Genomic DNA, 57,671 nt, shown 5'->3' on the forward strand with positions numbered 1-57,671 from the left:
CCGCTGCGCCTATTCCAGCCCCGCCACCTACGAAAACAACCACACATTCGCTACGCTGCCACAAGCGGCGTAACCACAAATCCCGTGTCCACTACACCGGGGCAAGGCCCCTACAAGGGGGAACTTCGGGCTAGTGGCGTGGTTTTTTGGGCGTGCCCGAGCAGGTTTGATGGGCTGATCAGCGAAAATCGTTGTGTGGCTTTGGGACGTGAGGATCGGCAGGTCCGCTTCGATGACGTGCTGCTGTTGGTCGATGATCAGCTCCCCCAGGACAGCGTGTATCGGCTGCTAGCCGAGCATGGTGCGGTGTTGTTCGGCGATGAGTACTTCGCCGATCTATTCACGCGGTCGAGGTTGAGGCGTCCGACGGTGCCCGCTCGGGTGGTGGCCACGGTGATGCTGCTGCAGGCCTTCGAGGGGCTTTCAGATCGGGAAGCATGCGACCGGTTGGCCTTTGATCTGCGATGGAAGGCCGCGGCCGGGTTGACCGTGGGGGCGCCAGCGTTTCACGCTACGGTGCTGGTCGGGATGCGCAACCGGCTACGCGCTTCGGATCTGCCGCGGCGGTTGTTCGACGACGTCAACGCGACCGCGCGGGCGGCCGGGTTGCTGCGGGGCCGACGCCGAGTTCTGGATTCCACCCCACTCTTTGATGCAGTGGCCACCCAGATACGGCCACACAGCGCGCCTGTGGCGATCGCTGGGCTGGGCGGATCAACACCGATTCCTGCGCGAGGACTTGCGGCAGTGGGAGATCCTGCGCCACCGCATGCCGCCGACGATTGCCGACGCGATCGATAGTGGCCAACTGACCGCCGCAGCGGGTGAAGTCGCCGATGTGTCGCTGCGCGGCAGTGGTGTCGAACTGGTTGTCACAACCAGTGATCAATCAGTTCGCCGGCGCGGCGACGCGGGCACTATGCCTGACGGGGTCCCACAGCGGCCTGCGGGTTATCCCCCCGGCCCTGGTGATCGGTTCGCTCACCCCCCGGGCGGGGGCAGCAGCATCGACTGCCAAGTTCCCGGCTTGGCAGCGCCGGCGGCGAGGTCAGATTGTCGGTGCATCTGCCCGTCGGGGGCGACATAGGTGCCGGTCGCAGGGTCGTAGGTCGCGGCCGGTATTGGCGGCGGAGCGGGGCCTGAGGGCAGCGGCGCCGACAACTGAGGACCAGGTGATAGTTGCGGGACGTCTTGGCCGGATAGCGTGGCGTTCGGGTCGCCCTTCCAGTTATAGCCGTCGTTCAGCGGCACATAGTTCTCGTCACTCTCACACATTTTCACCGTCGGTGCACGTTTGCCTGGGCGCGTCTCGCAGGGCAAGTTGCGGGCACCGCGCACGTTGAACATCGCGTCCTGGGGCACCCGGCAGTAGAGGTCGCCGGGGGGACGTTCCGGGTAGTCCTCGTAGCTAGAGGACCGCTGCTGCTGGGCGGGAAGGAATCCGGTGGTGCAGGGTGGCGGCAAGTTGAGGTTCAGGTTGAAGCTCAGATACGCACCTTTGTAGTCCTGCTTGGTGTTCCAGTTCGCAACGCCGATACCCTGCATGAGCGCCGTGCTCATGGGCAGCAGCACCAGGACTTGCTCAAGGTTGGGCTGATAAGTCACCAGCACAGGGGCGATGCTCGCCATGTTGGCCAGCAGGATGGGTACCGTCGGCTGAAGCCGGTCGAACAACTGCCGCGCCTGTTCGGCTGCAGCAGGACCGTTTTGCAGCACACTCCGGACCGACGAGTCGTTATCGCTGAGCTGCTGCGTGATCGTGGCAAGATGGGCCGCCCACGCCTGTACCGAATTCGACGTGGCAGTCTGCGTGTCGAGAACCGGTCCGACGTTGTCGATTACGTTCGTCAATTCACCGAGGTTCTGACGGGCATCGAGGGCGAGGCTGGTGGAGCCCTTCACGATCCGTGAGATCTCAGGCCCCAGGCCGCCGAATGCCGTAGACGCCTCGTCGATAGTCGTTTTCAGATTGTCACCCGGGATAGCCTTCAGACCGCGGCTAGTGGCGTCGAGCAGTGAGTTGACGTCCGGGGGAACCGACGTTCGATCCCGTGGGATCACGTCGCCGTTCTTCAACGGGGGACCGTCGCCGGCGCGCGGTTGGAGCGCGATGTACTGTTCGCCCACTGAGGTTCTGCTGTGGACCTGCGCGTCGAGGTCGGCCGGGATCTTGACGTCTGACCGGAGGGACAACACTGCATCGACTCCGCTCTTGGTGAGACGGACTTCCTTCACCAGACCGACTTCGGTGCCGCTATAGGTGACATTGGCGCGTTGATACAGCCCTCCGGCCTCCGGAAGTTGCACGGTGACGGTGTAGTGCCCCACACCGAACAACAGATTGGGCAATCTCATGTAGCCGATGGCCATGACCGTGAAGGAAATCGTCGAGATAGTGATCAAGATCGCCAACTGAGTCCAGATCCGTCTGTTCATACGCATGTCACGGCCTCTGGTCGAGGTGGTAGGGAGCGACTAACGGATTGCCGGCGGTGTACGGGCTGGGCATCTGGCCGATCGTGCGGCCCCATTGCATTTCCAACTCTGTCAGATTGCCCTCGAATCGGGTGCCGGTGAAGAACGCCGCATCGATGCGGCTCAAAGTCAGGTCGATGACCGTGGTGATGTTCCCGGTGTCACCGCGTGCCCACTTTTCCAATGTCTCGTTAGGCCAAGGGAAGGTGCCGAAGAAACTCAGTGAGCGAGTCAACGCGGGGCCGGCATTGGCCAAGGACTCGAGCACGGGACCTAGTTCCTCGAGTTCCTTGACCAGATTATCCTTCGTCTGATTGATCGCATCAGCGGCGACAGCGCTGAACTTGCCCAGGGCACCGAGAGCATCGGCCAGTTTCTGCCGCTCGTCTTTAAGGAGCGAAAGTGCTTGCGGCAGCGTCTTGAGCGCCTTGTCCACCACCGGCTTCTGTTCAGCGAACTGCCCTACAAGGTTGTCTAGGCTTTGCGTGGCGCGGATGATGTCATCGGTTTGATCGCTGGCAAAAGTGATGAAGATGTCCAACTGCTGGATCAAGCTGCGCAGGTCCTGCTCTCGCCCGGCGAACGCGACGCTCAGGGCCTGAGTGATGTCCTGGATCTGGCCGATTCCACCGCCGTTGAGAAGCATCGAAAGCTGCGCCAGGGTCTGCTCGGTGGTCGGATACGCGCTACTCGAGGTCAGCGGAATGAGCGACCCATCGTGGAGCTTGCCCTCGGGTGCAACGCCTTTCGGTGGGGCGAGCTCGATGTGTTTCGATCCCAGCAAGCTGGTTTGGCCGACTTTCGCGGTTGCGTTAGCGGGCAGGTTGACATCGCCGTTGATCGTCATCGTCAGCAGTGCGTGCCAACCCTGCCGCTCGATCTTCTCGACGTTGCCGACCGTCACGTCACCGACGCGCACGCGCGAGTTCCGCTCGATATTGTCCACATCGGGTAGTTGAGCCTGGACGGTGAAAGAGCCCGGCCCACGACCAACGGTACCGGGCAATGGAAGAGAGTTAACGCCCTGCCACCCGCAACCTGACAGCACGAGGGCGAGCAGGATCAGGGCGCTGGCTGAGAAGCGGCCGGTGCGTCTCATGAGCCACCGCCCGAGGGCACCATAATCCCTTGCAGGCCCGCAGCGGGCTCCGTCGGTCGCGCTTCGGCTGGCAGCGGAGACGAATCCGTCTGTGGCGCAACGGCTTGCGGTGGCTGGGCTGCCGGCGGCGGGACGTAGTCAGGGCGCAGCCAATCCTCGCTGTAGGTCAGCTCGTTCGGGCGTGCGGATGCCCCCACGATCGCATTCTCGCCTAGGGGTGGGAAGTTGTACTGACGGTTCTTGATGATGGGCGCGAGGTACTGCACGCACAATTTCGATGCCTGCTCGGCGCCGAGCCGGGACGCCGCCTGGACCGCACTGCACAGGAATTGAATCGGGTTGGCGAAGTTATTGACCGCCAACACGCCAGACAAGGTGCCTTGCGCCGGTTGATAGATATTGACGAAGTTCTGAATGGCCGTAGGCGCCACATGCAGCGTTTGTTTGAGATCGTCGAGGCTTTGGTTGAGTGCGGTGGTGACCGACGCCAGCTTGTCTGCGGTCGCGCCCAGCGACTCCCGGTTGTTGGCCAGGAAGCTCGTCACATCGCCGATCACGGCGCTCATGTCACTGAGTACGTTGCCAACTTCGTTCGGGTCGTTGGATAGCAGGGCTGTCACCGCCGCGAGATTCTGGTTCAGCTGCCGCATCAGTTGGCCGCTATCTTGCAGGGCCGAGACTAAGGTCGACACGTTCTTCACCGTCGAAAAGATGTCCTTGCTGTGGTCCCCGAGGGCCGAGAACGCTTGGGAGAGCTTGACGAGGGTGTCTCGGATGTTGGCGCCCTGGCCGCGCAGGTTGTCCGCGGCGGTGTTGACGAAGGCGCCCAACGTACTGACGCCACCCGGTTGCGTTGGTTGCAGAGTGTCGGTGAGTTTCTGTAGCTGCTGTCGGAAATCGTCCCACTCGACCGGAACTGCCGTGCGCTCCTGCCCGATCACGGAGTTGTCCCGCAATACCGGCCCACCGGTGTACGCAGGCGTCAGCTGGATTGCCCGCACTGCCACCAGTGACGGCGACAAGATGGCCGCCTTCGCATCCGCCGGCACCTGGTAGCTGCCGTCGTACCAGAACGTGATCTTCGCACGGTGCGGCTGCGGCTCGATCCTGTCGATCCTGCCGACCGGCACTCCGAGAATGCGAACCTCGTCGCCGGCATAGATGCCGTCACTATTTGCGAAGTAGGCGACCACGTGAACTCGATCGGCCTGACCTACTGACCGCAAGGTCACAGCGAGACCGCCGACCAATGTCAGCACCAAGGCGATGGCCAGTCCGATCCTGGCGTTTCGCTTCGTCACTGCGCTCCCCCCGCAGTCGTCGACATCTCACCTGGCGCGGGCACGTACACCGGCGACGGTGTCGGCTGCGGGGTCGACTGCAGATTCGGTGGCGGTGCTGCAGGTGGGCCGGGAGGCGGACCGCCGGGCGCCGGCGCTGGCAGCGGTTCCCGGTACGGGTAGCGCGGATCGCCTGGCTTACCCGTAATAGCTTCGGGCAACGACAGACTCGGGTCACCACCCTGACCAGTTCGGGGGTAAGGAATCGGCAGCGCGGGCGTGCCCGGCTGACCGAGCTGCGGATCGGCGCGCTGCGACGGCAACAGTGTCGCCGGGTCCAAACCGAGGTCGGAGAATGCAGCCTCGATGAACGGCTGAATGAACTGTCCCGGGAGCAGATTGGACAGGTAGGCCTTGAAGAACGGACCCGATGCCACTGATTCACCGAGCGACATCATGTAGACGTTGAGCCTCTTGATCGACTCCTGGATGTTCTGCTTGCGGTTGTCCAATATCGTGAGGACTCCGTTGAGTTTGTCGAGCGCGGGCTTGAGAGTGTCGCGGTTCTCCCCTATGAACCCATTGATCTGCCGGAATGCTGCGGCGATATTGCTCGAGATCTGGTCCAGCGCCTGCCTCTGGCTCTGCATCTGGATCAGTAACGCATTGGTGTTGGCGATCAGGCCGACCACCTGGTCACTTCGCTCGGCCAGAACCCCAGTTGCCTTGTTGGCCTTCGCAAATAGGCTTCGGAGCTGCTCGTCCCGCTCGTCGAGCGTCTGCGAGAAGCGCGCAACCCCCTGTATTGCTTCCCTCAGATCGGGCGGAGTGTCTTTGAAGGTGTCCGACAGCACGGCCAACGACTTGGACAGTTGGTCGGTGTTCAGGCCGCTGATCGCCGCGGTCAGGTCGCCGAGCGCATCCGGCAACTGGTAAGGCGACTGGGTGCGGTCCACTGGAATCGGGCCGGCTTGCTGGGCGTCACCGCGTGGGGTCAGGTCGATCACCTTCGAACCCAGCAGACTTTTGGTCTTGATCGCAGCCTCGGTCCGATCGCCAAGGTGAATGTTCTTGTCCACGTTAAACTTCACTAGGACCCGCGGTCCGTCGAGTGCAATTCCCTCTACTTTGCCTACCTGCATGCCCGACACCTGTACTGCAGCGCCGGCACTCAGGCCACCGGCCTCCGCGAAGTAGGCCGAATAGTGCTTGTTCGGGTTCAGCAACGGTAGCTTGTCATAGTTCAACGCAGCCAACGTCGTACCGAGGGTTATGGCCACGCCAATGGCGCAGATTGTCAATGAATTCCGTTCGGAGAACGCTTTCATCGCACCGCACACCTCCCTGTGTCCTGGCCTGCCAGCTTGATGTACACCGGCTGGCCGCCCTTGCCATTGACCTTCAGCGCCAGATCACACAGGTAGAAACTAAAGAAGTCACCGTAGAGGGCCTGTCGTTCCAGCACCCGATACTTCTCCGGTAGCTTCGCGAGCAGGTTGTCCAAGTAGTCGTGGTCGGCCACCACAATGCCTGCGGTGCGGTCGGTCTCGTGCACCACCTTCTGTAGCGGTGGGCGTACTTGCGTCATCAAGTCGGCGATCGAGCCGGCAGCCGCATTGACTGAGGCCACCGATTCGCTGATCTCGTCCTTACGGTCGGCCAATGTCTGGACCAACTGAGCCAACGAATCGACGCCCTGCCTGAACTGCGTGCTCTGGTCGCCCAATGAACCGAGCACCGTATTCAGGTTGGTGATGACCTGACCGATCAGATGATCACGGTCGGACAGTTTGTTGGTGAGGGTCGCGGTCTGTTGGAAGAACGAGCTGATCGTGTCGCCCTGGCCCTCGAACGCACTGATTAATTGACCAGACAATGCGTTCACCTGATCCGGATCCAACGCGCGGAACAGCGGCCGGAAGCCGCCGATAAGCGCGTCCAGATCCAGGGCCGGAGAGGTGCGGGACAACGGGATGGTATCGCCCGCGGCGAGCTTCCGGGCGCCACCCGCGCCTTCCTCCAATGCCAAGTAGCGCCCGCCGATCAAGTCGTCGTACCGGATCACCGCTCGGGTGCCCTCAGTCAGCACCACTGAAGGGTCCGCACTGAAGGCGACGTTGACCGTGTTGTCCGGTTGGATCGACATCTTCTTGACCTTGCCGACCTCGACACCGGCGATCCGAACGAACTGGCCATCCTTCAGTCCCGATACGTTCGTAAAGTCGGCGTTGTAGACGATCTCCGATTGGAAGCGCAGCTGACTGAAGATCGCGAACATCGCAAACGTGAAGAACAGGCATACCAACGTGAAGATCGTCAGCCGCCAGAGCGCACCGCTGAAATCACCCCTCACGGCCACGGCCTTCGGTAGGCAACACTGTGGCAGTCACGGTGACGGGCACCGCCGTATCCGGAAGGAGCGGCGTGGGGGTCGGTTGAACCGATGCCGGTGCCGGTACCACGAACGGCTCCGATCCCGGTGGCGGCGGGCCCGGGTCGCGAGGAGCGCCCGGCGGCGGCGCCGGTGGGAGACCCGGATACAGCGGCGTGCCATCCGGTGCATACATCGGGGCACCGTAGGGCGGGGCCCCGGGATACGGAATCGGGCCGGGAGCCGGGCCGCCTGGGTAGCGGATGCTCGGCGGCTCCGGCACTGCGCGGGTGCCCGGAAAGTAGTTGGCCCAGCCTGGAAAACCTATCCCGGGGTTAGGCCGCCAGTCCAGGCCGGTACCCCAGCCGGTGTTGGTGACGAGCTGGCGCACCGGCCAGTTCTTCGAGACGTCGGGCAGCGAGCCGCAACCGGGCTTGCCGCCGGGGCCGCCCTTTGCGCCGACAACCGGCAGATTGTCTGGGTACTTGTACGGGTCGTCGCCGAGCAGCAGTGCGGCGTCCAAGACCAAAGACTTCCCGTTGCCGCCGCCGAAATCGTAACCGCCGTTGTCGAGGAAGGTCTTCGCCCCTACGAGCGTGCAGGTCAATTCCGGGTTGTACTTCGACAGCAGGCGTGTGGTCGATTCGAGCGTGTTGACGGTGACCGCCAGGCTGTCCCGGTTCGGACCAATCAGGTCGGTGCCGCTGCGCGAGAAGCCAACCAGACCGACCAATAGCGAGTCCAAGTTGGTCGCGTTGTCGGTCAGGGCAGTGCTCGTGGTGGCCGCCGAGCTCAGCAGGCTCAGGATGTTCTGCGCCGCCGCACTGTAGGTATCGCTGAACCCTTGCAGGGACCGCCAGCCGCCGCGAATGGTTTCGGCCCGGGGATTCACCGCCAGCAGCACCTGGTTGGCGGCGGTTGTCGCCTCACGGATGGCGGTGCCCTGACCGCGCAGACCGTCGGCCAACGCACTGAGAACGCCGTTCAGTTTCGCGGGATCGATCTGCTGCAACACATCTGTCAGGTTCTGGAACACCGTGTTGACCTCGGTACTGACGTTAAGCGACTGAATCACCGCTCCCGCGGCCAGTGGCTTGGCACTGGGCTCACTGGGGTAGATGAGATCGACGTACTTCGCGCCGAAGGCCGTCGTAGCGCGAATCCGCGCGTGAACGTTGGCCGGGATGTACGTGATCTGGTCCGGGAAGATCTCAAGCTTGAGCCTGATGGGATCCTCGCCGCCCTGGACCGTGGCGACCCGCCCGACCTGCACTCCGCGCATCTTGACTTTCGCGCCGGGCTCCATCACCAGACCAGAGCGGTCCGATACCAGGGTGGCCGGCACGTATGACGTGAACGTACCGCGGAAGAACGAGAGCGTCACGTAGATGAACAGGGCAATGGCTGCCAACAGGATCAGCGTCAGCCACCCCGGATGGAGCCGTCCATTAATTCCTGCCGAGTCCATGCGCTATCCGGACAGATTGAAATTGCCGGACTCACCGTAGATGGCGAGCGAGACGAACAGGGTGACGAACACGGAGGTGACCAGGGATGCGCGAACGGCTCGGCCGACCGCCTCGCCGACACCCGCCGGCCCACCGGAGGCAGTGAAACCGTAATACGTGTGCACCAACATCACCACGATGGCCATCGAAATTGCCTGCAGGAAAGACCAAATCAGGTCACTTGGGTTCAGAAACGTATTGAAGTAGTGGTCATAGACGCCGGTTGACTGACCGAAGACGAAGGTCGTGCCGACACGTGTTGCCATGAAAGCCATCAGCACTGCAACGCAGTACAAGGGGATCACCACGACCACACCGGCCACCATCCGCGTGGAGGCCAGATAGGCGACTGATCGAATGCCCATCACTTCGAGCGCATCGATCTCTTCGCTGATACGCATTGCGCCAAGCTGTGCAGTGGCACCCGCGCCGATGGTGGCCGCGAGACCGATGCCGGCAAGCAGCGGAGCGATCAGGCGCACGTTGAGGTAGGCCGATGTGAATCCGGCCAGGGCGTCGACACCGATCTCTTGTAGCTGACTGTAGGCCTGAATCGCCACTAGTGAGCCCGCTGACAGGGTCAGGAATCCGACGATCACCACCGTTCCGCCAATCACGGCGAGCGCTCCGGTGCCCAGGCTCATCTGTGCAATCAGCCGCACCAGTTCAATCCTATAGTGGGCGAACGCATCCCAGATTCCCCTGATCGTCGAGCCGAAGAACTGTGTCTGAACCCCCAGTCGGTTCCAACCGTTGACCCAAACGGCCACCACTCGTTGGATTCGCGGATACGTGCCGCTGGGGGAGCTTCGGGTCACGCCGTGGCCTTCACACCGACTGCGGTCGCGATCACGTCGATGACGAACAGCGCGACGAAGGTGAACACCACGGTCTCGTTGACCGCGTTGCCGACCCCAGCCGGTCCCCCGCCGACGTGGATCCCCTTGTAACAGGCGATCAGACTGGCTGCCAAGCCGAAAAGCATCGCTTTGCAGAGTCCGATGATGACTTCCGGCGTACCGATCAGCAAGGTCAGTCCGGCCGCGAACGCGCCCGGGGTCACGTGCTGGAAGAAGACGGCGAAGAAGAACCCGCCGACCAGTCCGGTGATGATCACAATCGACGCCAGGAGCACTGCGACGAAAGTGGCTGCCCACACCCGGGGTACCACCAACGCTTGAATCGGGTTGATGCCGAGCACGCGAAGGGCGTCGAGTTCCTCGCGAATGGTGCGAGCACCGAGATCAGCGCACATCGCCGTGGCCCCCGCCCCGGCGACAACCAACACCGTCACCACCGGTCCCGTCTGGGTGACAGTGCCCAGTGCCGCACCGCTTCCGGAGAAGTCCGCAGCACCTATCTCGACGAGTAGGACGTTGACGGTAAACGTGGTGAGCACCGTGAACGGGATGGTCAACAACAACGTCGGAACGAGTGAAACGCGCGCCACAAACCAGCTTTGGATGACGAACTCACGCCACGCCCACGGCGGGCGAAACATCTGCACGAACGTGTCCAGACACATCGCGAAGAAATCACCGAGGGCACGCGCCGACCTGACGAAATTGTTGGCCGAAGCCATCAACCGCCCCACCTCGTCGCCATCGCGCGTGGCGTCACCCCGGCAGACGTTCCTTGATCCCGCACAGCGCCACCTCCCAGACTCTCAGCCGGCATCAGGCTAGCAACGGCACGAAACATTTAGTATAGATTCAGCACATTACATACAACTAATTCGATCAGCTGCACTATCGCCCGGGGTCGACCCAGTGGACACAGATTTGCGAAGGATGGTGAGGGAACCGGTGAAGTTGAGCGCCACCGAGCTGAGCGCCGAAGAAGTTCGGCTGAGGGACGAAGTCCGCGCCTTTCTCGCTGAACGGCTGCCGACGGGCAGCTATCCCCTGGGCCTCGGTATGGCTGCTGATACCGACCCCGCTTTTTCCCGCGATCTCGGTTCGCGCGGGTGGCTGGGAATGGCTCTGCCGAAAGAGTACGGCGGAGGCGGACGTTCAGCGGTCGAGCGGCTGATCGTGGTTGAGGAGCTGCTCGCCGTCGGGGCACCGATCGGATGGCATTGGGTGGCAGACCGCCAGTCTGGACCCAACATTTCCAACAACGGCACTATTGAGCAGAAGCAGTACTTCTTGCCCCGGATCGCCCGCGGCGAACTCTCATTCGCGATCGGCATGAGTGAGCCCGAAGCCGGGTCAGACCTGGCGTCGGTGCGAACCAAGGCGGTGAAGATCGACGATGGCTGGGTGATCAACGGTACCAAGATATGGACGTCGGGCGCCGCCGAGGCCACGCATCTGATCGGCCTGTTCCGCACCTCCGAGGAGCGATACGGGGGGCTGACCCAGTTCATCGTCGACCGCAACACCGACGGCCTCAAGGTGTCACCGATTCCCTTCATCGACGGAACCCGGCACTTCTGCGAAGTCTCCTTCTCCGACGTCTTCGTCCCCGACACGATGCGGTTGGGCAGTGTCGGAGCCGGCTGGGGGCAGAACACAGCCGAACTCGTCCTCGAACGCGGCGGCGTCGATCGATGGATGTCGTTGATGCCGATTCTGGAGCACTGGGCAACCCACCCGTCTGGCCGGCTGACCACCTGGGAACAAGCTGATCTCGGTTCGGTTTTGGCTCGTTGCTGGGCCTTTCACGGTCTGTCCCTGTCGATCACGCGGGCAGTCGACCGCGGCGAGTCGCCGACCGTCGAGGCGGCGATGGCCAAGGAGATGGCCACCCGGTTCGAACAGGAGTGCATCGACATCGTTGTGCGCCATTACGGACGCACGCCGGAACTCGATTCGTCGGATCCGCACGAATCCTTGTTAGCCCGGGCCATCCTCACCGGACCTGCGTGGACGATCAGGGGCGGAACGACGGAAATTCTGCGCAATATCATCTCGAAAGCGCTGATCCGAGCATGACTACCGGTTCAGGTCCCGACCCCGAACTCCTCGGCCTGGTGGAAGACTATTTCTCGAAGACATTCACCCCCGACGTTGTCGCCGAAGTTGAACGAAGCGGCCTGCCACCCCGACTTTGGGCCGAAACCGAAGAACTCGGCCTCCCGCTGATCGGGGTCGACGAATCGCTCGGCGGTGCGGGTGGGTCGCTTTTGGACTTGGTGGCCGTCGCCGAGGGTGCCGGTCGCCACGCGACGCCGTTGCCTTTGGTCGAAACAGCCCTGGCTGCATGGCTTCTGGCAAGTGCTGGCGTCGTGGTAGCCACGGGCCCGCTCGCCGTGGTGCCCGACACCAGCGGGCTTTGGCTGGCCGGTAACCGGCTGACCGGGTGTGCCCGGCACGTGCCGTGGGCGCGCAGCGCCGGGCGAGTCGTGGCAGCGCTGGGTGACCAAGTGGTCTCGATCGACCCCACCCGCCTGGACATCACTCCCGGCACCGACCTGGCCGGCATGCCGCGGGACACCGTGACCGCAAACAACATCGACGTCGACGTCCACCGATCTGATGTGGACGCCGACGCCCTGCTGCTGCGGGGCGCCCTGCTTCGTTCAGCGCAGATCGCCGGAGCGATTAATGCAGCGCTCGAGCTCACCAATCGCTATGTCCGGCAACGTGTCCAGTTCGGGAAGCCGATCGGCGCCTTCCAGGCTGTACAGGCCCATGTCGTCGAGCTGGCCGAGGTGTCGGCACTGACGGACTTATGCGTGCAACGAGCCGCGATCGCCGCGATCCGCGGGCGGGCATCGTTGGAAATCGTCGCCACGAAATCGGTGGCGAACCGCAACGCCGGCCTGGCCACCCGCGCAGCCCATCAAGCGCACGGCGCAATCGGCATGACGCAGGAGTACTCACTACAGCTAATTACCCGCCGACTGCACACTTGGCGGGGCGACTTCGGCGACGAAACCACGCTGAACCTCCGGTTGGGCGCGGCGGTGCCACATACCGGGTGCATCGCCGCCGCTGTGACATCCGTCGGCTCGACCACAGGCGTCTGACGTGTCTCGCGATCTCACGATCACCACCGTCGGCCATGTTGCCGTCGCCGAGATCCGCCGTCCACCCGCCAACTACTTCGATCACGGACTCATCGCCGATCTCGTTGTGTCCGCGAAGGATCTGCAGGCTCGGGGCACTCGGGCGATCATTTTATGCTCTGAAGGCAAACATTTCTGCGCCGGCGCCAACTTCTCCGAAGGTGGGATGGAGGCCGATAGGGCTCGATCATCTGAACTGCTCTACCGCGAGGCTGTTCGGTTGTTCGACGTCAAGGTGCCGATCATCGCAGCGGTGCAGGGTTCCGCGGTTGGCGGGGGACTGGGGCTGGCCTGTGCGGCCGATTTCAGGGTAGCCACACCATCCAGCCGGTTCCACGCCAACTTCTCGATCCTCGGCTTTCACCAAGGCTTCGGACTCTCCGAGACGCTGCCCGCCATCGTGGGGGCCCAAAGAGCGATGGATCTGCTCTACACCAGTCGGCGCATCAACGGTCAATGTGCTTTCGACATCGGCCTGGTCGATCGGCTCGTGCCGGACGGGGAACTCCGGGCAGAGGCGCTTCACTGGGCAGCCGAGATCGCTTCGGCCGCCCCGCTTGCCGTGCAATCGATCCGGGAAACGCTCAGGGCACCACTGGCACGGCGCGTTCACGCGGTGCTGAAACGAGAACTCGATCAACAGCAGCAGCTCTGGGCCACCAAGGACAGCAAGATCGGCATCGCCGCCAACCTCGCGCGCGACACAGCGGTATTCACCGGAGAATAGCCCGGCAAGCAGCACATCGACGCCGTCACATTTCCGTTTCGCCCCCGACCTCTCTCACTAGCGCAAGTGCGGCCGGATCATCTCCATGCATCGAAGTTCGGCGTGCGCTTCTCCAGAAAGGCGCGCGCGCCCTCGTCCTGCTCACCACTGGCGAAAAAGTCCGGCTTGACCACGGTTAAGTATTCGTTCTCCTGGTAATCGCGCATCGGTGCGTACTCCTCATCGAACGACATCTTGAGCAGTTTGAGCACAGTGGGACTCATCGCCAGCAGTTCATCTGCCCACCGACGCACCTCGGCATCAAGATCAGCCGCGGGGACCACCGCGTTCACCAGACCCCAGTCCAGAGCCTGAGCCGCCGAGTACCGACGGCACAGAAACCACATCTCCCGAGCGCGCTTGGCGCCCACGACCCGGACAAGGTAGGAGACGATCCAACCTTGGGCCGGACTCGCCACCCGCGGTCCGTTCTGACCGAATACCGCTGTTTCCGAGGCAATGGTGAAGTCACAGAAGTAGGCCATGTGGTTTCCGCCGCCGATCGCGTAGCCGTTGACCCGGGCGATTGTGGGTTTCAGGCTCTGCCGAATCGCGGCATACACATCCTTGACGTAGTTCTCGAGGCCGCGGTTTTCCTCGCCGCGATTCTCCAGCGCTCCGTCGGCCTCCGCGTTGACATCGCCGCCGGCACAAAAGGCGCGCTCGCCTGTTCCCGTGATGACGATGACACCGACTTGCGGATCAGCGCCGGCCTTCGAGATCGCCTCGACCATCTCGAGCAGTGTCGTTCGCGTGAATGCGTTGAGCGACTTCGGTCGGTTGATAGTTACAGTCGCGACGCGGTCGGTCACGTCGTAGATGATGTCTTCGTAGTCAGCCATGTCGGCCTTTCCGTTCGCGGACCAGCTGGTCCAGATGTGTTGGGAGGTCGATGTCTATGCGTGCGGTCGCCATGAGGCGGCCCAGCATCATGTACTGACCGATGACCAGGATGAGTTCCACGATCTCCCGGCTGCTGAAGCGTGCTGCGCAGGCGGCGAACGTTTCGTCATTGGGCATCGCGGACAGAACCACCTGCTCGGTGAAGGACAACACCAGCGCGTCGTCGGCTTCTGCCGGGACCTCGTATCGTGCCGCGGCGATCCGCGTCGGCTCGACACCGATCTCCCGGGCGATCGCCTCGTGCTGAACCCATTCGTAATCAGCACCGGGTGTCAGATGAGCGACCCGCAGAATCGCCAGCTCGCGCAGCTGGTCGTCCAGCGTGAGATCGCTGAGCAGGCTGCCGCCGAATCTGAGCCAGGCGTCGAAGGAGTCATGCGCATGTGCCATGAGCTTGAATACATTCAGGTCGGGCAGCGCCGCCAACCGCTTGGCAACCGTCTCCGGCGCATCGACAGCAGCGAGATACGGGATGCGGCTCGGCGCTTTTCCAGCGATGGAATCCACCTTGACGAATCAGCTTCTCAAGCCGGCTGGGTTTGCTCGATGACTAGTCGCTGTAGGCACAACTTGTCGACCTTTCCGCCCGGGTTGGTGGGCAGCTCGTCGAGCAAGACAAGCTGTTCTGGGAACTTGAACTTGGCAAGACCCTGCGCGTCAAGGAAATCCGTCAGATCCTTCAACGTCGGAGGTTCACCCGCGGGCACGACAACCGCGCACGCCCGCTCACCGAGCCGATCGTCCGGGACCGGGATGATCGCCACCGCAGCGACGGCGGGATGCTTGATCAGCACGGTCTCCACCTCAAACGGAAAGATGTTCATGCCGCCCCGCAGGATCATGTCCTTGGCCCGTCCCACGATGCGCAGGTAGCCGTCCTCGAAGCAACCCAAGTCCCCAGAGCGGTACCAGCCCTTGCCATCCCAGTTCGCGTCATCGTAGGCGGGCTGGTTCAGGTAGCCCCACGTCTTGTTGGCACCCCGCCAGAACACCTCACCGGTCTCTCCCGGTGCCACCACGGTGCCGTCCGAGGCTCGCAATTCAATCTCTTCACCGTCACAGACCTTGCCCACCGTGTTCCACCGTGCCCAGTCCGGATCGCCGACGGTCGTCATAGTGGGTACGCCGCCGTCGGTCGTCCCGTACACGTTCTGCACCCGGCAGCCCATTCTCCGTTCGATCTCCTCGGCCACCAAAGGCGGCAGCGGCGCGCCCGCGTTGTTGAACCGGGTGAAGGCCGACAGGTCCACGGCTTCCAGATCGAGGTCGAGCAGCATGACCAACTGGGTCGGAATGGCGGTGGCGTACGTGCACCGTTCGCGCGCAATGAGATCCAGCGCAGGCTGCGGCTTCCAGTCCTCCAACATGGCACTGGTGGCACCGACGAGAAGCGGCATCAGAATCGGGAAGATATAGCCGGTGGAACCCTGTCCGGCGGGCGCGATCGCGCCGGCCACGTCATCGGATGTCAACTCGAGCGCCGACGCCGTCTGGTGAACCAGGAAGGCGATCATGTCGTTGGCACTCCACAGCGAGGCCTTCGGCACACCGGTGGTCCCCGACGAGCACATCACGTGCGCAGGCTGATCCGGGTCGGGCCGCAGCCCGCGTGCCGTCCGGGGATCGATCGGTTCGGTGGCCCGCACGCGCGATTCGAATGAACCCGCCGACCCTGTTCGCGCGTAGAGCACTTCACGCAGATCCGGCAGTGCCGGGCGCAGCTCCTCGTGCAGTGCCCGGACGTCGATGTCCCGGTCTGACTCGACACTGATCAGCACCTCCGCACCGATCGTGGCGAGCAGTGACCCTACCTCCGCCCGACGCCACCGAGTGGGCATCGCCACCATGTAAGCGCCGATGCGGTTCGCCGCGAGTTGGATCAACGGCAGCAGTGCGCAAGTGGGTACCTGGGCGGCCACCGGGTCACCGGGCCGGACGCCCAGATTCAGCAGTAGTTGGGCACCGCGCTGGGTGAGATCGGCCAATTCGCGGTAGGTCCAACGGACTTCGCCATCGATCGCCGCCAGCTTGTCTGGGTGTGCCGCGACGTGTTCGTCGAACATCTCGGGCATTGTCTTGTCACCCCAGATACCGGCGTCCCGGTACTTCCGCGCCTGCGCTTCATCGTGCCAGCGGCGCATCACCCTCGTTCCCGGCATCTATCGGGCCCCGCCCTGCACCATTCGGTTCCGCATCCGTCCAACCCCCTCGACTTCGGTCTCGACAATGTCGCCCGGTGCCAGATATCGGGGCGGTTTGCGGATGAAGCCAACGCCGGACATCGTCCCGGTAAAGATCAGATCGCCGGGGTAAAGCGTGCAAAACTCCGATAATTCGGCCACGATCGCCGGAACCGAGTAGATCATCCGCGCGGTGCGGGCGTGTTGTACCTGCTCACCATTGACCCAGCAGGTGACGCCGATGTCGTCCGGGTTGGGAAACTCGTCCGGCGTCACCAGCCACGGCCCGGTCGGACCGAAGGCCGGATACGACTTGGCCAGGCCCCACTGGCTGGCAGCCATCTGCCGGTCGCGTTCCGAGTAGTCCTGGCCGCCCATGACTCCGGCGACGTGATCCCAGACCGTGTCCTTGGTCACCCGATGCGCCACCGTCCCGATGACGACGACCAGTTCGGCCTCCCAGTCGACCGTGGCCTTAGGCAGCGGGACGGCGGCGTTCGGCCCGGCGATCGAGGAAGGGAACTTCGAGAACACCTCCATCACGTCGGGCAGGGTGAAATCGGCCTCTTCGGCGTGGTCGGGATAATTAGCGCCGATCGAGAACACCTGACGCGGCCTTGGTGACGGGGCTCCCAGGCTCTGCTCGTCGATCGGGTCCACCGGAAAATCAACCCCCGAGTCCACCCAGCGCCGAAACTCCGCCCACCGGTCGTAGATGGCCGCCGGGTCGGCCGAAAAGACACCGTTGCTGGCCTTTTCGACGTCGATGCCGCCGCCCTCGACCACCAGAGTCAACCGGTCACCAACATTGGCTACACGCACCAGGATTCACCTCCGCGGCCGATTGGCCGATTGATTTCGGTTTTCACAGAATGAAACTGACCTTTCCTTGCGGTCGGAGTTCCTCGCAGTCCAGCGTGGCCCGACGCTCCCGGATGCGGAAACCACCGTCCGCGCCGCGTACCAGCACATGGCGGTACTCACCCGTGAAAAGGTGTGAGGCACTGCGCCGGTAGCGATAGACGGCGAAGTTCGACAGCACCTCGAAACCGCTCGCATCGTTGTCATGAACGCGCACGTTCGTGATCAACCGCCGGGTGCGCGAGCGTGGTCGCTCGACGAACGCCATCTCACTCTCCAGGCGTTCCACCCTTCCCACGATCTGAGGGTAAGAATCGGCGATGATGAAGACCGTCTTGTCAGGGGTCGTGGAATCGATTGCGTCCGTAGACGGAACGAGGTACGTGCAGTCCTCGGTCAGCAGCTGCAGCCATTCCGGCAGCTTCCACGAATCCAGCAACTCGGCTTCGTGATAGAGGAACGATTCGACTTCGTATGCGGTGTCGCGGTCAACGGTCGCCCGATTGCCTCGCAGCATCTCGGTCATGACTGCTCGGTTCCCGACATCGCGACCTCATCGGTCCCGACCAGGTCCTTCTGCCACTGACGCCAGAATCCGCGCATCTGTTCCTCGTCGGTGAGACTCGGAACGTCCTTCCCCATTCCCTTGGAGACGATGGACCACTCGGTCCCCCGCACCTGCCCGAAGGCTTCCTGGCAGGCTTCGATGACTTCATTGTCGTCGGGGGTGGCGAATCCGCCGGGTCCGAGGAACTCCAAGTAACCCTGGATGCGGAGCTTGCGCAGTTCTGGGTCCTCGCCGACGGGGGCCAGGCACCACGCGGTGACATCGGTGTGGTCGACGGCGATCGGGTCGAGCACCCGCAACTGCAGCGACGCGGCGTCGATGATCAACAGGTTGGGATAGATAAGAATGTTCTTCGAGGTCTGCCCCACGAGTTCGGCGGTCTCGTCGCCGAACTTGTCCACCAGCTGCGCTGCGATGGTGTCGACTCGCTGCTTGGCCTCCTCGCTCATCACCGGTGCAGGTTTGGCGACGGACCGGCCGAATGGCGCCTTGTAGCGCATCATCACGTGTCCGTTGCCCAGGCTCAATCCCACTCCGTCCAAGCCTCCGCCGAGGTCGTAGCCCCGGCTGTTGAGGAAGGCGAAATACGTCTTGTGCACGGCCATGCCGTGGTAGCCGTCGAGACTGTTCTCGACGATGAGCTTCCAGTTGCCACCCATCCGGTAGATGTGTGTTCCCTCAACCACTTCCATCTGTCCGGTCAGCGACTGGTCGATGATGGAATCCAGGTAAGGCAATACCGGAGCGAGGTAGTCGCGCAACGGCTGTGCGTCACGGTTGAACGTCGCGAAGACGAAGTCCCGGTACACCTCAAACCTGGGCGAATCCAAGCCGAAGTTCTCGGGGTCGAAACTAGTTGGGAACGACGCGCGCTCGGCGACACCGATCAACTCGCCCGAGTTCTTGTACGTCCACGCGTGGTAGAGGCAGCGGAATCGCTCGGTATTTCCCTTCGCCTCGCGACAGACCAACGCACCACGGTGACGGCACGCATTGAAGAAGACACGAAGCTCACCGCTCTTGTCCCGGCACATGATCAGCCGCTCGCCGACCACCGTTCGGGTGACGAAGTCACCCGGCTGAGCCACCTCGGTAGCGTGTCCCACGTAGAGCCACTTGTTGGAGAATATGGTCTTCTGTTCGCACTTCAGATGTTCCTCGTCGGTGAAGACCGATCGATGTACCCGGAAATCCACATCCGGGGTCTCGACGACCAGATCCTTGTACCCGTTGCCAGTCATGCGAGTGTCGACCCCCCATTCACACCGACCACTTGGCCGTTGATGAATCCCGCCTCCTCACCCGCGAGAAACTCGACGAGAGCGGCAACCTCACTCATCTCCGCGGGCCGGCCCATCGGGATTTGGGAGACGAAGCGCTGGGTCAGCTCGGGTTGCTCCCGCAGGAACCGCTCGAACTCGGGCGACCGGACAGCCGGCGGCGCCACCACGTTGAAAGTGATGCCCTGCTTACCGAATTCACGGGAGAAGCTGCCTGCCACCGCATGCACGCCCCCTTTGGCGGCGTTGTATATCGCGTGATCCTCGAGGCCGTTGCGTACCGAATCGGCGCCCATGAAGATGACTCGGCCGTTGCCGGCCTCGAGCATCACCGGCAATGCCGCCAGCGTCGACCGCAACGCCGACCAGAGGTTGCGGTCGATGGTGGCCTGCAGGGTCTCCTCAGTGTGGCTGAGTGTCGGCCGGATGACACCGCCACCGGCGTTGTTGACCAACACATCCAGGCGACCGAAGACCGACACCGCCTGCCGCACCATCTCTTCGGCCGCTTCCCGCGTGCTCAGGTCACCGGCGCTGGTGACCACCGGCGCCGCATGATCGCCTTCGAGCTTGGCGGCCAATTTGGCCAGGCCCTCATCGTTGGTGTCGGCCAGCACCAGCGATGCTCCGGCCACGGCGAATCGCTCACTCAGCGCCGTCCCGATACCGCCCGCCGCACCGGTGACGATGACACACTTGCCCGTGAATGCGCCCACCTCAGTTGCCCCCTGCCACCTGGTAGACGCCGAAGACCTTGTTCGAGGTGAACAGGTCGGTCTCGATCATCTCCATCCACTCGGGACGAACGCCGAGACGGTCGACGGCACCGGCAAGACAGAACCAGTTGAGCATCTCGTGCTGTCCGGCCTGCTCCACCTCCGCCAGGGTCACATCGCGCCAGGCACTTGGCTTGTCGTCATTGAGCTGCGCGAACAACTCCCGGTCCCGGCCGGTGTCCGGAAGCAGGAAGTGGCTCGCCTCATTGAGGAAGGCGTGCGACCAACTCGATGACGCGACCAGGGCCACCCGTGATTTGCTCTCGAGGCAGATCTCGGCAACAGCCGCGCCGAGGTCGAAGCAGCGCGCGGGCGCAGGCGCCGGCGGATCCAGTTCGGAGATGTCCTTGGGCATGCTGCTCAGATAGGCCAAGCCACCCTTGTGTTTGACCAACCTGCGGCCATAACAGTTGATGGAGAAGAACAACGAGGGATACGGGAAGCCTTCACCGCTCCAGTCGAGGTACCGGAGCGTGTTCGCGAATGCGGCCGGCATCGGCCGGTCCGGTAGGGGCTGGTAGCTGTAGGCGATATCGAAACCGCGGCCCAGCAGTTCGGTGGTGAGTTTCTTGCCCGCCCGGGCCGCTCCTTTGATCGGGTACGGCGTGTCTTCGGCCTCACCCCACGCGTTCGGCCGGCCCTTGTAAAACGGGCGTTGCCACAGCTGCGTCTCCAGATCGTCGAACGCACACACCGCGAAGGGCGGAACGCAGTCTTCGTGGAACAGCTCGTACTGATCGTCACCCCAGATCAGCACGACGTCAGGGGCGAAGTCGTCGAGCGCGTCGCGTACCCGTTGGAAGTTCTTTCGCAGTCCTGCGCGGTGGGCTGCCGCCGCGGCCAAGCCGTTGTCGTCGCCCAGCTCGCGCACAAGCAGACTTGACAGGGCGGCTGGGTCGCGCTTCTCCTCGGGCAGCTCAGGATCGCGGAGCGCCCACCGATACACATCGGCCATTCGCTCGTCGGGCAGTGCTAGCGGCGGGAAATGTGTGGCGCCTACGGCCAGTACAGCACCCATAGTTCGGTGATCCTCCTCGATCGCTGTTCAGCCCGCCGACGCCGGGGACCGGGAAACACGCCTTTGGTAGTTAGAACAAATAATATCGATTGTGTGCATGTTCTACAATATCTTCTACACGATCAGTTGCGCTATGATTCACCTCAAGTGCGCGCTTGACTCCAGCGGGCTCAACGTCGACAACGGAAGGCCAGTCTGTTGGCAGCTAGGGCATCCACCGAATCCCGCATCTTCAACGGGACGCTCAATGCGCTGGCCCGTCAGGGCCCGAAGAAACTGACGATGAGCGACATCGCCGCGGAGGCAGGCGTGTCCCCGGGGACGCTCTACCGGTACTTCAAGAACAAAGAAGACATTCTCTCGGCACTCGGTGACTACTACATGATGAGGCTGAGAGGCATCATCCAGCAGGCGATTGCAGACGAGCCCGAGCCCGCCGATCGCCTTCGCGTCGTCGTCGATGTCATGCTGCGGTTCTGGCAGGACAATCCCGCGACAGTGCAACTCGGCCAGATGGAACCCGGCTTCGTACTGGCCTACATCAAGAATGTTGTGCCGCGATTGTCGGCAGTGATTCACGACGCCCTTGAGCCGGTCCTGGCTCACAGCCCCGCCGTCCAACTTGGCGTGGTGACCGTGGATGATGTCGTAGAAATCATTGTCCGCATCGCCTTTTCGAATTATTTCATGCCGGCAGGTGACTACCATGATCTGCGCGACCTGTGCGTCGCACTCGGCATCGCCGCGGGATTGGAACCGAAGAAGTCGCGCGGAGCAGGCCGCCGCAAGGCCGTAAGCTGACCATCTAGGCGCCTCTTGAACGTTTCGCGCCAACAACGTTGCGCAGCACCCCGATACCTTCGATCTCGGCTTCTACGACGTCCCCTTCCTGGAGGAATCGGCCATCCTCCATTCCAACACCGTCGGTGGTGCCGGTGAACACGATGTCGCCGGCGCTCAGCGCCACCCTCTCGACCACGTAGTCAAGACACTCGTCGAGGTTCCAGATCATCTTTGCGGTCCGATCACGTTGGCGCTCTTCACCGTTGACGCGCAACAAGATTTCGACATCGATCTGGCCCGACCCGCCGAACTCGTCTTTGGTGGTGATCCACGGCCCCACCGGAGTCGCTCCGGTGAGCGCCTTCATCGTGAACAGGTCCAGCCCACCCATCGGGGACGGAGCGTCCCTGGCACTGACGTCGTTGCCCACGGTGTAGCCGAGCACGGCGTCGGTCAAGTGTCCGTCGGCTTCGGTGGCCGGCCGTGCCATCACAGCCACCAGCTCGACCTCGAAGTCCAGCTGGTCGGTGATCGCGGGGTTGGCCATCTCGTCGTCGTGCCCGATGATCGCAGCTTGCGGCTTGAGGAAACCCACTGTGCTGGGTGGCCGCTCGGTGATACCGAGCTTCTCCAGGTGCGTCCAGTAGTTCATTCCGACCCCGACGATCGTGGAAGTCGGGGTGATGGGCGGCAAGAGGCGAACGTCCTCGAGCGGTACCGGCGGGCCGGTGAGCTCGAAGTCCGCCCGGCCCTCGGATGCTGCGGGACCCCAATCGGCTATCTCACCGCGGATGGGCTGCACCGTGGCGGCGTCGATGTCGACCACCGCCCACGAATCAGTTTCCCGGAAGCGGATTCTCGCGATTTTCAGGGTGATCCCTCCAGCCGTATTTCCATGTGCACAGTCTGTCCGATCCCGCGATCGAGGAACCGCGGGCGGGCGCGGTAGACCAACCCGAAGTCACGACGGGCGAACTGCCCTTGTCCGATCAAGATCGGCCTCGTCCGACCCTCGTCCTGGATGAACCGCTCCACCTGAATCCGCAATGGCACCGGCCGGGTGACCCCCATGAAGGTCAGCTCCCCGTCCAGCACGAAACCTTGCGGATTGCCGCCGGCGACATCAGGGTTGACTCCCGTCGAACGGTATTCCGCTGTCGGATGGCTCGCTATGTCCAGCAGCGAAGCCGACCGGATCGCCTTATCACGCCCCTTGCTCTTCGTATCGACCGAGCCGAGGTCGACCGTCGCGACCACGGCGGAACCCGACGGGTCGTCGGCCACAACGATCTGCCCCTCGATCCGCAGCGTTCCGCGCACAGTCTGTACGCCCAGATGCTTGACCGTGAACCTCAGCGTCGACCGGACCGCATCGATCGACCACGTGCCTGCCGCATAGCCAGGAATCGCTGCCGCAGCAGATAATTCGCGTCCGTTGCTCACAGATAGATCGCGAGGTTCTGCACGCCGAGCGTGGCCTGGTCGAAAAAGATGGTGCGCGATGCGATCTTCCACTCGTCACCTCCGCGGAGGATGTCGACTCGCCGGGCCGGAAGTAGCTCGAGCTTCGAGTCGTCGTAGCGAGACCGCAGTAACAGCACGGAGCTGTGCACCTCGTACTCGCCTGCCAGGTCCGTCTGGAAGGCCCGCACCTTGTGCACAATCCGTTGGGTGCGGGACAGCGGATTCTCAGCCCAGGCGCTGTCGGTCTGTGTCATCCGCATGATCTTGAGCATCAGGGTCATGATGTTCTCGTTGAACAGGTACATGTCTGATTCGAAGACGCCGCTGTTGCGGTGATCACGTGTGGTGCGCACCGGGGCCCGATAGACGATGTCGGGTGCGAGCAGACCGGCCCAGCCGGTCAGGTCATCGGAGTCCAGCAGTGCGGACTCGTCTTCCAGGAACCCAACGATCTCGAAATGTCGCGGATCGGTCACCGGGATTCGTGCCCCGCGCGGTGTCGGATAGCTGACACCCGACTGGGCTGCCGCGCCTGACAGGGCGGCGTCGATGTCCGGTGTGGCTTCTGCAGTCACCACGGTCTCCCTTCCATGAACTCGCTGTAGCGCAGCCAGAAGTTCCACTGCGTGTCGTCCTTCGGGAATCCGGCGTAGACCTGCCCGGGACCTGGCCAGTCGTGAGGCCTGTTCTCCCCGGTAATCGCCTGATAGCGAAGTTTCGACTGACGCCCCAACGCGCCGCGCGCAGCCTGGCTTTGCATCGGCCAGGTATCTGTGTCGTCGGCCTCCACGAACCCGCTTATCCCGAACGTGGCAGCTGTCATCAGATTCATGGATTCGGCGAGCTCTTTTGGTGCGTCGCGTTCGACCAGAGTCCAGTGGAACAACTCGAAGTGGTCCGGCCCCTTCGGAACCCACACCCGCCAACTGAAGAATGCCGAAACGGTTCCGTCCGGGAACTGGAACGGCATCGCGAAAACTGCGACGTTGGGAAACAGCTGACCCACCTGCGGGGTGAATTGCGTAAGCACTTGGAGTTGTCCCTCGTCGAATCGCTGGGGCAAGTCCTCGACCATGTCGGGTGACATTCCCGGCGGTGGTGCCAGCCGCAGCCGCTCCATCGGGGACATCGCGGCGAGATTCTTGCCCTTCATTGCGGTGAGGTAGTGCTCTTCGCTCAGGTCGAAGCATCGTACGAAGTGGCCGTTGAAGCCAGCGCTCACACCGGCCATAGCCGGCTCTTCGGCCGCCGCTCCCAGCAGCGCCAACTCCTGCATGGAGCGGTGCAGCGTCAGGGTGTGGAAGATGTCTCCGGCGAACTGCTCGGCAGCGCACTTCCAGTTGGCGGGGATGATGAAGCGCTGCGGATGGCCCAGGACGGTCATGCCGCGCCGGGTCCGGTCGAACATGAGATCCCAGTACCAAGTCATCGGGCCGAGATAGTCTCGCAGTGACGGTGCGGTCTCATCGAAGGTGACGAAGACCATCCCCGTGTAGGTCTCAACCCGCCCGCGCTGCAACCCGAGTTCGTCCTTGCTCCGCAGGTGGCCCTGCATGGTCTCCCGGGCGACGGGGGCCGCCTGGAAGGTGCCATCGGACTTGAACACCCATCCGTGGTAGGGGCACTGGAAGTTCTTGGCGTTGCCGGCCTCGAACCGGCACACCTTCGCTGCCCGGTGCGCGCACACATTCAACGCTGCCGTGATGCTGCGGTCGGCGGCGCGACTGATGATGACCTGATCCTCGCCGACGTACCGCAGGACGTAGTCGTCGACGTTGGGGATTTCGTCCTCGTGCGCCACCACCGTCCAGGCCTTGGCGAAGAGGTTTTTCAGCTCCAGCTGGTAGAGCTCCGGATCGTTGAGGACCCGCAGGGAGACCTCCCGATAGTCCCTGTCGATCAACTCCGACAGCGGGGTCCCGTCCGCGAGTACCGGTCCGGTCCTGGCGTGTTTCACCTCGTCGATAGTCACGACGATCTCCTTACTTGTTTTCCGACCCGGGGCTGCCGGGAAGTGAGTCGAATACCGAGGGGTCCGGCGGGCGGGTATTCAGCCGCGGTACGTGCAGTCCCCCGTCGACCGGGATGGTCGCGCCGGTGATGAAGCGTGACTCGTCGCTGGCCAGGAACGCCACCACGGGGGCGATGTCCTCCTCTGGATCCCCCATCCGTGCGCAGGGGATCATCAGCGGAACCGCTTCGAGCAGTGCAGGATTGGCAGACACCATCTCCTCGAAGGCGGCTGATGCGGCGATCGGTGCGATCGCGTTGACCAGGATGTTGTGCCTGGCCCATTGGAAACCGGCCGTGCGGGTCAACGCCTGCACGCCGCCCTTGGCGGTGTTGTAGTCACCGTGCACCCAGTTTCCGTTGTCGGCGTCGATCGAATAGAAGTTGATGATCCGCCCGCCCCCGGCGGCTTTCATGACGGGGAACGCGGTCTGCATCCCCCACCACACGCTCCACAGCGCGACGCCGAGCGTCTGCTCGAACATCTCGTCCGTCTTCTGCTCCAGCGGGACGTCCGGGGTCAGCGAAATCGCGTTGTTGACGAGGATGTCCAACCCACCGAAGGAGTCTTGGGCGGCCGCGATCGCGTCTTCGATGTCTGCCTTGCGAGACACGTCCGTCTGCACGAACAAGCCCTCGCCGCCGAGCGCACCAAGCTCCTCGGCGACCCGCTTGCCCGCGTCGGCGTCGAACTCGGCGATCACCACTTTGGCGCCCTCACGGGCAAACCGGCGGGCGATTCCCCGCCCGATGCCCTTGCCGGCGCCGGTGACGACGGCAACCTTTCGGTCCAGTCGGCTCACCAGTTACGCCTTGTTCTTGGCGTCAAGGACCTCACGCACGCGCGCCCGGAAGTTGGGGTCGTGGGTGTGGCTGAAGTTCACGTTGCCGCCCTCACCGTCGAACTCGTGCAGCCCGGTGATATCGCGCTCGGGGTCCGAGAAGTCCACTGCATAACCGCCTTCGCGCACCGCGACGATCTCCCACCAGTTGCCGTCCGGGTCGGTGAAGTAGAACGAGGTGTCCCCGTGCATGTGTCGCGGCTCGGTGATCGTCTTGAGGCCCCACTCGTCCTTGAGTTCGACGAGCTTCTTGTAGGCGGCGTGCACTTCTTCCTCGCTGCCCACGTCGAGACCGTTGTGATCCAGCATCGTCATGGAGCTCTCCTTGCCGGTCTCCACCACCGCGTATGCGTGGTTGGTATTGAGCCGGATCATCATCGAGCGGGCGCTGGGCTGAATCACCTCCAGACCGAGCACCTCCTCGTAGAAGCGGCGGGACCTGGCGATGTCGACGACCCCCAGGGTGCCGTGACCGAGCCGTTGGACCTTCAGAACAGGTTCGCCGGTGAACTTGTCGGTGATTCCAGGCATTACAGGTTCCTTCCTATTCCTCGCCGAGTTGTTGGGCCGGTCATACTCCGGCTTGCAGTGCTTGCATCGCCGCGGCCATCTGGGCCGAATCCATGTACTCCTCGATTCGCCGGATCCGGCCGCCCGAGAGTGAAATGCGTTGAATCGCCGGAATGGCCGCAGTATCGCCATTCGGCAGTGTCACCCGCACGACATGTCGCTGAATGCACGTGCCATCGGTGAAGTCACGCCCCACGATGTGGAACTCGGCCTGCATTTGCGCCAAACCCGCAAGTGCTGCAAGTGCTTCGCTCTTCGGTAGTTCCTGCTGGGTGTAGTTGTGCCAGACCACTGCGTCATCGGTGAACAGTGCTTCGCACGTCGTCTGGTCCCCCGTAGCCAGCGCGGTGAAGAACTTGTCCACTGTCGCGGCCACGTTGTTGTGTTCGTCAGCCATTATTCTCGCTCTCCCTGATCAGGCCTGTCACGGCCACACCTTCGGGGTGAAGATCGCCCGCGCGATTCGCTCCGAAATCCGCCAGCCCTCAGGCATTTTGGTGTATTTGTCGTGGAACTCCATCACGCGCCCGTTGTCGGTGGCGTACACGACCGGCTCGCCGTTGTCCGAAGGTGGCCCGTGATAGACCATCGAGCAGACGACGGCCTCGGCGGAGTCCGGCCCCACGTTGCTGAAATGGAAATTGGTGAGTAGGTGCCGGGTGGTCGCCTTCGGCCGCTCGCGCATGCCCTGGCGCAGCTCGTCGTGACCGTGGTGGACGTTGCCCGCGCGGTCGAAAACTGCGTCCGGAGTAAACAGTCCGATCATCGACTCGAAGTCACCGACGTCCATGTAGTAGGCGAAATCGTTGTTGAGGCGGACCAGTTCCCACTCGGTCGTCATCGTCTCGGTGGAGGTCATACGGGTCAACCTCCCGGCTAGATCAGGGCCGACGCGGGGACGGGTTCCTCGACGAACAGGGCGCCGAGGATCTGGTAGATCTCCGCACTCGCCGCGACATGCTGGGCCGCGGTACGGATATCGCGAAAGCGGCGCTGAATCGAGGAGGTGTTGTACATGGCATTGCTGCCCGCGAGCGCGAAGGCTTCGTTGACGATCTCCACGCACTCGGTGTGAGTCCGCGCCACCATGGCACGCTGGCGCACCGCGGCCATCGTCGTGATCGGTTCGTTCGCGACGGCGGCATCCCACATCAGCTGGGTCTCCTTCTCGGAGAGGGCACGCACGGCCGCGAGGCGGGTGTCGAGCAGGCCAAGCCTGAACTGGAAGACGGGGTCCTCGGCCAGCCGCACAATGGGGTTGAAGGCCGGCCGCTTGGTCTTGGCGAGCTCGCGAACATCATCCAGCGCGCCCTGGGCGATACCGAGCACGACCGCGACGTGGGTCGGACCCAGCGCCAGCCGGGTCGGCAGCCGGAACATGGGCGTGTCCACCCCGGCAGGCCCGAAGAACTCACCGGTGTGATGCTCGGGAACGAAGACGTCCTTGAGCACGAAGTCGTTGCTGTTGGTGGCCCGCAGCCCCACCGAGTCCCAGGTGTCCAGGAACTGGGCCTGCGCGGTCGGCACCATGGCGAGTTTCATTTCCGGGATGCCCGTGTCGCTCATTCGGGGAGCGCCGTTGTCCAGCACGATGCAGTTGCCCATCACCCACTGATGCTCGTAGCTCCCGCTGGCCAGCGGCCACTGCCCGTTGACGATGTAGCCGCCCTCAGTCACGACAGCCACACCCTTCGGGGCAAAGGCACCCCGTGCCATCGTGTTCGGCCCGTCCGCATAGATCTCGTTGTCGAGCACCTCTTTGGAGAGGCGGGCGAAGACCGGCCCGAAGTCGGCGCCGATCATCACGGTCCAACCTGTTGACGCATCCGCCCGCGACACCTCCTCGATCACGGCCATCGCGTCCGGCAGGCTCATCTCCTCCCCGCCGTATTGGCGCGGAACGAACATGCGGAAGGCACCGGCATCGGCGAGCCGCTCGAGCAGGTCGGCCGGCACCACCTTGGCCTTCTCGATCTCATCGGCCCGCTCCGCGATTTCCGGGGTCAGTTTCCGGACGGCGTCGAGCACCGTGGTCGTGCCGGCCTCGATGGTTGTCATGCAGTTCCTCCAGATTGACGAAGCCGGCCCCGGCTGTCACCGTCGGGGCTGCAGATGTTGAGTGGATTGAATGTTTTAAACACTAATCGTAGTATGTGTTCAGTAACACTTCAGGTCAAGAGATCAGGGTCAGGTGGTTCCCACGCACACAACCCCGTCCGCTCCACTGGGCGCACGACTGCAGCCGTACTTGTGATCCTGGAGCAAGTTATTCATATCGGACACAATTTAACTAAATTGTCGCATCGAGGGGCCCCGCCAGTCCGGCCCGGGGCGCCAAACCGGAGGAACCGTCACCATGGCAGTAAACGAGCAACCACTTCGCATCACCATTGACCGGTCGAAGTGTTGCGGCTATACCCTTTGCGCCTCTGAGGGTCCCGACGTGTACTCGATCGACGACCAGGGATACGCCTTTGCGCCCGCGACGGTTCCCGCGGGACTCGAGGAACAGGCGCGCCGCGGTGCAGCGGCATGCCCGGACAGTGCCATCACCCTCACCCGCGACGACGGCGCTTAGTCGCCGGCCAGGGCGCGCTACATGACGACGACAGGTGAGCAGGGTCAGGTGCTGGCCGAATTCGACGCACATCTCGGCGAACTACATCTACGCGGTCAGTGGCAGTACGACGCGCAGTTGGTGCGACTGACCGACGGCCCCCTTCCCGCCGGCGTGCCGTTCCTATGGGAGCGGGAACTCGTGGAGCGTGCGCTTGCGGAGATGTGCGCGGTCAGGCCCAACGACGCCGCCCGGCGCAATTTCACATTCATCAATCCCGGCCCCGGGGTCGATGGAACAACCCCCACCCTCGCGATGGGTATGCAGATCACCTTGCCCGGCGAAATCGCTTGGGCACATCGCCATTCCATCAACGCACTGCGGTTCGTTGTCGATGGCAGTGCAGATTTGTACACCGCTGTCGACGGCGAGAAGCTCGCCATGGAGAACGGCGACCTCATCATCACGCCGGCCTACACCTGGCACGACCACCATAATGAGAGCGACCAGCGGGGAATCTGGATCGACATCCTCGACGTGCCGGTGATGGGGTATCTGCGGCAGATCTTCTTCGAGCCGTACGGGGGCAGTACGCAGCCTCTGCGCGAAGATCGTGCTGACTTCATCAGCCATCGCTCCTCACCGGTTCGACCGGCCTGGGAGCGCCGCCACCATGCCCGAATTCCGTTCCGGTACGCGTGGCGCGATGTCAGGCCATTGCTGCGTGAGTTCGCTGGCCGCGAGGGCAGCCCGTTCGACGCCGTGATACTGCACTATTCGCATCCGATCACCGGCGGTCCGACGCTGCCGACCATCGACTGTTTCGCCCAGTTACTCCGCCCCGGTCTGCAGACCCAGCGGCACCGGCACACCTCCAGTGCGGTGTATTACGTGGTCGAAGGCGAGGGCACTACCCACGTCGGTGACCAAAGGCTCGACTGGTCGACGGGCGATTCGTTCGTGATCCCGAATTGGATGTGGCATCAACACATCAACACCTCGCTCAGCACCGAAGCGGTGTTGTTCTCCGCGACCGATGCCCCCCTGCTTAGCGCACTGGGAATGTACCGGGAGGAACCGCACAACTCATTCGGGACCGCTCCCTATCCCACGGTGCCGGCCGACCTGACACGGGAACGTTTGGCGACATGAGCTTCAGCCGAGCCGATATCCGAGGCGTGGTGGGCATCGTTCCCACCCCGGCCACCAGCGACGCGGGCAGCTGGCGAGCCGAGGATACCGTGAACACAGCCGAGACCGAGAAGATGATCGAGGCGGTGATCGGCGCCGGAATCGAATTCGTTATGTCCACCGGGACGTTCGGCGAGTGCGCGTCGCTCACCCATGACGAGTGGCTCACCTTCACGACCTGCATCGCCAAGGTGGTTCGCGGTCGGGCCCCGTTCTTCGCCGGTGTCACCACGCTGAACACCCGCGACACCATTTTCCTGGGCCGCCAGGCCATTCAAGCCGGTGCCGATGGCCTGTTCGTCGGGCGCCCGATGTGGCTGCCGCTCGACGACGACGCAATCGTCCGGTTCTACAGCGACCTCACAGAGGCACTGCCCGGTGTCCCCGTCGTCGTCTACGACAATCCCGCCGCTTTCAAGGGCAAGATCAGCGTCGAGGCCTACCAGAGGTTGGCCGAGCTGCCGGACATCGTGGCGACCAAACACGCCGGCGGGCCGACGTTGGAACGCGACATCGAGGCTGTCGGCGACAAAGTTGCCGTACTCCCCCTCGACAGCGACTGGTACGCCGCGGCAAGGCGATTCCCTGGCCTGGCCACCGCCTGCTGGTCGGGGAATGTGGCCTGTGCGCCAGCGCCTTTGGTGGCTCTGTCTCGGGCCGTGCTGTTGCGGGACTGGGACGCGGCATCGGCGATCTCCGAGAAGGTCAACTGGGCGCTGAAACCGCAGTTCGGTGACGACATGTCGCGCTTCATGGACTACAGCATCCCGGTGGGACGGGCTCGTTTCCGTGCCGCCGGGTTGATCGACCCGGGGCCCAGCCGACCGCCCTACACCGACGCTCCCGCGGACATGATCGCCGGGGGTGAGGAAACCGGACGCAGGTGGGCGCAGCTGGAACGCGAGTACCACAGCGATCGGTAGCGGTTCACTCCCGGTGATGGTGGCCTTGCGGACCCACGCTCGGGTGAGGTGATTTCAGTGAAAGGACGCGGGCCCGTCATAATGGTGCTTACTCCCAGCCCGCACCGACACACGATCAATGTGCACACGCACGGCCCTTCCGCACAATCTCCCTGACTTCGCCCAACGCTTCGGCGGCTCGTGGCCAGAACTTGTTGAGACCGGACCGTGTACTGCGGACATTGTTCGGGATGGGCGGCATTTCCGGTCCATCACTGATCAATGTTGGGACCCAGCAAAGTGTCTGGAGGACATGGACGCAGATGGAGTTTCCCTGCAAGTGATCTCACCCATCCCCGTCACGTTTTCGTACGGGCTGGGCGCGGACGGGGTTGCTGACCTCTCGGATTTCCAGAACGCGTGGGTCGCCGGTGTGGTCCGCGATCATCCAACTCGATTCGCCGGACTTGGCACCGTTCCACTGCAGGATCCCGAACGGGCAGCTCAGATGGTGCTGGACATCGTCGGGGGTCTCAAGCTGGCTGGAGTGGAGATCGGCTCCAATGTCGGAGGGCGCAATCTCGATTACCCTGCGCTGGATCCGTTCTTTGCCGCCTGCCGGGAAACGGGTGCGTTGATCTTCGTGCATCCTTACAACATGCTTGGTGCCGATCGACTCATGGAGCATGGACTGGTTCACTCAATCGGCATGGGAGCCGAGACAGTCTCTGCAGCGGCATCATTGGTGATCGGCGGAGTGCTCGATCGGTATCCGCGGCTCAAAATCCTACTCGCGCACAGCGGAGGCGCCTTCCTGGCCATGCTTCCGCGGATCGACCGTATTTGGGAATGCGTGCCGGAGGCTGCAGGCACGAGCGACCGACCATCGTCGTATGCCGGTCGCTTCTACTATGACTCGCTTGTGTTCGACCCCGCAGCAGTGGGCGCACTGATCGCCCGGGTCGGTGCCTACCGGGTTGCGGTCGGGACCGATTACCCGTTCGTAATCGCCGAACGACCTGCAGGCGAAGCACTTTTCGCAGCCGGCCTGGCCCAACAGGTGACCGATTCGGTGGCCTCAACGACAGCCGCGGAAATGCTGGGAAAATGCCTGGGCTGACTGCGCAATATTCGCTCCGAGTTGACCGTCGTTAAGACGAGCAAGGTTGCCGTCAAACGCTCGGCACGGTGCCGACCCGATGCAGCTGCTCAATCTCCGCCAGAGCTGACGCCGCGGAGGCCTCGGAACCGATTAGCCTGCGGCACGCCAAGATTGCCTTCGGCCAATTAACGGTGACCGCACCGCGAATCACCCCACTCTCATCACTGTAAATAGCAGCAGCGCGCGGTCTTTCACCCTGGAGGTTGCCGATCAACCGAAGGAAGTCGGCTCGCCCCGGCCGGCCCGCGATCTGGATCTTCCAGTCGTACTGATCACTCCACACGAATTCGACCGGACCATATGGTCGCAACTCCGCGGGGTGCAGAATGTTGTGGGCTACGCAAGCCGCCTGCTCTGATGCGTTCGTCCAGTGCTCCACCCGAACATCTTCACGATGCCGCGGGTGATACCAGCGAGCGACGTCACCCACCGCGAAAATCTCGCTGTGATCGGCTGCGCGACAGAACTCGTCGCACACGACACCATCAGCGATGAGTAGTCCCGAGGACTCCAGCCAGCCATCATTGGGTCGGGCTCCGATTCCCACCACGACGATGCTTGCCTGAAGGGTCTCACCGTTGGTCATCGTCACCTTCAGATTCCCCGCGGTGCCTTCGACCGACTCCACGCCTTCGCCGAATCGAGTCGTAACCCCATGCCGACGGTGCAAATCGTTGAACATCGGGGCAAGCTCCTCGCCGAGGATTCGTCCGATCGGTGCGCCCAGCGGATCGATGATCGTGACGGTTCGACCCATTGCATGAGCGGTTGCCGCCACTTCGGCACCAATGAATCCACCCCCGATCACCACCACGGGCCCCGAAGAGGAAGTGAGGTCGTCGGCCAATCTGCGGCCGTCGTCGAGTGTCCGGACAACGTGCATGCCGGATTCGACCGGCCACGGAGATGGCCTCGCGTCGGCTCCGGTCGCCACGACTAGGACGTCGTATGGCACCGCTGTGCCATCAACGAGGTAAACCATCCGAGCAGCAATGTCGAGCCGTTCCGCTGCGCTGCCGAGCAGCAGCTCGATACCGGCGGCCTCTGCATCCTCCGCAGCCAACAGGGTGAGCCTGTCCACATCCCAAGTGCCGGCGAGGAACTGCTTGGACAGCGGAGGTTTGTCGTAGGGGAGCCCGGCCTCCTTGCCGATCAACACAATGCGACCGCCAAATTCCTGGGTTCGCAATGCCCGTGCGGTACGCACCCCGGCGACCGAGGACCCCACGATGACGACGGTCTTGTCAGCCGATAGCGCTGCCTGCTTCAGGCTTGGCATCTTGTCCCCTCACCGACGACTTCTGGTGCGGGAATGAACAACCTTTCCTACGAAACGAGGCCTCCGCGCAGCTCTGCTTTGTAGGGGGCTAGTTCGGATGAATGGAGCCAAGCGTGATTGCGTCAACACCTTAGAGTCCTAACGATCGAGCGATGATGACTTTCATGACCTCGCTGGAGCCGGCGTAGATTCGCGACACCCGGGCATCGGCGTAGGCCCGCGCGATCGGGTATTCCATCATGTAGCCGTAGCCCCCGTGCAACTGCAGACAGCGGTCGATCACGCGACCCTGGAGTTCGGTGCAATACAGCTTGACCATGGCCGCGTCGGCTGCCGAGAGCTTCCCGTCCTCATGAGCCAACAGCGCCCGGTCAAGCAGTGACTGACCAGCCTCGACTTCGGTCGCGCAGGCGGCGAGCTCGAATTTGGTGTTCTGAAATGACGATACCGTCGTGCCAAACGCCTTGCGGCCCTTGGCGTATTCAACAGTGTCCTGCAGCGCCTTGAGTGCGGCGGCCTGACTGTTCACCGCAATCGAGAGGCGCTCCTGGGCGAGGTTCTCGGTGAGGTAGGCGAACCCTTTGCCCTCTTCCCCCAGCAGGTTCTCGGCGGGCACCACCACATCGTCGAAGATCAACTCGGCCAGATCCTGCGACTTCAAGCCCAGCTTGTCCAGCTTGCGGCCCCGGATCAGCCGCGGGCTGTCGCCTTCGATCACCAGCAGGCTCAGGCCTTCCCGGCCGGCTTCCGGATCGGTCTTGACCGCGGTCACGATCAGATCGGCATTGGCGCCATTGGAGATGAACGTCTTGGAACCGTAGACGATGTAGTGATCGCCATTACGCACCGCTCGGGTGGAGATCGCCTTCATGTCTGAACCCGCGCCCGGCTCCGACATCGCCAGGGCGCTCACCGCGTCGCCGGATACCAGGCGCGGAAGCCAGCGGCTCTGCTGCTCGGCATTGGCGACGTTGAGGAAGTACGGCATCGCAATGTCGGTGTGCATTCGCAGCCCGCCGAGTGCGACGCCCGCATGCTGGGATTCCTCGGTCAAGACGACATTGAACAGATAGCTGTCCTGGCCTCCCCCACCGAATTCCTCGGGGACTTGGATGCCCAGGAGTCCGAGCTTGCCCGCAGCGGTCCAGAAGTGTCGCGGTGGCGCCCCGGCCTGCTCCCACTCGACGTACTCCGGCACCACCTGCTCGGCGTAGAAGGCACGGACCGTCGACCGAAACGCCTCGTGGTCGTCGTTGAACAAGGTGCGTTGCATCCACGGCCTTCCTTCGATGCGGCTATGTCAGGGTGCCGCCGACAATGGCCCGGCAACCGTGGCCACGATCGAGTCGACCATATCGAACTAATCGAACACAATCAATTCCTTTTGTTCTATTTGCAATTGCGGCGCCACTCCCGACGGACTGGTGCGAATGCCCGCCTGGGAGTACCGGCGAATCACCAGGTCGACCGAGAATCACTCTTTGTGAGTCGGGGTCGATCGTCCCCACCCGGCGTTGCGTGTCATGTCTTTGATCAGCGGCACTGCCCGATATGGCAGCGGGGTGGTGAGGGCCAGCGTGGTGGTTGAGTGGACGACTCCAGGGATCATGACAATGCGCTCGATGAGCTGCTGTAATCCGGCTTGGTTCTCGGTAGCGACGCGAACCAGCAGATCCTCGCGACCGGTCGTGGCATGAATCTCTAGCACCTGAGGGATTTCGACAAGCGCATCGACAATCGAGGCGAGTCGGCCCTGCTGGACCTCCAGCCCTATAAACGCCTGGGTTGCGACCCCCGCCTGCGCCAGATCGATCTCCGGCCGGTACCCGACGAGCAGGCCGCCTTGTTCAAGTCGTCGCAGCCTCGACTGCACGGTATTGCGCGAGATCCCCAATGTAGACGCCAACTCCACAACACCAATACGAGCGTCACGAGAAAGGAGTTCGAGTAACTCCACGTCTAGTCGATCGATGCTCAGCAACCGGTCACCTCACTTCTCCGCGAACGAATCGACGACGTCGTGAGCTATAGGGGTCCGTTGCCAGCGGCCTCCTGCGCCAATCCGGTTGAATCGGAGGGCGTTTCGTCGCGTCGCCTGCCCACGGCCGAAAGCAGTTTTACAACCAATGCCGTCAGCGCCGCGCCAGTCATAACCAGCATGACGTTCCCTCCGGTCGGGTAAGTCTCGTCTGGCGAACCCTACGGCGGACGTCGTCCGCCTGACAACAGTTTTCGTCACTTTCGCCGTCGAGACAGCCGGTGCTGCGCCAGCGAATCACCACTTAGCAGAATCGAATCCGTCAACTGATCCATATGCCAAGTTAATCATGCATCAGTTGACCTGAAAGCCATTTGGAGACAGCCTTTGAGGTGCTGGCGAATCACTTAGCGGATGCTCGAGCGCAATCTATGGACGGTGTAATGCCATGACCCAAATGCACACGGCCGGTCCGTCGGTGTCCTCATCAGCTCTCTCAGAGCGATACCGCCCATCGTCGGGTCCGGTGCTGTTGACCGGAGTACAAGCAATCGCTCGGCAGCTGGTCGAGCAGCACCAGCGGGACAGAAATGCCGGTAGACGTGTGGCGACTTTCGTCTCCGGCTACCAGGGCAGTCCGCTGGGGACCCTCGACCAGCTACTGCAGAGTCTTCCCGAACTGCGATCCGAACATCATGTGCACCTTATTCCTGGAGTCAACGAAGAACTCGCCGCCACCTCGGTTTGGGGAAGCCAACTGGAACTTCCTTCGGGGGTGCGCTCTCACGACGGGGTGATCGGCGTCTGGTACGGCAAGGGCCCGGGACTGGACCGCGCCAGCGACGCCCTTCGCCACGCAACGATGTACGGCGCCCACCCGGCGGGCGGTGCCCTCGCGTTCGTCGGCGACGATCCCGCCTCGAAGTCCTCCAGCCTCCCCATCGCGAGCGAGCGGTCGCTCGCGGCGATGTCGATGCCGATCTTCTACCCGCGCAACGCGGAAGAGGTCGTCACGTTTGGCCTATATGGCGTTGCGCTGTCCCGCGCGTCCGGATGCTGGTCGGCCATCAAACTCGTCACCGACGTCGCCGACGGGGTCTGGACGCTGGACCGGGACTTCAGCGACCTCGACATCACGGTCCCGGCCATCGAATGGGACGGCCAGCCGTGGGTGTATCGCCAGCGCATATGTGCCGCACCCCCGGATAGCGTGTTAGCCGAGGCCGACCTCTACGGACCCCGTTGGGCGATGGTCGAAGCGTTCAACGCGGCCAACGAAATCGACAGCATCGACGTCGATCCCACAGAAGCCTGGCTGGGAATTGTCGCTGTCGGCACCGCTTACGATTCTGTCCGCGAAACCCTTGCCAACCTCGGTCTCACCGAGACTGCTCTCCGGCACGCCGGAATCCGAATCCTGCGTATCGGCATGCCCTATCCCCTTGGTGCAGAGAAGGTTCGACGCCTCGCTCGGGGTGTTGAGCAGGTCCTTGTAGTCGAGGAGAAGACCGCCTTTGTCGAGACGCAAGTCAAAGACATCCTGTACGGCCACCGCGCCGCGCCGCAGATTCTTGGTAAGCGCGCCGAAAACGGGCAAAGGCTGATTCCGCCGGACGGCGAACTGACGGCCGCACGCCTGGCCGCGCCACTGCGGACGATATTGAAGGGTCGGGTGGCGGTAGCGGCTCCTCTGCCACCGGCCCTTGAACTGACCGTCCTGCCCACCAAACGCACTGCATACTTCTGCTCGGGCTGCCCGCACAACCGATCCACCGCGGTGCCGGAAGGCTCCCTGGCCGGCGGCGGAATCGGTTGCCACACCCTGGTCACGATGTCGTCACGCACAGACTCACAGGTCACCGGGCTGACCCAAATGGGCGGCGAAGGTGCCCAATGGATCGGTCAGGCACCGTTCACGGATATCGAGCACATCTTCCAGAACGTCGGCGACGGAACCTATTTCCACTCTGGACAACTCGCGGTGCAGGCGTGTGTCGCCGCGGGGGTGAACATCACCTACAAGATTCTGTACAACTCCGCCGTGGCGATGACCGGTGCCCAGGACGTCAAAGCTGGACTGACCGTCCCCGAACTGACGCACAAACTCGCCGCGGAAGGCGTCTCGAAAATCATCGTCTGCGCGGAAGACCCTGGACGACATAGAGGGAAATCGTTCGCCAGGAACGTGTTGTTGTGGAACCGCGAGCGCCTCGACGAGGCACAGCAACTTCTTCGCGACACCAAGGGCGTCACCGTCTTGATCTACGACCAGCAATGCGCAGCCGAAGCCCGACGCAAGCGCAAGCGCGGCAAACTTCCGATTCGCCGTACCCGGGTGGTCATCAACGAAGCCGTATGCGAAGGCTGCGGCGACTGTGGCGTCAAGAGTAGCTGCTTGTCCGTGCAACCCGTCGACACCGAACTGGGCCGAAAGACCCGCATCGACCAGACCACTTGCAACACCGACTACTCGTGCCTCGACGGTAACTGCCCGTCGTTTGTAACGGTGGAGCTGCCGGACTCGCACATCGCCGATGCCGCACCACAGCCGCCGACTCCTCCCGACGTCGCCGAGCCGACGTACCGGCCAATCACCGCCGTTCACAACATCTTTCTGGCCGGCATCGGCGGCACCGGGATCGTGACCGTCAATCAGGTACTCGCCATGGCCGCATTGCGCGACGGACTACGCCCCGAAGGACTTGACCAGACAGGCCTGAGCCAGAAGGCCGGCCCGGTGACCTCCCATCTGCGGCTGAGCACCGAGGCGGTCGAATCGTCCAACCGCATCAGCCCCGAGTCGGCTGACTGCATCTTGGCCTTCGACCTACTCACCGCCGTCGAGGCAAAGAACGTGGGATACGGGAGCCCGAACCGCACTATCTCCGTTGCCTCAACCAGCAAGACCCCCACCGGCGACATGGTTTACAACGACGCCGTCGAGTATCCCGCCGAGGCGACGCTACTGTCCCGACTGGATGTCCGTAGCCGTGCACTGATCGCTTTCGATGCTCTCGCCGCCGCCGAGAAACTGTTCGGCAATACCGCAGCGGCGAACTTCCTGCTCGTCGGCGCCGCCTATCAGGCCGGCGCCATTCCGATCACCGCCAGCGCGATCGAAGAGGCGATCGCCATCAATGGTGTTGCCGTGCAGATGAACCGGCTAGCGTTCGACTGGGGTCGAGTTGCCGTCGCCGAACCCGAAGCCTTTCGCAACGCGACTATACTTCGGAAGGTCCCACAGTGCGATACTGCGCCGCTACCCCACCATCTCCTGGACGGTTGCACGGTGAACGGGACCACGCGGGAGCTACTGGAGCGGCGCGCCGCGAACCTCATCGACTACCAGGGAGCCGGCTTGGCGGCCCGGTTGATCACACTGACCCAGAATGTGTGGTCGCAAGAACGCGCGATCACCGACCGCACTGAACTGTCCGACGCTGTCACGATGAACTTCTTCAAGCTCCTTGCCTACAAGGATGAATACGAAGTCGCCCGGATGCTCACCGAACCGGCATTCCTCGATTTGGTGAAGACACAGGTGCCTGGAGGGCAGGGTCTGACCTTCAAGCTGCATCCGCCCATCCTGAAAGCGCTGGGCCGCAAGAAGAAAATCGATCTGGGCCCCCGCACGCATGTCGCCCTGCGCCTACTCGCGAAGGGAAAGCCCCTGCGCGGGCGGTTCATCGACCCGTTCGGACACACGCGGATGCGGCGCCTCGAACGCGACCTCATTACCCACTACGAAGTGACGGTCCAGGACCTTCTGCCGACGCTTACACCCGAGACCTACGACCAGGCCCTAGCCGTCGCGTCGGCTGCCGAATTGGTCCGCGGTTACGAAGAGGTGAAGATGCGCAATCTGCGCCGCTATGTCGCACGGCTACACGAGCTCGGAGTCGACACCGCGTCGCTGTCGATATGACGATTGGCCGCGTGCAGCCACCGACGCGTTTCGGCCTGCCGCACATCACAATCAATGCCGGCGGTTCGACTATCGTGCGGATCACCACCGCCGCGCCAAGCACCGGGCAACGCTCAATACAATGCTCGTGTTGACACAACATCCGACATCGGGAGCACAAGGGCCATGCGAGTCACCGTTTTTGGCGCCAGCGGCAAGATCGGAAGCCTCGTTGTCGATGATCTGCTCGCCGACGGGCACTACGTCACGGCATACCTTCGCGACCCCGGCAAGCTCAAGATCAGCCACCCAAACTTGACCACGATCGAGGGTGAGCTCTCCGACCCAGACCGGATACGTCAAACCGTCCGAGGCGCCGACGCTGTGATCACTGTGTTCAAACCCGGCGTGTGGGGCCCGGTTCCAAGCTGATCGTTCGGAGCCCTCTGAGTGTTCAACCGGATTGACTCGGCGTTGATACCACGTTGCGTGACGAAGGAGGCATCCTCGTAGAACCGGTATTCGGCGATCAAACCCTGATGAACCTTGAAGAAAATCGCGTCGTGGCAAGCGTAGGACTTCCCGGTGGGCTCGATGGTGACACCAGGTTTGCATTCTTAGGCAGCCTGGAAGGGTGCGAAGATGCCGCGGTAGGACTCATACAGACCTCTTCGTTTGGTTGGGGCGACGGCGGCCCCCCGTGTCAACGTGGCCCGCATGTGCGATCAGCCCACAACCACGCCGAGCGCCTGGGCGAAGAGGTGGATCATGTGCTGGACGCCAACGAGAGAAGGAGCGCCGCGCCTTCCCGCACAGACGGGTCGTACCCGCCATCTCCGGCGACGGAACCGAAGACAACCAGAAGAGCCCAAGTCGCTCAGTGAGCTGCAAAACTAGAAGTTCCAGTCCTCGTCCTCGGTGACGACGGCCTTGCCGATGACGTAGCTGGACCCCGACCCGGAGAAGAAGTCGTGGTTCTCGTCGGCGTTCGGCGAAAGTGCCGACAGGATCGCGGGATTCACGTCTGTCTCGTCGCGCGGGAACAGCGCCTCGAAGCCCATGTTCATCAACGCCTTGTTCGCGTTGTAGCGCAAGTACTTCTTGACGTCCTCGGTCAGCCCGACCGAATCGTAGAGATCCTGGGTGTACTCGATCTCGTTCTCGTACAACGCATACAGCAGTTCGTAGGCGTAGTCCTTGAGGTCCTGCTTGCGCTCCTCACTTTGCAGCGCATAACTCTTCTGGAATTTGTAACCGATGTAATAGGCGTGCACGGCCTCGTCGCGGATGATCAGGCGGATCAGGTCGGCGGTGTTGGTCAGCTTGGCCCGGCTCGACCAGTACATCGGCAGATAGAAACCGGAGTAGAACAGGAACGCTTCGAGGAACACCGAGGCGATCTTGCGCTTGAGCGGATCATCACCGCGGTAGTAGTCGAGGATGATCTGCGCCTTGCGCTGAAGGTTGACGTTCTCCTCCGACCAGCGGAAGGCTTCGTCGATCTCGGTCGTCGAGCACAGCGTCGAGAAGATCGAGCTGTAGCTCTTGGCGTGCACCGACTCCATGAACGTGATGTTGGTCAGCACCGCTTCTTCGTGCGGGGTCAGCGCGTCGGGGATCATGCTGACCGAGCCGACCGTGCTCTGGATGGTGTCCAGCAGCGTCAGCCCGGTGAACACGCGCATGGTCAGCTGCTTCTCGTCGGCCGTCAGCGTGTTCCACGAGGGCATGTCGTTGGACAGCGGCACCTTCTCGGGCAACCAGAAGTTGCCGGTCAAGCGATCCCAGACTTCCGCGTCCTTCTCGTCAATGACACGGTTCCAGTTGATCGCCGTCGCCCGGTCGATCAGCTTCGTTCCATCGCTCACCGAAACCCCACTTCACCACGCTGTTTGCCCCGTTTCCGGCTGACCACCAAAACACTACCCCTGGGGTCCGACAACACGCCGCAACACAACAACTTGTGTTTCCCCGAGACCGAATCCACAGGTCCGGCGCGCAGCGCGAAATGACCCCGGCGTGTCGACGATCAGCCCGCAGCAGACGTCGTCGAGGGCCGCACCGGCGCCCCGGATCCCACCCCGGAAAAGCGGTACTCCGAACGCTTCAGCGAACGCGTGGTCAACCAGTACTGCCACGTCATGCCGCTCCACAGCGTGCGGTTCTTGCCGTGCTCGTCGAGATACCAACTACTGCAGCCGCCGGTGCTCCACACCGCACCCTCGAGCCGCTGCTGCAGCTCCGCATTGAACGTGTCCTGCGCGCACCGGCTGGGCGCCAGCGCCTGCGCCCCGGCCTTGTCGACGGCGTCGATCGCCTGGCCGACGTAGCGGATCTGCGACTCGATCATGAACACCACCGAGTTGTGGCCCAATCCGGTGTTCGGCCCGAGCAGGAAGAACAGATTCGGCATGTCCGCGACGGCGATTCCGCGGTGGGCCTGCACCCCCTCGCGATTCCAGCGGTCCACCAGGTCCTCGCCGCCAGGGCCCTTGATACCGACGTAGGTATAGGAGTCGGTGACGTGGAAGCCGGTCGCGAACACAATGACGTCGACCTCGCGTTCGGTGCCGTCGGCGGTCACGATGCCGTGCGGGGTGATCCGGGCGATCGGATCGGTGACCAGCTCCGAGCGGGGTTCGGCGATGGCTCGAAAGTATCCGTCGGAGAACAACACTCGCTTGCAGCCCAACCGATATTTCGGAGTCAGCCTGCGTCGGAGGTCACGATCGCGAACCTGGCGACGGATGTTCCACTTGCCGGCCAGCTCGCCGAGCGTGAGCAGCTCGGGCCGCTGGGTCATCGCGAAGCCGAGCGCTTCCTGGAACCAGTAGATGCCGGTGCGCAGCAGTGCCCGGGTGCCGGGCACCGTCGCGAAAGCGTCGCGCATCCACACCGGGGTCGGGTTGTTGGTGCGCGGCAGCACCCAGGCCGGGGTGCGTTGGTAGAGCTGCAACTCCCCGACCTCCTCCACGATCTCCGGGACGATCTGGATGGCGCTGGCACCGGTGCCGATGACCGCGACACGCTTGCCGGCGAGGTCGACACTGTGGTCCCACTGCGCCGAGTGGAACGCCGCACCCTCGAAGTCGGCCAGCCCCTCGACATCGGGCACGGCCGGGATATGCAGCGCGCCGGCACCGGAGATCAGGAACTGGGCGACGTACTCGCGGCCGTCCTTGGTGAACACGTGCCAGCGGTACTCGGCGTCGTCCCAATGGGCCCGGTCGACGTGGGCGCCGAACCGGATGTAGCGACGCAGGCCGTGCTTGTCGGTCACGCCCTTGAGGTAGTCGAGGATCTCCGGTTGCTCCGACCACATGTAGGTCCAGTCGGGCTTGGGTTCGAAGGAGAAGGAGTAGAGGTGCGCCGGGATGTCGCACGCGCAGCCCGGGTAGCTGTTGTCGCGCCAGGTCCCGCCGACGTCGTCGGCCTTCTCCAGGATCAGAAAGTCGACGCCGCGCGCTTGGAGCTCGATCCCCATGCCGAGCCCGGAGAAGCCGGTGCCGATGACCAGCGCCCTGGTGTGGACGGGCTCGGTGGCAGTCTCGGCGACGGACGGTTCGACAACGGTCATGACAACCAAAGTACCCAATACCGCTGGTATCGCCTAGGTGCGTAAGGCCTCAGCCGGCGGCGGCGCGGCGCTGCATCGCGTCGTGAATGGGCCGGTTGGGGTCGAGGTCGACGCCCAACAGATCGGCGGTGCCGTTGACCGTGCCCAACATGATCGTCGTCAGGTGATTGATGAACTCCTCGGCCGGCATCCGCCTCGGGCTGTCCGGGTCGGGGCCCAGCCACCAGTCGGTGGCCGCTGACGCGGACCCGAACGCGGCCGCGGCGGCGAGCTCCAGCGCCGCGGGGTCGAGTTGCATGCCGCGCAGCTCGTTGTTGAACGTCTCGGCCATCGCCATGGTGATCTCGCGGCCCTCGTTGAGCGCGCGCTGGGTGGATTCCGATTGCTCGGGGAACCGCCCCTGCAGCATGAAGCGCAGCACGTTGGGATGCTGCTCGACCAGGCTCACGTACTCGGCCACACCGCGGCGGACAACCTCGCGGGTGGGGTCGGTGGCGGCGTCGATGTTCGAGAAGATCGCCGCCCACAACATGTCGCGCAACCGTTTGCCGATTGCCTGGAACAGATCGGACTTGTCGGTGAAGTGCCGGTAGATCTTCGGTTTTGCGGTGCCCGCTTCTTCGGCGATTTCACGCAGGCTGACCTCGGGCCCGTGCTTGTCGATGGACCGGAACGCGGCGTCGACGATCTCGGCACGCACCTTCTTGCGGTGCTCACGCCAGCGTTCACTGCGCGCGTCGACCTTGCCCGGCTCTGTGCCGGATCGCGATCTGGACGCTCTGCGCACGTCAAGCACTGTACTCGCAGGCCGACCGCCATCCGCCGATCGGAGCGGCGCCGTGATCTCGGTTAGCATCGTGGCAACCCGATTATCGAAGTGAGACGAGACGTAGTGACCGAGCGATTCGACCTGGTGGTGGCCGGCGGGGGGCCATCAGGATCCGCGGCGGCGTGGCAAGCCGCCCAGACCGGCGCGAAAGTGGTGGTCCTCGACAAGGCGGAGTTCCCGCGGGACAAGCCCTGCGGCGACGGCCTGACCGCCCGGGCGGTGAGCTATCTCCAGAAGATGGGCCTCGCCCACGAGGTGTCGCAATTCCACCGCATCAGCGGCGTGACCGTTTACAGCCCGTCCGAATGGGAGCTGTCGTTCCCGAAGCGCCCCGGCATGCCCGACCACGGTCACACCGCGAGCCGCAGCGAACTCGACACCATGCTGCTCAAGCACGCCGAGTCGGCCGGCGCGGTGGCGCGCCAGGGCTGTGAGGTCGCCGGTCCCGAGTTCGACGAGCGCGGCCGGGTGATCGGTGTGGTGCTCAAGAGCGGTGAGAAGGTCTTGGGCGACGCAGTGATCGCGGCCGACGGCGCCTACTCCCCGATCAAGCGGGCGCTGAAGATCGACTCGGACTACAACGGCTATTCGGCCATCGCGATCCGCTCGGAGATGCACGCCAACCGGCCGGACTCCGATCGGTTCGAGATCTACCTCAAGCTGCTGTTCCAGGGCGATCAGCTGCCGGGCTACGGCTGGGTGTTCCCGATGGGTGGCGGCAGATTCAACATCGGCCTGGGCTACGTCAACAGCTACAAGAATTGGCAGTCCATCAACGCCACCCATTTCTTCGGCGACTTCCTGCGCAGCCTGCCCCGCGAGTGGGAGCTGCCGCCGGTCGAGGAATTGAAGAAGAACAAGACCGTCCGGGCCTGGCGGCTGCCGATGGGATTCACTGCCTGGCCGCCGTGGCGTCCCGGAGTGCTGTTCACCGGCGACTCGCTGGGCGCGGGCAAGCCGGTCTCCGGGGCCGGTATCTCCAAGGCGCTGGAATCCGGGCTGGCCGCCGGCGAATGCGCGATCGCGGCGTTGGAGAACGGCGGACCCGACGACTTCACCAACTACCAGCTGCGCATGGAGGCGGCGTGGGGTCGGGAGTATCGGCGCGGGCGCTTCTTCAACAAGCTCGCCGGCTACCCTAAGGTCTCCGGGGCCGGACTCAAACTGCTGGACAACCACACCTTCCGCGACTTCCTGCTGAAGTCGCTGTACAAGAAGCAGCAGAGCCCCTCGCACACCTGAGTTCTAGAATCCGACGGTGCCCCGACCCTCGGCTTCCCGCATCGGCACGCTTCGTGCCGTCCTCGGAGCCGTGGCCGCGCTCGCCGTCGGCTATCTGGGGGTGTTGGCCGCCTGGCCGCAGGTCCGGGACGGTCTTCCACCTGCGCTGGCCTGGTTCGGCAGGCCCAACTCCGCGGTCACCATCGCCGTGGTCAGCGTGCTGCTGGTGTTGCTCGCGGCGGTCCTGGCCCGCTCCGGCACGGAATCACGGGCGGGCGCACCGATAGCCGTCGTGGCGGGCTTGGCGCTGCTCAGCGCCGTACTGGGAGTGGCGTCGTATTGGCGCTGCCAGGACGACTCGCACCCGGACTTCTTCACCCCGCTGATCTGGACGGCCGAGCTGGTCAAGGGTGGCAACCCGGTGCGCGCCCTGGATTCCGGGGCGTGCCCGTCGCCCACCCCGGTGGCATTGAACATCGCCCAGTTGTCGGCGCTGGCGGCGGTGTTCCTGTCAGTCATCGGTGTGGCGGTCGCCCTGTTCCAGTCCCGATTGGACCGGTTGCGCGCCCGGCTCGCCGGTTCGGTGACTGCGGTGGTCGATCTCGATGACGACGGATCGTCAATGCTGGCCGCGATCGCCCGGAACCTGGACCGCCGCAGCACGCTGGTCGTGGTGACCTCCGATCCCGATCGCCCGTGCGTGCGGGCCGCCCGCGTCAAGGGGGCCTGCGTCCTGGCGGTGGATTTCGGCCGCCCGGCCACACTCGCCTCACTGCCGATCTGGGACAAACTCGATCGGCTCTACCTGATGTCCCCCGATCCCTCGACCAATCTGGCCCGCCTGCAGACGATCACCGAACGGGTGACGCGGCTCGACGATCGTCAACGACTGCCGCTGATCGTGCGCATCGACGATCCCTGGCAGGCCGACGCCTGGCGGGCCCAGCACTTCGGCGGCAGCGACACCATCTGGGCGGCCGACACCGTCGGCAAATACGAGGTGACCGCGCGCCGGTTACTCGACATGATCCTGGCGGGCACCCCGGTCGACCGCATCATGATCTGCGGGACATCGCAACTGACCCTGGCGCTGTGCGCGGACATGACGCAACGGCGGATCGAGAACGACTACCACAGCGACGACGCCGCAGCACTTCCCGAATTGACACTCGTCGGCCCGGCCGCCGAGGAGTACCTGGCCGACCACGACCACTCCGTCCGCCGCATCGGGTTGTCCCCCGATTTCACCAAGATCCGGGCCGTCAACGACAACCCGACGGTTCCGGTGCTGTCGAGCCTGCTGGCGGCCGGGCCGGCGACCGCGGTGATCTTGGTCGACGGCGCCCCGGGAATCGATACCAGCACCGGAACCCGGCTCGCCGCACGGTTTCCCGACACCCCGATCTACGCCTGGGACGCCGACGCAGACACCTCCGAGAGGCGAGCGACACTCGTCGGCCAATTGCGCACCTACCGGTTGAGCCTGGACCTGCCGGGCGGCCAGGCGCAGGATGCCTGGGAGCGGGCTGCCCGGCTGATCCACCAGCGTTACGCCGCCGAGGTGCCGGTACGCACCCCCGCATCGCTGCCGTGGGACGAGCTCGACGAGTTCTATCGTGGCTCGAATCGCCGGCAGGTTCGCAATGCGCTATGGATGGTGGAGAAGATCGGCGGGCACACCTGGAACACCTGGGGGCAATCCCCCGATCGTCTTTCCACTGCCGAGCTGCGCCGGCTACCGCCCTTGGAGCAACTGCAGCGCATGGGTTTTGAGCGCGACACCGCAATCGCGATGGCGCGCGCCGAGCACGAGGACTGGTGCCGCTACTACCGCGCCGCGGGGTGGCAGTACGGCCCCACGCGAGACGACGCCCGCAAGATCCATGACAAGTTGACCGACTTCGCGGCCATCGAAGCCGACCCGGCGCTGCTGAACAGTGCGCTGAGCAGCTTGGCCGCGACGCTGACCAAGCTGCGCGAGCTCGGCTACCGTTCACGTCCGATCGCCGACAGCACTGAGAGCCCCTGGAATCGGTTCCGGCGGACGGGGTTGGTCATCGCCGAACGCCGGGACAAACCCTGGACGTGGACCACCACGTCCGGCGAGCGGCTGCAGGCCGATGCCGGCGACTGGGCGGTCTCCGAACCCGACGGCCAGCGATGGTGGTCGGTGAAGGATCCGGTATTCCGCGCCCAGCACAGCCATCTCGACGGATCGCGGTGGCGCAGAGACGGTGTGGTGTCGGCTCGGCCGGCGCGCGCCGGCGAGGTGATCGAGACGCTGGAGGGTCGCACTACCGCCGGTGCCGGCGATTGGGTGGTGCAAGGTGAGCACGGCGAACAGTGGCCCGTTCCCGCCGACGAGTTCGCCCGGCGTTACGAAGGCCCGGTCTAGAGGTCGAAGGCCAACGGAAAGTGGTCCGGCCGCACCTGGATCTGCGCGGCGCTGCGCCCCAGCCGGGTCAGCTCGGCGACGTTGGCGGGCTCGTCCATCGAGTACAACGCCTCGCACTGGCGCGCGGAGAGCTCGACACCCAGCGTGTCTCGTAGCCAATCCGGCTGCAGCGCAACCTCGTAACGCAGATAGGACAGCAAATCCGGGCCGTTGCCCAGCGAGTCGGCCCGCAGATCGCCGATCTCACTGTCGATAGTCCAGGCGGTCGGACTGCGGCCCATCCACTGCAGCAGTGCCTGACCCTGCCAGTTGGCGTCCTGCATGATCGACAGCACCGATTCGGCGGCCAGCCGGACGGCCGGCATGGTCATCACCTCGTGGGCGGGAACCGAGATCTCGCGATAGCCGGTGCCCACCGACACCAGCAGCAGCCGGTCGGCACCGAAGTGCCAGTTCAGTCCGTACCCGCTGCAGGTGGCCAGCATCAGCACCTGCATCGCCGGGTTGTTGTAGGGGCTCACACCGCCGTCGACGAACGCACCGAAGGTTTCCGGCGCGATCTCGATCAGCTCCGGGTCGAAGTAATGCGGCGCCGCGGTGCTGGCGCGCACGATGCTGGTCAGCAGTAGGTCCTTGTTGGCCACGCCGTCGCCCACCGAATCGTAGAAGGCGCCGCGAGGGTTGTTGTGCAGCAGCCACGGGCTGCCGGTATCGAGGCGCTTGGTCACCACCATCAACCCGGTCCGAAGCTTGTCGCTGCCCAGGGTCTCGTCTCCGAAGTAGGAGTCCAACGCCTCGATCAGGGGTTCCTTCGGGAACTTCGCCCCGATCAAGCCGATCCGGAACACGCTGTCCGCGAAGATCTTCTCGCCGAGCGTGCGATAGATACCGTCGAGTTCGTCGACCGAGAGGCCCAGGGCCAGGCCGGTGGCGATGATCGCGCCGGTGGAGGTCCCGCCGATCAGATCGAAGTAGTCGCACAGCCGAAACGCCGGGTCTCCCCCGGTGCGTTCCCGCAGGATCGCCTCAATCCGGCCCAGGTATCCCAGCGTCAGCGCGCCGCGAATTCCGCCGCCGTCCAAGGCAAGCAGACGTTTGGGGCCGTCGTCGAACAGATGCTCGTCACGGGTTCTGGAATTCACTGCCATTCCTCAGTCGGGTGCGATCGGGAGACCATCGCAGACCTTTCGGTATGGGATGTCCGGGGAAACCCACTGATCCCACTGCTTGCGGCTCATGTTGGCCGCCAATTTGGCACACAGGTCTGCCGGCTCCGCCCACGCGGGCCAGATCCAGACGTTGTCGCCTTTGGTCGCGACTGCCAGGAAACGGCTGTCCGGGCTGATCGCCACATCGATCAAAGCTTCCCGCGGACCGGTGACGGGCTGTCCGATGGGATCGCCAGTGCTCGCATCCCAAAGCCGCACGCTGTCGACGGCCGAGGTCACAGCCCGCTCAGTCTCGGCGGCGAAGGCCATCGATGTGACCTGCCCATTATGGCCACGAACCGGTTCCCGCAACGGGTCGCCGCTCGCGCTGTCATAGAACGCGACATAGCCATCGATGCCGCCAGCCCCGGCTTCCAGGTCGGGGCCAACGGCACCGACCCATGCCGTCACACCGAGATCCTTGACCGAGATGAGCTTGCCGGTATTGCGGTCCCACCGTTTCAGTTGATCGTTCTCGGTGTCCAGCGCGGCAATAGTGTCACCGTTCGGGGAGAACCCGACGGCCTGGATTCTGCCCGCGCCGTCGCTGAGGGTACCGATGAGCGGACGACGAGTCTTGGCGTCGACGATACGGACCCCGCCATGATTCTCACCGGCGGCGATCAGGTCCCCGTCAGCGCTGAACGCGACCGACCTGAAGAGGGTGTCGATCTTGATCGGTGCTGCGCGCCAACGGCCGTCGGCCACGCTCCACAGGTCAAGCCCGATCGATTCGCTGAGCGTGACCAACTCTGTCTGGTCGCGTCGAAATGCCATGCCCACGATCGCCTCGGTCGCAGTTCCGACCGAGGCGGATATGTCGTGGGTCACCGGATCCCACAACAGGATCTTCCCGTTTCGGTCACCCGTAGCAAGCGTGCCATCCGAACCGAACTCGACCGAGCTGCCGCTGAGCGGGAGCGCTGTTGTCACGTCATAGAACCAAAGGCTGCCGTCGCTGCCGCTGACCGCCAGTCGGTCACCCTCGGGCGAGAAGGCGACTCCGGAGATGAGCCCGGCCGGCCCGGCGAGCGGAATCCTCACCCATGCGCCGTGCCGGAATGCCCACAGTGCGACCGTGGAATCCACTGAGCCCGTGGCAATCACGCTGCTATCTGGGCTGAATGCTCCGAAAGTCACCACCGTGGTCGAACTTTCGGCCAACGACTCGGCCAGCCGGCCGGTATCGGCATTCCACACGTCTAGCGCACCGGAGAAGCTCGCCGTCAACAACTCCGTGCCATCCGGGCTCAGTCCGAGGTACGAAAGTTCACCGTGGGCGGGTATATCGGTGATCAGTTTGCCTGTTCGCAGGTCGAAGATGCGGACCGCACCTTCGAAGTCGCTGGCCGCCACGCGGCGCCGGTCCGCGGAGAATGAGACCCGTCGAGCCCCGGTCAGCAGCGGCTTGGGATCCGGTTTGCCGGATTCGATGTCCCACACCTGTAGGTCGCCGTCCCTGTTGAGGGACGCCAGCCTGGCACTGTCGCGGCTGAAGACCGCGTCGTGTGCCTCCTTACCGACTGCAAGCGGTTCACTGACCGGCTCGCCCGTGGCCACGTCGAACACACCGACCGTGCCGTCCAGGCTTGCCGACGCCAGCAGCCGGCCATCGGGACTGAAGTCCACCGATTCGAATCCGCGCGAGCCAGCGATCAGCGGGTCACCATGTAGCTCACCGGTTTCTGCGTCCCAGATCCGAACCCTGGCGACGCCGTCCTGTGATGTCATGTCGCCGGCAGCCACCCACTTTCCGTCCGGACTGAAGACAGGTGAGACGACTGGCCGGGGGACGTTGCGAATCTTCGACACCGGCGCCAGTTGGGCCACCGCGTCATAGAGGACGCCCCTGTCATAACGTTGAGTCAGCAACCCGGCGGCCAAGAGCTGTTGGATCGCCCGGGTGGTTCCGCCCGGCCGGCTGTTGGCCAGCATGGCCTGGGACTCCGACACCAGCCTGACAGCGGTGGCCTCGACGAAGCGATCCTGAGCCTGATTTCGCGCGGCGTTGGCGACGAACGACAGCACCACGGCGATCACCGCGACCATAGCGGTGCCAGCCAGTACCGCCCGCAATACCCGAGACCGGCGGCGCAGGACGGCCGTGTGCGCCTCGGCGGTGGCCTGGCGTTCCAGGGCATGCTGCGTGCGCTCCTGCGCGGCAAGTATTTCGGCTTGTCGTTGCTGCTCTTCAGCTGCGCGGCGGGACGCCTCACGCTGGTATGAGGCGGTGAGGAAGGCATGGGTGACCGCGAGCCGTTGCCCGAAGCCAGGCCGGTTGACCAGCTCGGTGGCCTCGGTCAACCGAGTGCCCTCCAACAGCCAGGCTGGGTTGCGGCCGTTGACGTCCCAGGCCGACGCGCTGCGGAGCAGATCGTCGGCGTTCTTGAGATCCTTGCGTTGCTCACGCAGCCACCCCGCCAGATCATCCCACTGCCGCAGCAGGCTCTCGAGCGCCACCTCGGTGACAGTCTGGCCGTCTCGGATGTCTTTGACCATCAACCGTTTCGACACCAGCGCGTCGACCAGCGGACGACTGGGCTCCGGCAGGTCGGCCCAGCGTGCCACCCGGCGCATCGGCTGGTCGTTGTCCGGGTTGATGGTGGCCAGCCATGGAATGAACGCCGAACGCAGCGAGGTCAATTCGGCTTCCCGCCGCCCGGGATCGCTGGACAGCACCTCATCGATCTCGTTCTGGACGACGCGGCGCAACCCACCGAGCGCCTCGTAATGGGACAATCTGAGTTCCCCGCTCGCGCCGTAGTCGGTGTACAGCCGGGACATGGTCAATGCGAGCATCGGCAGGGTGTCGGCGCCCTCCCCGGTGTCTTCAAGCAGGCGATCGACAAGGTCGGGCGCCAGCCGCAACGGCCGGCCTCCCTCGGTGGCCCGCTGCGCAGGACCCACGATCACCTCCTTGAACTGTGTCGAGGGCATCGGTTTGAGTTCGTCGAACAGCACGGTGCCGACACCGGCCAGTGCGGGATGGGTCTGCATCACTTCGTAACGATCAGTGCGGATGGTGGCCACCACGACCAGGGCGGTCTCCGCGGTGCCGAGCCGGTCGATCACAGACGCCAACAGCTGGAGGAACGCAGTGGCCTGCTCTCCGGAGTCGGCGGAGAACAATTCTTCCGCCTGATCCAGCGGTAACACCAGCGTCGGCGCCGTCGCCGCCTCAGCATCCGCGCCGCGCTCCAGCAGACGATCTCCAGCCGCCACCCGGACCTGTTCCAGCCACATCGCGATCTGGTCGGCGTCACCCGCCGAGCACGCGTCCTTGATCTCACCGAGATTCGGGGCCGCCAGCCCGAACCTCCTACGGACGCCGGCGATGGCGACCGCGAGGCCGGCCTGGCCCGTCAGCGCGCTGCGCTGCGGGCGGATGAGGTCGCAGATCACGAACCGGCGGTCCTCGCGCCGCAAGCGCGGCAACAACCCGGCCCGCAGAAACGACGACTTGCCGGTTCCCGATGGGCCGAGGATCACGAACATCGATTCCAAGCCGCCCAGGCGCATCCCCCGCACGGCATCGAGGGCCCGAACAATTTGTGTGTCGCGGCCGAAGAACACCGCCGCGTCAGCCTCCTCCAACGACTGCCAGCCGCGGTAGGGCGCGCGGTCGGGATCAGCCAGCGGCGGCCACACGAAGGATTCCGCGCCGATGCCGGCGCCACGGACACCGTCGCGCAGCCGATACAGGCCTTCGGTCGACATCTGCACCGGTGCGCCGTCGCCGAGGTCGATGGTCGTGGTGGGACCGGCGGGAAAGAGGTCGCAGCGTTGCCACTCGGAGGTCAGAGATTCACCGGTGGAGGGCTCCAGCCTGGCCACGAAGATCTGCTTGTTCAGGTTCTCGGCGGTCCGGTATTCCACCCGGCATTCCGAAGAGGCCTCCCAATCCGACGACAGCAAACAGATGACAGCTTCGCAGCGGGCGTTCGCCTGCCGCAGGGCATCTTTCCACCGCGTCCCGGTCCGCAGGCCGGTGTCGGGGTCGACGTCGAGGAAGATCTCATTGGCGAGCGGCGGATCCTGTTCGACCAGCCAGCGCTTGAGCGCGACGGCCTCGCGCGTGTTGCGGCTCGAGTGGCTCACGAAGATCCGCGACATATGCCATCCCATGCGACCGACACTGCGGGGCGGTTCGACCGGCTCGGGACGTTTCGCCGCCAGCAACTTTCTGCCGGTCTACGTTAGGCCACTGCGGGCCGAGCCGCGACTGATTGACGAAGGTCGAATTCGGTGCATCGCCCGATAGCCCCACGAATCAGCCACGGCAGCAAGGCATATCCCGACCACGCGTCGCCAAGCCCGCGGAACCGTCTCATGCCCGCCGCTCGGGTGAGACGATGATGGCCATGACCAGCCGATCATCTGCGATCGCTTTCGTCGTCGCCGCCCTCGCCATCGGGGCGTTGGCGACTCCGGTCGCACACGCCGACCAGGTGGTCGGCGAGCTCACCGGCTTCACCTCACCGTCGGGCAACATCGGCTGCATGATCGACACGCTGCAGGTGCGTTGCGATATCCGGGAACGGGACTGGGCACCGCCACCGCGCCCGGCGGACTGCGAATTCGACTACGGCCAGGGAATCACCCTCGGCCCGGGCCGGTCCCCGGGATTCGTCTGCGCCGGCGACACCGCCCTCGCCGGCGGACCGCCGCTGCGCTACGGCGAATCGATCAGCGCCGGCGTTCTGCGTTGCACCAGCACCGCGTCGGCGATGACATGTACCGACACCGCAACCGGACATGGCTTCTCGATCGCCCGGCAGGGGTATCAGTTCTTCTGAGCCGCACCGCAGATCGATGCGGACCCTTGTAGTCCATACCGGCTCTTCTCGGCGTCGGTGAGTTCGCGGCGATGTACCGCGCACCCTTCGGCGATCCAGTCCGAGGGATCCAGCGACCACGTCACCAACCGCCCGTCGGCGACCGAGGCCGTCACCGCGATGTCCTCGCCGACAGCGAGACTGGGGGCCAGCCCGAACCCCTGCCCGGCATCGCGGGACACCGCCGTCAACGGCCGGTCAGACATCCGGGTGCGGGTGGCGAGATCCCAGAAGATGATGCTGCCGTCCTCGGAGGTGCCGACCAGTTCTTGGGCGCCGTGGAAGGCGAGGTCGGTCACCCGCTTGGCGACCCGCAGGTCATCGCCGCTCTGCTTGCCGGTCTCGACATCGATCAGACGCACGGGGCCGCTCCACAACGCCACCGCGACGGTCTTGCCGTCCGGGGAGACCGCCACGAAACGGCTTTGGTCGTCGGCGATGTCCACGGTCGTGCGCGCACCGTCGGACAGTGAACTGATGATCAACTGATTACTCCCACCGATCACCAGGCGGGAACCGTCGGGGGTGAATGCCAGCCCGAAACCCAAAGGAGAACCCTCGATTTCACCGCTTTGGATCAGTTTTTCGCCATCCAGCCGCCACAGCCGGGTGGGTGCGGCGTCAAACGATTGAGTGTCGGTATCCATCGACCTGGTTGCTACCGTGGCGCCGTCGGGGTCGACCGCGAGCTGGCTCGCCGCGCCGCTGGGCGCCACCGGAGTCACCGTCGCCGACCCGCCAGCACCGTCCCAGACCGCGACCGTGCCGTCGGTGGTGCTGGCCAGCACCCGGCGGCCGTCCGGGGTGAACACGATCCGGTCGATGAGTCCGGCGACAGGCACCGACGCCGCGGTGGGGTCGGGCTTACCCGGCGTGGTGAGCACCAGTTCGCTTTCCGGTTTGTCGGCGCCGTGGGCGGCGGTCGCCACCGCCAGCCGATCGCCGCCGGGCGACAGTGCCACCGCGATGGCGTCGGCCCACCCGGGCACCGGCCTGGCCAGTGGCCGGCGTTGGTCGGGGCCGTAGTCGAGCAGCAGGGCACCGCCGGCGGTGCCGCCGACCACACCGTGCAACGGGTTCGCCGGATCCCATGCGACGGCGGTGGCTCCCTGCTCGTCCACCCGGGTCGGCGCCAGCACCGCCTCTCCGGTGAGGTGATTCCAGTAGAGGATGAACCCGTCGTCGGACACCGACGCCACCGAACCGGCCTCCGGAGGATCCCCGGTCACGGCGAGTCCGCGCACCTCGTCGGCGTGCAACTTGACTAGCCCGGCCGCTGTCATGACGCCGTCGGCGGCGCTCCAGAACCCGATCGTGCCGTCGGTGGCGCCGGTGACAACGGTGCCGTCGTCGACAACGGCCAGCGCCGATACCCAGGTACCGGGCACACCGCTGGCGTCGGCCTGCTCCCAGACCGGCCGCCCCGGCGCGTCGAGGTTGAACCGCCGCACCCCGCCGTATTGACCGGCGGCCAGCAGTGCGCCGTCGGGTGTCCAGGCCAGCGCGGTGACCCAGCGGTGGTCCCCCACCCCGTCGGGCACCGCCGGGAAACGCAGCGCCGGTTTCGGGTCGGTCGGTTCCCAAACGACGACATCACCGGAGACGGTGCCCGCCGCGATCCGGCCCGTCGCCGGGTCGACGGCCAGGGATCGCACGGCATCGGGGGCGGCGCGCACCACCACCGGTGTGAAATCGGCGCCGACGGTGGTCACCGTGACGCCGTCGGTGGCGACGACCGCGTCGCTGCCCCGTCGCGCCGGAGCCATGGCCACGATTTCACCGCCGAACGCGGGATCCAGCCGGCCGAGATCGGAACCGTCGGAGAATCTCCGCGCCAGCACCGTGCCGTCCGCCGTGCCGATCCACACCCGGTCGGCCGCGTCGGTGAGGGCCACCGCGGTGGCCGGGGACTCGGTCGGGATCCGCTGTTTGAACTCGGGCAGGTTGGCCACCGAGGTGAGCAACGCCGACTCCGTCTGGGCGCTGTGGTCGAGCTGGTAGCCGTGCGCGGCGAGCAGGAAGGCCAGGTCGGGCCGCTCGAGTTCGGTGCCGCTCTGGGCGGCGAGCCGCTGCGCCTCGGCCTGAATTCGTCTCTGCTCGGCGCGGTTCGCGTTGTAGACCGCGATACCGGCACCGGTGACCGCGGCGACGGTCAACAGGATCAAGGCCGTCACCGCCGCCCGGGCTATCCGCAGGGTACGGCGGTGCTGGCGGACGTCCTCGCCTTCGATGTCGTCCTTGGTCCGGCCGTGCAGCGGTGCTGCCACCTCGGCCACCGCATCGCGGAACCGACTGTTGCGCAGGTCGAGTTGCTCGTCCTCGCGGGCCCAGCGTAGATCCAGGTGGCGGGGCTCGTCGGTGAACACTCCGCGCAACGCCGGGGGTACCGCATCGGAGTCCGCCGTGAAATCGACGGCATCGGGATCCCACTGCCAATGCCCTTCGGTGAGCACCGGCAGGATCCGGTCCAGCGATCGATTGGCCTTCCAGTGTTCGATCTCGCGGTTGACCCACACCGAGTTGGCCGCCTGCGGCGAGGTGAGCAACAGAAACCACTCGGAGTCGTCCAGGGCGCGCACGATGGCCGCCCACAGGTGCGGGTCCACCGCGAGACCGGTCTGATCGCGGAAAACCTCCAGTGACCGGCGCCGGTACCAAGGCTTGGCAAGCCGTTGCAGCGCCTTCTGCAGTGCCGGGGCCAACTGTCCATCCGCGGCGTGGGAATACGAGATGAAGGCGTCGTAGCGCATAACGGTGACGAGTATGCCGTCACTCGGGACCCGACGCGCCGAGTTCAGTATGGTCCCGCCGAATGGTGGTCCCGCCGAATGGCCGGCGCGTGCGACCATCGCGACGTGACCTCATCGAACCGTGATACCGGCGCACATCCCGACCCGCGCACCGCCGCCTCGCTGAGCGCCGAACTCCATGCCGCGTTCACCCTCAGCGATGCCGGCGAGGGTGTGTTGCGGGCCCCGTACTTCACCGAGCGACGCGGGGTCGTCTTCGGCGGCCAGATGGTGGGCCAGGCGGTCGTCGCCGCCAGCCGATGCATTCCGGACAAACGGGTGCGGTCGGCGCAAACCGTCTTCGCCAGGGGCGCCCGACTCGACCAACCTGTCGATATCCGGGTCGAGCCGATGCACCAGGGACGCAATATCGCCAGCGCCACAGTGACATTCGCCCAGAACGACCGACTATGTGCGCGCTCACTGGTCCTGCTCGACGTCGCGGAACCAGACCTGGTCCGCCATCAGATCCCGATGCCCGCCGCACCCGCCCCGGATGCGGCGAAGGCTGTCCCCCACTGGCTTGCGGCCCCGCAGACCATCGTCGTGGGCGACGTGGACATCGCCGACCCCGCACAGACCGGACCGCCGTCATTACAGCTGTGGATTCGCTTCCCCGATGCACCGGTCGACGACACGACGATGGCACGAGCACTGCTGTCGCACGCCAGTGACGGCTGGCTCATCGCCACCGCGATGCGCCCCCATGCCGGCCTTGGCCAGTCGATGGCCCATACCGAGGTGTCGACCGGTGTACTGACCCAGGACATCACCTTCCACGACGAGTTCGACGCTCGGCAGTGGCTGCTCATCGATCACGAGTCGTTGGCAACCGGTGCCGGACGGGCCTATGGACGCGGCCATGTCTTCACCGAGGACGGCCGGCTGGTCGCATCCTTCGTTCAGGAGGCCCTGCTGCGCCGGTTCCCGAATGGGCAGGACAGCCGTGGGAAGACGTCCACGATCTTCTAAGCCGATAGCCCCAACGTGTAGGACGTCATCGACAGCGACCCGTACCCGTGCGCGCTGATCACGAGGATCGCGCGCGGTCTCCCGATCGATTCGAGCGCCGACCGGC

General features: G+C 64.2%; 49 protein-coding genes and 1 pseudogene (1 of these 50 running past the window's edge). 15 read left to right on the forward strand and 35 right to left on the reverse strand.

Annotation, left to right across the window (positions count from 1 at the left end; translation table 11 throughout):
• Window positions 1-195 precede the first annotated feature (195 nt).
• Window positions 196-669, forward strand: a pseudogene (locus ORI27_RS25720) (transposase); the annotation flags it as partial.
• Window positions 670-981: 312 nt separating this feature from the next.
• Here the strand turns inward: ORI27_RS25720 and ORI27_RS25725 are convergent.
• The 8 genes from ORI27_RS25725 to ORI27_RS25760 are packed head-to-tail and all read right to left on the reverse strand — an operon-like array spanning window position 982 to window position 10,315.
• Window positions 982-2,442 carry an MCE family protein gene (locus ORI27_RS25725; RefSeq protein ID WP_265999916.1) on the reverse strand — a complete coding sequence of 487 codons (1,461 nt, stop codon included), beginning with the start codon at window positions 2,440-2,442 and terminating at the stop codon, window positions 982-984.
• A gap of 1 nt (window position 2,443) precedes the next feature.
• Window positions 2,444-3,574 (reverse strand): virulence factor Mce family protein, encoded by a 1,131-nt coding sequence (locus tag ORI27_RS25730; protein WP_265999917.1) that lies wholly within the window; start codon window positions 3,572-3,574, stop codon window positions 2,444-2,446.
• Window positions 3,571-4,875, reverse strand: coding sequence for a virulence factor Mce family protein (locus ORI27_RS25735; RefSeq protein ID WP_265999918.1), 1,305 nt, complete (start codon window positions 4,873-4,875; stop codon window positions 3,571-3,573). The genes ORI27_RS25730 and ORI27_RS25735 overlap by 4 nt, the downstream gene beginning before the upstream one ends.
• Window positions 4,872-6,182, reverse strand: a complete 1,311-nt coding sequence (locus ORI27_RS25740; protein WP_265999919.1) for an MCE family protein — start codon at window positions 6,180-6,182, stop codon at window positions 4,872-4,874. The genes ORI27_RS25735 and ORI27_RS25740 overlap by 4 nt, the downstream gene beginning before the upstream one ends.
• Window positions 6,179-7,207, reverse strand: coding sequence for an MCE family protein (locus tag ORI27_RS25745; protein ID WP_265999920.1), 1,029 nt, complete (start codon window positions 7,205-7,207; stop codon window positions 6,179-6,181). Before ORI27_RS25745 ends, ORI27_RS25740 begins: the two co-directional genes overlap by 4 nt.
• Entirely contained in the window at window positions 7,197-8,693 is a 1,497-nt protein-coding gene (locus tag ORI27_RS25750) for an MCE family protein (RefSeq protein ID WP_265999921.1), read from the reverse strand. The genes ORI27_RS25745 and ORI27_RS25750 overlap by 11 nt, the downstream gene beginning before the upstream one ends.
• Before the next feature lie 3 nt (window positions 8,694-8,696).
• Window positions 8,697-9,551: an ABC transporter permease gene (locus ORI27_RS25755; RefSeq protein WP_265999922.1), complete on the reverse strand. Its 855-nt coding sequence runs from the start codon at window positions 9,549-9,551 to the stop codon at window positions 8,697-8,699.
• Window positions 9,548-10,315, reverse strand: a complete 768-nt coding sequence (locus ORI27_RS25760; RefSeq protein ID WP_265999923.1) for an MlaE family ABC transporter permease — start codon at window positions 10,313-10,315, stop codon at window positions 9,548-9,550. Before ORI27_RS25760 ends, ORI27_RS25755 begins: the two co-directional genes overlap by 4 nt.
• 223 nt (window positions 10,316-10,538) lie before the next feature.
• On the opposite strand from ORI27_RS25760, the gene ORI27_RS25765 reads away from it, so the two are divergent.
• From ORI27_RS25765 to ORI27_RS25775, 3 genes are read left to right on the forward strand one after another with little or no spacing between them, the layout of a single operon-like run.
• Window positions 10,539-11,669 carry an acyl-CoA dehydrogenase family protein gene (locus ORI27_RS25765; protein WP_265999924.1) on the forward strand — a complete coding sequence of 377 codons (1,131 nt, stop codon included), beginning with the start codon at window positions 10,539-10,541 and terminating at the stop codon, window positions 11,667-11,669.
• Window positions 11,666-12,706: an acyl-CoA dehydrogenase family protein gene (locus ORI27_RS25770; protein ID WP_265999925.1), complete on the forward strand. Its 1,041-nt coding sequence runs from the start codon at window positions 11,666-11,668 to the stop codon at window positions 12,704-12,706. Before ORI27_RS25765 ends, ORI27_RS25770 begins: the two co-directional genes overlap by 4 nt.
• Window position 12,707: 1 nt before the next feature.
• A complete protein-coding gene (locus ORI27_RS25775; RefSeq protein ID WP_265999926.1) occupies window positions 12,708-13,472 on the forward strand; it encodes an enoyl-CoA hydratase/isomerase family protein in 765 nt (254 codons plus the stop codon).
• Between the two features lie 77 nt (window positions 13,473-13,549).
• Here ORI27_RS25775 and ORI27_RS25780 read toward each other — a convergent pair whose 3' ends face one another.
• From ORI27_RS25780 to ORI27_RS25815, 8 genes are read right to left on the reverse strand one after another with little or no spacing between them, the layout of a single operon-like run.
• On the reverse strand, window positions 13,550-14,353 hold the full coding sequence (locus ORI27_RS25780; RefSeq protein WP_265999927.1) for an enoyl-CoA hydratase-related protein: 804 nt from the start codon (window positions 14,351-14,353) through the stop codon (window positions 13,550-13,552).
• Complete coding sequence (locus ORI27_RS25785) at window positions 14,346-14,921, reverse strand: carboxymuconolactone decarboxylase family protein (protein ID WP_265999928.1); 576 nt, start codon at window positions 14,919-14,921, stop codon at window positions 14,346-14,348. The genes ORI27_RS25780 and ORI27_RS25785 overlap by 8 nt, the downstream gene beginning before the upstream one ends.
• Before the next feature lie 17 nt (window positions 14,922-14,938).
• Window positions 14,939-16,573, reverse strand: a complete 1,635-nt coding sequence (locus tag ORI27_RS25790; RefSeq protein WP_265999929.1) for an AMP-binding protein — start codon at window positions 16,571-16,573, stop codon at window positions 14,939-14,941.
• Window positions 16,574-17,416, reverse strand: a complete 843-nt coding sequence (locus tag ORI27_RS25795; RefSeq protein WP_265999930.1) for a fumarylacetoacetate hydrolase family protein — start codon at window positions 17,414-17,416, stop codon at window positions 16,574-16,576.
• A gap of 43 nt (window positions 17,417-17,459) precedes the next feature.
• On the reverse strand, window positions 17,460-17,981 hold the full coding sequence (locus ORI27_RS25800; RefSeq protein WP_265999932.1) for an aromatic-ring-hydroxylating dioxygenase subunit beta: 522 nt from the start codon (window positions 17,979-17,981) through the stop codon (window positions 17,460-17,462).
• A complete protein-coding gene (locus ORI27_RS25805; RefSeq protein ID WP_265999933.1) occupies window positions 17,978-19,264 on the reverse strand; it encodes an aromatic ring-hydroxylating oxygenase subunit alpha in 1,287 nt (428 codons plus the stop codon). The genes ORI27_RS25800 and ORI27_RS25805 overlap by 4 nt, the downstream gene beginning before the upstream one ends.
• Window positions 19,261-20,019, reverse strand: a complete 759-nt coding sequence (locus ORI27_RS25810) for an SDR family NAD(P)-dependent oxidoreductase (protein WP_265999934.1) — start codon at window positions 20,017-20,019, stop codon at window positions 19,261-19,263. The genes ORI27_RS25805 and ORI27_RS25810 overlap by 4 nt, the downstream gene beginning before the upstream one ends.
• Before the next feature lies 1 nt (window position 20,020).
• A complete protein-coding gene (locus ORI27_RS25815) occupies window positions 20,021-21,097 on the reverse strand; it encodes a DODA-type extradiol aromatic ring-opening family dioxygenase (RefSeq protein ID WP_265999935.1) in 1,077 nt (358 codons plus the stop codon).
• A gap of 198 nt (window positions 21,098-21,295) precedes the next feature.
• Between ORI27_RS25815 and ORI27_RS25820 the strand changes: the two genes are divergently transcribed.
• On the forward strand, window positions 21,296-21,898 hold the full coding sequence (locus ORI27_RS25820; RefSeq protein WP_407666429.1) for a TetR/AcrR family transcriptional regulator: 603 nt from the start codon (window positions 21,296-21,298) through the stop codon (window positions 21,896-21,898).
• Window positions 21,899-21,902: 4 nt separating this feature from the next.
• Here the strand turns inward: ORI27_RS25820 and ORI27_RS25825 are convergent, their stop codons facing one another.
• The 9 genes from ORI27_RS25825 to ORI27_RS25865 are packed head-to-tail and all read right to left on the reverse strand — an operon-like array spanning window position 21,903 to window position 28,824.
• On the reverse strand, window positions 21,903-22,757 hold the full coding sequence (locus ORI27_RS25825; protein WP_323055672.1) for a fumarylacetoacetate hydrolase family protein: 855 nt from the start codon (window positions 22,755-22,757) through the stop codon (window positions 21,903-21,905).
• Window positions 22,748-23,323 (reverse strand): YceI family protein, encoded by a 576-nt coding sequence (locus ORI27_RS25830; protein WP_265999937.1) that lies wholly within the window; start codon window positions 23,321-23,323, stop codon window positions 22,748-22,750. Before ORI27_RS25830 ends, ORI27_RS25825 begins: the two co-directional genes overlap by 10 nt.
• The gene (locus tag ORI27_RS25835) at window positions 23,320-23,919 is read right to left on the reverse strand and encodes an aromatic-ring-hydroxylating dioxygenase subunit beta (protein ID WP_265999938.1); all 600 of its coding nucleotides are present in this window, start codon (window positions 23,917-23,919) and stop codon (window positions 23,320-23,322) included. The genes ORI27_RS25830 and ORI27_RS25835 overlap by 4 nt, the downstream gene beginning before the upstream one ends.
• The gene (locus ORI27_RS25840) at window positions 23,916-25,316 is read right to left on the reverse strand and encodes an aromatic ring-hydroxylating oxygenase subunit alpha (RefSeq protein ID WP_265999939.1); all 1,401 of its coding nucleotides are present in this window, start codon (window positions 25,314-25,316) and stop codon (window positions 23,916-23,918) included. Before ORI27_RS25840 ends, ORI27_RS25835 begins: the two co-directional genes overlap by 4 nt.
• A 10-nt stretch (window positions 25,317-25,326) precedes the next feature.
• Window positions 25,327-26,157, reverse strand: a complete 831-nt coding sequence (locus tag ORI27_RS25845) for an SDR family NAD(P)-dependent oxidoreductase (protein WP_265999940.1) — start codon at window positions 26,155-26,157, stop codon at window positions 25,327-25,329.
• Window positions 26,158-26,160: 3 nt separating this feature from the next.
• Window positions 26,161-26,727 (reverse strand): VOC family protein, encoded by a 567-nt coding sequence (locus tag ORI27_RS25850; protein ID WP_265999941.1) that lies wholly within the window; start codon window positions 26,725-26,727, stop codon window positions 26,161-26,163.
• 40 nt (window positions 26,728-26,767) lie between these two features.
• Complete coding sequence (locus ORI27_RS25855) at window positions 26,768-27,163, reverse strand: nuclear transport factor 2 family protein (protein ID WP_265999942.1); 396 nt, start codon at window positions 27,161-27,163, stop codon at window positions 26,768-26,770.
• A gap of 27 nt (window positions 27,164-27,190) precedes the next feature.
• Window positions 27,191-27,625: a nuclear transport factor 2 family protein gene (locus tag ORI27_RS25860; RefSeq protein WP_265999943.1), complete on the reverse strand. Its 435-nt coding sequence runs from the start codon at window positions 27,623-27,625 to the stop codon at window positions 27,191-27,193.
• A 17-nt stretch (window positions 27,626-27,642) separates the two neighbouring features.
• The gene (locus ORI27_RS25865; protein ID WP_265999944.1) at window positions 27,643-28,824 is read right to left on the reverse strand and encodes an acyl-CoA dehydrogenase family protein; all 1,182 of its coding nucleotides are present in this window, start codon (window positions 28,822-28,824) and stop codon (window positions 27,643-27,645) included.
• A gap of 298 nt (window positions 28,825-29,122) precedes the next feature.
• Between ORI27_RS25865 and ORI27_RS25870 the strand changes: the two genes are divergently transcribed.
• The 4 genes from ORI27_RS25870 (at window position 29,123) to ORI27_RS25885 (ending at window position 32,536) form a co-directional block, all read left to right on the forward strand.
• Window positions 29,123-29,344: a ferredoxin gene (locus ORI27_RS25870; RefSeq protein ID WP_265999945.1), complete on the forward strand. Its 222-nt coding sequence runs from the start codon at window positions 29,123-29,125 to the stop codon at window positions 29,342-29,344.
• 21 nt (window positions 29,345-29,365) lie between these two features.
• The gene (locus ORI27_RS25875) at window positions 29,366-30,475 is read left to right on the forward strand and encodes a cupin domain-containing protein (RefSeq protein WP_265999946.1); all 1,110 of its coding nucleotides are present in this window, start codon (window positions 29,366-29,368) and stop codon (window positions 30,473-30,475) included.
• Window positions 30,472-31,437 (forward strand): dihydrodipicolinate synthase family protein, encoded by a 966-nt coding sequence (locus ORI27_RS25880; RefSeq protein WP_265999947.1) that lies wholly within the window; start codon window positions 30,472-30,474, stop codon window positions 31,435-31,437. Before ORI27_RS25875 ends, ORI27_RS25880 begins: the two co-directional genes overlap by 4 nt.
• Before the next feature lie 292 nt (window positions 31,438-31,729).
• The gene (locus tag ORI27_RS25885; RefSeq protein WP_265999969.1) at window positions 31,730-32,536 is read left to right on the forward strand and encodes an amidohydrolase family protein; all 807 of its coding nucleotides are present in this window, start codon (window positions 31,730-31,732) and stop codon (window positions 32,534-32,536) included.
• A 52-nt stretch (window positions 32,537-32,588) separates the two neighbouring features.
• On the opposite strand, the gene ORI27_RS25890 is transcribed toward ORI27_RS25885, so the two are convergent.
• The 3 genes from ORI27_RS25890 to ORI27_RS25900 form a co-directional block, all read right to left on the reverse strand.
• Window positions 32,589-33,857, reverse strand: a complete 1,269-nt coding sequence (locus ORI27_RS25890; protein ID WP_265999948.1) for an NAD(P)/FAD-dependent oxidoreductase — start codon at window positions 33,855-33,857, stop codon at window positions 32,589-32,591.
• A gap of 130 nt (window positions 33,858-33,987) precedes the next feature.
• Window positions 33,988-35,130: an acyl-CoA dehydrogenase family protein gene (locus ORI27_RS25895; RefSeq protein ID WP_265999949.1), complete on the reverse strand. Its 1,143-nt coding sequence runs from the start codon at window positions 35,128-35,130 to the stop codon at window positions 33,988-33,990.
• Window positions 35,131-35,331: 201 nt separating this feature from the next.
• Window positions 35,332-35,838, reverse strand: coding sequence for an Lrp/AsnC family transcriptional regulator (locus tag ORI27_RS25900; protein ID WP_265999950.1), 507 nt, complete (start codon window positions 35,836-35,838; stop codon window positions 35,332-35,334).
• A 445-nt stretch (window positions 35,839-36,283) separates the two neighbouring features.
• Between ORI27_RS25900 and ORI27_RS25905 the strand changes: the two genes are divergently transcribed.
• Entirely contained in the window at window positions 36,284-39,760 is a 3,477-nt protein-coding gene (locus ORI27_RS25905; protein ID WP_265999951.1) for an indolepyruvate ferredoxin oxidoreductase family protein, read from the forward strand.
• Window positions 39,761-39,925: 165 nt separating this feature from the next.
• Window positions 39,926-40,171, forward strand: coding sequence for an NAD(P)-dependent oxidoreductase (locus tag ORI27_RS25910; protein ID WP_265999952.1), 246 nt, complete (start codon window positions 39,926-39,928; stop codon window positions 40,169-40,171).
• Window positions 40,172-40,632: 461 nt separating this feature from the next.
• On the opposite strand, the gene nrdF is transcribed toward ORI27_RS25910, so the two are convergent.
• The 3 genes from nrdF to ORI27_RS25925 all read right to left on the reverse strand — a co-directional run bounded on the left by nrdF (window position 40,633) and on the right by ORI27_RS25925 (window position 44,103).
• Complete coding sequence (nrdF, locus tag ORI27_RS25915; RefSeq protein WP_265999953.1) at window positions 40,633-41,607, reverse strand: class 1b ribonucleoside-diphosphate reductase subunit beta; 975 nt, start codon at window positions 41,605-41,607, stop codon at window positions 40,633-40,635.
• A gap of 161 nt (window positions 41,608-41,768) precedes the next feature.
• Window positions 41,769-43,316 carry a flavin-containing monooxygenase gene (locus ORI27_RS25920; RefSeq protein WP_265999954.1) on the reverse strand — a complete coding sequence of 516 codons (1,548 nt, stop codon included), beginning with the start codon at window positions 43,314-43,316 and terminating at the stop codon, window positions 41,769-41,771.
• 49 nt (window positions 43,317-43,365) lie between these two features.
• The gene (locus ORI27_RS25925; protein WP_265999955.1) at window positions 43,366-44,103 is read right to left on the reverse strand and encodes a TetR/AcrR family transcriptional regulator; all 738 of its coding nucleotides are present in this window, start codon (window positions 44,101-44,103) and stop codon (window positions 43,366-43,368) included.
• A gap of 105 nt (window positions 44,104-44,208) precedes the next feature.
• Here ORI27_RS25925 and ORI27_RS25930 point away from each other — a divergent pair, with 105 nt between their 5' ends.
• Complete coding sequence (locus ORI27_RS25930) at window positions 44,209-45,387, forward strand: NAD(P)/FAD-dependent oxidoreductase (RefSeq protein WP_265999956.1); 1,179 nt, start codon at window positions 44,209-44,211, stop codon at window positions 45,385-45,387.
• 16 nt (window positions 45,388-45,403) lie between these two features.
• Complete coding sequence (locus ORI27_RS25935) at window positions 45,404-47,761, forward strand: hypothetical protein (protein ID WP_265999957.1); 2,358 nt, start codon at window positions 45,404-45,406, stop codon at window positions 47,759-47,761.
• Here the strand turns inward: ORI27_RS25935 and ORI27_RS25940 are convergent.
• The gene (locus tag ORI27_RS25940; protein ID WP_265999958.1) at window positions 47,758-48,909 is read right to left on the reverse strand and encodes a patatin-like phospholipase family protein; all 1,152 of its coding nucleotides are present in this window, start codon (window positions 48,907-48,909) and stop codon (window positions 47,758-47,760) included. The two genes, ORI27_RS25935 and ORI27_RS25940, sit on opposite strands and share 4 nt — an antisense overlap.
• A gap of 3 nt (window positions 48,910-48,912) precedes the next feature.
• Window positions 48,913-53,094 (reverse strand): nSTAND1 domain-containing NTPase, encoded by a 4,182-nt coding sequence (locus ORI27_RS25945; RefSeq protein WP_265999959.1) that lies wholly within the window; start codon window positions 53,092-53,094, stop codon window positions 48,913-48,915.
• A 236-nt stretch (window positions 53,095-53,330) separates the two neighbouring features.
• Here ORI27_RS25945 and ORI27_RS25950 point away from each other — a divergent pair, with 236 nt between their 5' ends.
• A complete protein-coding gene (locus tag ORI27_RS25950) occupies window positions 53,331-53,765 on the forward strand; it encodes a DUF6636 domain-containing protein (protein ID WP_265999960.1) in 435 nt (144 codons plus the stop codon).
• Here the strand turns inward: ORI27_RS25950 and ORI27_RS25955 are convergent.
• Window positions 53,753-56,554, reverse strand: a complete 2,802-nt coding sequence (locus ORI27_RS25955) for a TIR domain-containing protein (RefSeq protein ID WP_266074026.1) — start codon at window positions 56,552-56,554, stop codon at window positions 53,753-53,755. The two genes, ORI27_RS25950 and ORI27_RS25955, sit on opposite strands and share 13 nt — an antisense overlap.
• A gap of 105 nt (window positions 56,555-56,659) precedes the next feature.
• On the opposite strand from ORI27_RS25955, the gene ORI27_RS25960 reads away from it, so the two are divergent.
• Window positions 56,660-57,565: an acyl-CoA thioesterase gene (locus tag ORI27_RS25960; protein ID WP_265999962.1), complete on the forward strand. Its 906-nt coding sequence runs from the start codon at window positions 56,660-56,662 to the stop codon at window positions 57,563-57,565.
• On the opposite strand, the gene ORI27_RS25965 is transcribed toward ORI27_RS25960, so the two are convergent.
• On the reverse strand, window positions 57,562-57,671 hold the 3' portion of the coding sequence (locus ORI27_RS25965) for a hypothetical protein (protein WP_265999971.1). Its footprint extends 82 nt past the window's final position; only the last 110 of its 192 coding nucleotides appear in the window; the start codon falls outside the window, past its right edge; the stop codon is at window positions 57,562-57,564. The genes ORI27_RS25960 and ORI27_RS25965 overlap by 4 nt on opposite strands.

The sequence above is a fragment of the Mycobacterium pinniadriaticum genome (assembly GCF_026242045.1).
GTDB lineage: Bacteria > Actinomycetota > Actinomycetes > Mycobacteriales > Mycobacteriaceae > Mycobacterium > Mycobacterium pinniadriaticum.

Coding starts and splice junctions, on each gene's coding strand:
- ORI27_RS25860 (WP_265999943.1), bottom strand. CDS start 27,625: ATGACCTCCACCGAGACGATGACGACCGAGTGGGAACTGGTCCGCCTC.
- ORI27_RS25880 (WP_265999947.1), top strand. CDS start 30,472: ATGAGCTTCAGCCGAGCCGATATCCGAGGCGTGGTGGGCATCGTTCCC.
- ORI27_RS25740 (WP_265999919.1), bottom strand. CDS start 6,182: ATGAAAGCGTTCTCCGAACGGAATTCATTGACAATCTGCGCCATTGGC.
- ORI27_RS25955 (WP_266074026.1), bottom strand. CDS start 56,554: ATGCGCTACGACGCCTTCATCTCGTATTCCCACGCCGCGGATGGACAG.
- ORI27_RS25790 (WP_265999929.1), bottom strand. CDS start 16,573: ATGCCGGGAACGAGGGTGATGCGCCGCTGGCACGATGAAGCGCAGGCG.
- ORI27_RS25940 (WP_265999958.1), bottom strand. CDS start 48,909: ATGGCAGTGAATTCCAGAACCCGTGACGAGCATCTGTTCGACGACGGC.
- ORI27_RS25730 (WP_265999917.1), bottom strand. CDS start 3,574: ATGAGACGCACCGGCCGCTTCTCAGCCAGCGCCCTGATCCTGCTCGCC.
- ORI27_RS25760 (WP_265999923.1), bottom strand. CDS start 10,315: ATGGCTTCGGCCAACAATTTCGTCAGGTCGGCGCGTGCCCTCGGTGAT.
- ORI27_RS25890 (WP_265999948.1), bottom strand. CDS start 33,857: ATGCCAAGCCTGAAGCAGGCAGCGCTATCGGCTGACAAGACCGTCGTC.
- ORI27_RS25855 (WP_265999942.1), bottom strand. CDS start 27,163: ATGGCTGACGAACACAACAACGTGGCCGCGACAGTGGACAAGTTCTTC.
- ORI27_RS25945 (WP_265999959.1), bottom strand. CDS start 53,094: ATGGGATGGCATATGTCGCGGATCTTCGTGAGCCACTCGAGCCGCAAC.
- ORI27_RS25895 (WP_265999949.1), bottom strand. CDS start 35,130: ATGCAACGCACCTTGTTCAACGACGACCACGAGGCGTTTCGGTCGACG.
- ORI27_RS25750 (WP_265999921.1), bottom strand. CDS start 8,693: ATGGACTCGGCAGGAATTAATGGACGGCTCCATCCGGGGTGGCTGACG.
- ORI27_RS25850 (WP_265999941.1), bottom strand. CDS start 26,727: ATGCCTGGAATCACCGACAAGTTCACCGGCGAACCTGTTCTGAAGGTC.
- ORI27_RS25805 (WP_265999933.1), bottom strand. CDS start 19,264: ATGACTGGCAACGGGTACAAGGATCTGGTCGTCGAGACCCCGGATGTG.
- ORI27_RS25780 (WP_265999927.1), bottom strand. CDS start 14,353: ATGGCTGACTACGAAGACATCATCTACGACGTGACCGACCGCGTCGCG.
- ORI27_RS25875 (WP_265999946.1), top strand. CDS start 29,366: ATGACGACGACAGGTGAGCAGGGTCAGGTGCTGGCCGAATTCGACGCA.
- ORI27_RS25815 (WP_265999935.1), bottom strand. CDS start 21,097: ATGGGTGCTGTACTGGCCGTAGGCGCCACACATTTCCCGCCGCTAGCA.
- ORI27_RS25770 (WP_265999925.1), top strand. CDS start 11,666: ATGACTACCGGTTCAGGTCCCGACCCCGAACTCCTCGGCCTGGTGGAA.
- ORI27_RS25865 (WP_265999944.1), bottom strand. CDS start 28,824: ATGACAACCATCGAGGCCGGCACGACCACGGTGCTCGACGCCGTCCGG.
- ORI27_RS25910 (WP_265999952.1), top strand. CDS start 39,926: ATGCGAGTCACCGTTTTTGGCGCCAGCGGCAAGATCGGAAGCCTCGTT.
- ORI27_RS25920 (WP_265999954.1), bottom strand. CDS start 43,316: ATGACCGTTGTCGAACCGTCCGTCGCCGAGACTGCCACCGAGCCCGTC.
- ORI27_RS25800 (WP_265999932.1), bottom strand. CDS start 17,981: ATGACCGAGATGCTGCGAGGCAATCGGGCGACCGTTGACCGCGACACC.
- ORI27_RS25885 (WP_265999969.1), top strand. CDS start 31,730: ATGGACGCAGATGGAGTTTCCCTGCAAGTGATCTCACCCATCCCCGTC.
- ORI27_RS25905 (WP_265999951.1), top strand. CDS start 36,284: ATGACCCAAATGCACACGGCCGGTCCGTCGGTGTCCTCATCAGCTCTC.
- ORI27_RS25725 (WP_265999916.1), bottom strand. CDS start 2,442: ATGCGTATGAACAGACGGATCTGGACTCAGTTGGCGATCTTGATCACT.
- ORI27_RS25870 (WP_265999945.1), top strand. CDS start 29,123: ATGGCAGTAAACGAGCAACCACTTCGCATCACCATTGACCGGTCGAAG.
- ORI27_RS25950 (WP_265999960.1), top strand. CDS start 53,331: ATGACCAGCCGATCATCTGCGATCGCTTTCGTCGTCGCCGCCCTCGCC.